Annotated in this window: 57 protein-coding genes and 1 riboswitch (2 of these 58 cut by a window edge); of the genes, 25 read left to right on the top strand and 32 right to left on the bottom strand. The window is 71.4% G+C overall.

What is annotated here, in order from left to right; all coding sequences use genetic code 11:
* Positions 1–767, top strand: the 3' portion of a protein-coding gene (locus Raf01_RS31150; RefSeq protein WP_373319619.1) for a S66 peptidase family protein. 130 nt of this gene lie to the left of the window's left edge; 767 of the gene's 897 nt are visible here — the last part of the coding sequence; its start codon lies off the left edge, out of view; its stop codon occupies positions 765–767.
* A gap of 12 nt (positions 768–779) precedes the next feature.
* On the opposite strand, the gene Raf01_RS31145 is transcribed toward Raf01_RS31150, so the two are convergent.
* The 4 genes from Raf01_RS31145 to Raf01_RS31130 are packed head-to-tail and all read right to left on the bottom strand — an operon-like array spanning position 780 to position 5,091.
* Positions 780–1,331 carry a dihydrofolate reductase family protein gene (locus Raf01_RS31145; RefSeq protein WP_203921635.1) on the bottom strand — a complete coding sequence of 184 codons (552 nt, stop codon included), beginning with the start codon at positions 1,329–1,331 and terminating at the stop codon, positions 780–782.
* A gap of 55 nt (positions 1,332–1,386) precedes the next feature.
* Complete coding sequence (locus tag Raf01_RS31140; protein WP_239134074.1) at positions 1,387–2,325, bottom strand: sigma-70 family RNA polymerase sigma factor; 939 nt, start codon at positions 2,323–2,325, stop codon at positions 1,387–1,389.
* A 14-nt stretch (positions 2,326–2,339) separates the two neighbouring features.
* The gene (locus Raf01_RS31135; RefSeq protein ID WP_203921634.1) at positions 2,340–3,779 is read right to left on the bottom strand and encodes a DNA-3-methyladenine glycosylase 2 family protein; all 1,440 of its coding nucleotides are present in this window, start codon (positions 3,777–3,779) and stop codon (positions 2,340–2,342) included.
* 7 nt (positions 3,780–3,786) lie between these two features.
* Positions 3,787–5,091, bottom strand: a complete 1,305-nt coding sequence (locus Raf01_RS31130) for an MFS transporter (protein WP_203921633.1) — start codon at positions 5,089–5,091, stop codon at positions 3,787–3,789.
* Positions 5,092–5,336: 245 nt separating this feature from the next.
* On the opposite strand from Raf01_RS31130, the gene Raf01_RS31125 reads away from it, so the two are divergent.
* Complete coding sequence (locus Raf01_RS31125) at positions 5,337–6,536, top strand: RNA ligase RtcB family protein (RefSeq protein WP_203921632.1); 1,200 nt, start codon at positions 5,337–5,339, stop codon at positions 6,534–6,536.
* The gene (gene prfH / locus Raf01_RS31120) at positions 6,533–7,150 is read left to right on the top strand and encodes a peptide chain release factor H (RefSeq protein WP_203921631.1); all 618 of its coding nucleotides are present in this window, start codon (positions 6,533–6,535) and stop codon (positions 7,148–7,150) included. The genes Raf01_RS31125 and prfH overlap by 4 nt, the downstream gene beginning before the upstream one ends.
* Here the strand turns inward: prfH and Raf01_RS31115 are convergent.
* Positions 7,147–8,361, bottom strand: a complete 1,215-nt coding sequence (locus Raf01_RS31115; RefSeq protein ID WP_203921630.1) for an FAD-dependent monooxygenase — start codon at positions 8,359–8,361, stop codon at positions 7,147–7,149. The genes prfH and Raf01_RS31115 overlap by 4 nt on opposite strands.
* 219 nt (positions 8,362–8,580) lie before the next feature.
* On the opposite strand from Raf01_RS31115, the gene Raf01_RS31110 reads away from it, so the two are divergent.
* Both Raf01_RS31110 and Raf01_RS31105 read left to right on the top strand, forming a co-directional pair.
* Positions 8,581–9,540, top strand: a complete 960-nt coding sequence (locus Raf01_RS31110) for a TetR/AcrR family transcriptional regulator (protein ID WP_203921629.1) — start codon at positions 8,581–8,583, stop codon at positions 9,538–9,540.
* A 24-nt stretch (positions 9,541–9,564) separates the two neighbouring features.
* Positions 9,565–10,038: an MOSC domain-containing protein gene (locus Raf01_RS31105; protein ID WP_203921628.1), complete on the top strand. Its 474-nt coding sequence runs from the start codon at positions 9,565–9,567 to the stop codon at positions 10,036–10,038.
* A gap of 26 nt (positions 10,039–10,064) precedes the next feature.
* Here the strand turns inward: Raf01_RS31105 and Raf01_RS31100 are convergent, their stop codons facing one another.
* Positions 10,065–10,853 (bottom strand): ABC transporter permease, encoded by a 789-nt coding sequence (locus Raf01_RS31100; protein WP_203921627.1) that lies wholly within the window; start codon positions 10,851–10,853, stop codon positions 10,065–10,067.
* On the bottom strand, positions 10,850–11,839 hold the full coding sequence (locus tag Raf01_RS31095; RefSeq protein WP_203921626.1) for an ATP-binding cassette domain-containing protein: 990 nt from the start codon (positions 11,837–11,839) through the stop codon (positions 10,850–10,852). Before Raf01_RS31095 ends, Raf01_RS31100 begins: the two co-directional genes overlap by 4 nt.
* A gap of 98 nt (positions 11,840–11,937) precedes the next feature.
* On the opposite strand from Raf01_RS31095, the gene Raf01_RS31090 reads away from it, so the two are divergent.
* A complete protein-coding gene (locus Raf01_RS31090) occupies positions 11,938–12,708 on the top strand; it encodes a TetR/AcrR family transcriptional regulator (protein ID WP_239134073.1) in 771 nt (256 codons plus the stop codon).
* A gap of 30 nt (positions 12,709–12,738) precedes the next feature.
* Here Raf01_RS31090 and Raf01_RS31085 read toward each other — a convergent pair whose 3' ends face one another.
* Together Raf01_RS31085 and Raf01_RS31080 are read right to left on the bottom strand one after the other, a co-directional pair.
* Positions 12,739–13,314, bottom strand: a complete 576-nt coding sequence (locus Raf01_RS31085) for an MBL fold metallo-hydrolase (protein WP_203921624.1) — start codon at positions 13,312–13,314, stop codon at positions 12,739–12,741.
* Positions 13,315–13,377: 63 nt separating this feature from the next.
* Entirely contained in the window at positions 13,378–13,896 is a 519-nt protein-coding gene (locus Raf01_RS31080) for a hypothetical protein (RefSeq protein ID WP_203921623.1), read from the bottom strand.
* 220 nt (positions 13,897–14,116) lie between these two features.
* On the opposite strand from Raf01_RS31080, the gene Raf01_RS31075 reads away from it, so the two are divergent.
* From Raf01_RS31075 to Raf01_RS31065, 3 genes are all read left to right on the top strand, one after another.
* Positions 14,117–15,052, top strand: a complete 936-nt coding sequence (locus Raf01_RS31075; protein WP_203921622.1) for a sensor histidine kinase — start codon at positions 14,117–14,119, stop codon at positions 15,050–15,052.
* Positions 15,049–15,690 carry a response regulator transcription factor gene (locus tag Raf01_RS31070; RefSeq protein WP_203921621.1) on the top strand — a complete coding sequence of 214 codons (642 nt, stop codon included), beginning with the start codon at positions 15,049–15,051 and terminating at the stop codon, positions 15,688–15,690. Before Raf01_RS31075 ends, Raf01_RS31070 begins: the two co-directional genes overlap by 4 nt.
* 117 nt (positions 15,691–15,807) lie before the next feature.
* Positions 15,808–16,947 carry a cation diffusion facilitator family transporter gene (locus Raf01_RS31065; protein WP_239134072.1) on the top strand — a complete coding sequence of 380 codons (1,140 nt, stop codon included), beginning with the start codon at positions 15,808–15,810 and terminating at the stop codon, positions 16,945–16,947.
* A 6-nt stretch (positions 16,948–16,953) separates the two neighbouring features.
* Here Raf01_RS31065 and Raf01_RS31060 read toward each other — a convergent pair whose 3' ends face one another.
* The 4 genes from Raf01_RS31060 to Raf01_RS31045 all read right to left on the bottom strand — a co-directional run bounded on the left by Raf01_RS31060 (position 16,954) and on the right by Raf01_RS31045 (position 20,020).
* Positions 16,954–17,433: a GNAT family N-acetyltransferase gene (locus Raf01_RS31060; RefSeq protein WP_203921619.1), complete on the bottom strand. Its 480-nt coding sequence runs from the start codon at positions 17,431–17,433 to the stop codon at positions 16,954–16,956.
* Positions 17,434–17,461: 28 nt separating this feature from the next.
* Positions 17,462–17,857 (bottom strand): PPOX class F420-dependent oxidoreductase, encoded by a 396-nt coding sequence (locus Raf01_RS31055; RefSeq protein WP_203921618.1) that lies wholly within the window; start codon positions 17,855–17,857, stop codon positions 17,462–17,464.
* Positions 17,858–17,899: 42 nt separating this feature from the next.
* Positions 17,900–18,922, bottom strand: a complete 1,023-nt coding sequence (locus Raf01_RS31050) for a hypothetical protein (protein ID WP_203921617.1) — start codon at positions 18,920–18,922, stop codon at positions 17,900–17,902.
* A gap of 231 nt (positions 18,923–19,153) precedes the next feature.
* A complete protein-coding gene (locus tag Raf01_RS31045) occupies positions 19,154–20,020 on the bottom strand; it encodes a GNAT family N-acetyltransferase (protein ID WP_203921616.1) in 867 nt (288 codons plus the stop codon).
* Positions 20,021–20,189: 169 nt separating this feature from the next.
* Here Raf01_RS31045 and Raf01_RS31040 point away from each other — a divergent pair, with 169 nt between their 5' ends.
* Together Raf01_RS31040 and Raf01_RS31035 are read left to right on the top strand one after the other, a co-directional pair.
* Positions 20,190–21,164, top strand: coding sequence for an ADP-ribosylglycohydrolase family protein (locus tag Raf01_RS31040; protein ID WP_203921615.1), 975 nt, complete (start codon positions 20,190–20,192; stop codon positions 21,162–21,164).
* Positions 21,165–21,288: 124 nt separating this feature from the next.
* Complete coding sequence (locus Raf01_RS31035; protein WP_203921614.1) at positions 21,289–21,945, top strand: alpha/beta fold hydrolase; 657 nt, start codon at positions 21,289–21,291, stop codon at positions 21,943–21,945.
* On the opposite strand, the gene Raf01_RS31030 is transcribed toward Raf01_RS31035, so the two are convergent.
* From Raf01_RS31030 to Raf01_RS31010, 5 genes are all read right to left on the bottom strand, one after another.
* Positions 21,932–23,239: an ABC transporter permease gene (locus Raf01_RS31030; RefSeq protein WP_203921613.1), complete on the bottom strand. Its 1,308-nt coding sequence runs from the start codon at positions 23,237–23,239 to the stop codon at positions 21,932–21,934. The two genes, Raf01_RS31035 and Raf01_RS31030, sit on opposite strands and share 14 nt — an antisense overlap.
* The gene (locus tag Raf01_RS31025) at positions 23,236–24,024 is read right to left on the bottom strand and encodes an ABC transporter ATP-binding protein (protein WP_203921612.1); all 789 of its coding nucleotides are present in this window, start codon (positions 24,022–24,024) and stop codon (positions 23,236–23,238) included. The genes Raf01_RS31030 and Raf01_RS31025 overlap by 4 nt, the downstream gene beginning before the upstream one ends.
* Positions 24,021–25,001 (bottom strand): efflux RND transporter periplasmic adaptor subunit, encoded by a 981-nt coding sequence (locus Raf01_RS31020; RefSeq protein WP_239134071.1) that lies wholly within the window; start codon positions 24,999–25,001, stop codon positions 24,021–24,023. The genes Raf01_RS31025 and Raf01_RS31020 overlap by 4 nt, the downstream gene beginning before the upstream one ends.
* Before the next feature lie 166 nt (positions 25,002–25,167).
* Positions 25,168–26,565, bottom strand: coding sequence for a hypothetical protein (locus Raf01_RS31015; protein WP_203921611.1), 1,398 nt, complete (start codon positions 26,563–26,565; stop codon positions 25,168–25,170).
* Positions 26,566–26,663: 98 nt separating this feature from the next.
* Positions 26,664–27,554, bottom strand: a complete 891-nt coding sequence (locus Raf01_RS31010; RefSeq protein ID WP_203921610.1) for a Sco1979 family transcriptional regulator — start codon at positions 27,552–27,554, stop codon at positions 26,664–26,666.
* 396 nt (positions 27,555–27,950) lie between these two features.
* Here Raf01_RS31010 and Raf01_RS31005 point away from each other — a divergent pair, with 396 nt between their 5' ends.
* Positions 27,951–28,610: a hypothetical protein gene (locus Raf01_RS31005; RefSeq protein WP_203921609.1), complete on the top strand. Its 660-nt coding sequence runs from the start codon at positions 27,951–27,953 to the stop codon at positions 28,608–28,610.
* On the opposite strand, the gene Raf01_RS31000 is transcribed toward Raf01_RS31005, so the two are convergent.
* Together Raf01_RS31000 and Raf01_RS30995 are read right to left on the bottom strand one after the other, a co-directional pair.
* Positions 28,611–29,129: a helix-turn-helix transcriptional regulator gene (locus Raf01_RS31000; RefSeq protein WP_203921608.1), complete on the bottom strand. Its 519-nt coding sequence runs from the start codon at positions 29,127–29,129 to the stop codon at positions 28,611–28,613.
* 291 nt (positions 29,130–29,420) lie between these two features.
* Positions 29,421–30,071, bottom strand: coding sequence for a TMEM175 family protein (locus Raf01_RS30995; RefSeq protein WP_203921607.1), 651 nt, complete (start codon positions 30,069–30,071; stop codon positions 29,421–29,423).
* 201 nt (positions 30,072–30,272) lie between these two features.
* Here Raf01_RS30995 and Raf01_RS30990 point away from each other — a divergent pair, with 201 nt between their 5' ends.
* Together Raf01_RS30990 and Raf01_RS30985 are read left to right on the top strand one after the other, a co-directional pair.
* On the top strand, positions 30,273–32,753 hold the full coding sequence (locus tag Raf01_RS30990) for a glycoside hydrolase family 9 protein (protein WP_203921606.1): 2,481 nt from the start codon (positions 30,273–30,275) through the stop codon (positions 32,751–32,753).
* 209 nt (positions 32,754–32,962) lie between these two features.
* The gene (locus Raf01_RS30985; protein ID WP_203921605.1) at positions 32,963–33,529 is read left to right on the top strand and encodes a helix-turn-helix domain-containing protein; all 567 of its coding nucleotides are present in this window, start codon (positions 32,963–32,965) and stop codon (positions 33,527–33,529) included.
* Between the two features lie 35 nt (positions 33,530–33,564).
* Here Raf01_RS30985 and Raf01_RS30980 read toward each other — a convergent pair whose 3' ends face one another.
* Complete coding sequence (locus Raf01_RS30980; protein ID WP_203921604.1) at positions 33,565–34,005, bottom strand: cold-shock protein; 441 nt, start codon at positions 34,003–34,005, stop codon at positions 33,565–33,567.
* A 108-nt stretch (positions 34,006–34,113) separates the two neighbouring features.
* On the bottom strand, positions 34,114–35,331 hold the full coding sequence (locus Raf01_RS30975) for a permease (RefSeq protein ID WP_203921603.1): 1,218 nt from the start codon (positions 35,329–35,331) through the stop codon (positions 34,114–34,116).
* 304 nt (positions 35,332–35,635) lie between these two features.
* Between Raf01_RS30975 and Raf01_RS30970 the strand changes: the two genes are divergently transcribed.
* The 4 genes from Raf01_RS30970 to Raf01_RS30955 all read left to right on the top strand — a co-directional run bounded on the left by Raf01_RS30970 (position 35,636) and on the right by Raf01_RS30955 (position 41,971).
* A complete protein-coding gene (locus Raf01_RS30970) occupies positions 35,636–37,012 on the top strand; it encodes an MBOAT family O-acyltransferase (RefSeq protein ID WP_203921602.1) in 1,377 nt (458 codons plus the stop codon).
* Between the two features lie 25 nt (positions 37,013–37,037).
* Positions 37,038–38,645 carry a DUF459 domain-containing protein gene (locus Raf01_RS30965; protein ID WP_203921601.1) on the top strand — a complete coding sequence of 536 codons (1,608 nt, stop codon included), beginning with the start codon at positions 37,038–37,040 and terminating at the stop codon, positions 38,643–38,645.
* Between the two features lie 531 nt (positions 38,646–39,176).
* A riboswitch (cyclic di-AMP (ydaO/yuaA leader) is annotated at positions 39,177–39,320 on the top strand.
* A gap of 438 nt (positions 39,321–39,758) precedes the next feature.
* Complete coding sequence (locus Raf01_RS30960) at positions 39,759–40,529, top strand: C39 family peptidase (protein WP_203921600.1); 771 nt, start codon at positions 39,759–39,761, stop codon at positions 40,527–40,529.
* A 449-nt stretch (positions 40,530–40,978) separates the two neighbouring features.
* The gene (locus Raf01_RS30955) at positions 40,979–41,971 is read left to right on the top strand and encodes a C40 family peptidase (RefSeq protein ID WP_203921599.1); all 993 of its coding nucleotides are present in this window, start codon (positions 40,979–40,981) and stop codon (positions 41,969–41,971) included.
* Positions 41,972–42,135: 164 nt separating this feature from the next.
* Here Raf01_RS30955 and Raf01_RS30950 read toward each other — a convergent pair whose 3' ends face one another.
* The gene (locus tag Raf01_RS30950; protein WP_203921598.1) at positions 42,136–42,798 is read right to left on the bottom strand and encodes a DUF4097 family beta strand repeat-containing protein; all 663 of its coding nucleotides are present in this window, start codon (positions 42,796–42,798) and stop codon (positions 42,136–42,138) included.
* A 247-nt stretch (positions 42,799–43,045) separates the two neighbouring features.
* On the opposite strand from Raf01_RS30950, the gene Raf01_RS30945 reads away from it, so the two are divergent.
* Positions 43,046–43,783 carry a GbsR/MarR family transcriptional regulator gene (locus Raf01_RS30945; protein ID WP_203921667.1) on the top strand — a complete coding sequence of 246 codons (738 nt, stop codon included), beginning with the start codon at positions 43,046–43,048 and terminating at the stop codon, positions 43,781–43,783.
* 81 nt (positions 43,784–43,864) lie between these two features.
* Here Raf01_RS30945 and Raf01_RS30940 read toward each other — a convergent pair whose 3' ends face one another.
* From Raf01_RS30940 to Raf01_RS30930, 3 genes are read right to left on the bottom strand one after another with little or no spacing between them, the layout of a single operon-like run.
* Positions 43,865–44,947: a glycoside hydrolase family 113 protein gene (locus Raf01_RS30940; protein WP_203921597.1), complete on the bottom strand. Its 1,083-nt coding sequence runs from the start codon at positions 44,945–44,947 to the stop codon at positions 43,865–43,867.
* Positions 44,944–45,183 carry a TrfB-related DNA-binding protein gene (locus Raf01_RS30935; RefSeq protein WP_203921596.1) on the bottom strand — a complete coding sequence of 80 codons (240 nt, stop codon included), beginning with the start codon at positions 45,181–45,183 and terminating at the stop codon, positions 44,944–44,946. Before Raf01_RS30935 ends, Raf01_RS30940 begins: the two co-directional genes overlap by 4 nt.
* A gap of 58 nt (positions 45,184–45,241) precedes the next feature.
* On the bottom strand, positions 45,242–45,970 hold the full coding sequence (locus Raf01_RS30930; protein WP_203921595.1) for an SDR family oxidoreductase: 729 nt from the start codon (positions 45,968–45,970) through the stop codon (positions 45,242–45,244).
* A gap of 103 nt (positions 45,971–46,073) precedes the next feature.
* On the opposite strand from Raf01_RS30930, the gene Raf01_RS30925 reads away from it, so the two are divergent.
* Positions 46,074–46,928, top strand: a complete 855-nt coding sequence (locus Raf01_RS30925; RefSeq protein WP_203921594.1) for a helix-turn-helix transcriptional regulator — start codon at positions 46,074–46,076, stop codon at positions 46,926–46,928.
* Between the two features lie 19 nt (positions 46,929–46,947).
* Here Raf01_RS30925 and Raf01_RS30920 read toward each other — a convergent pair whose 3' ends face one another.
* Genes Raf01_RS30920 through Raf01_RS30910 form a run of 3 tightly spaced genes read right to left on the bottom strand, consistent with a single transcriptional unit; the run spans position 46,948 to position 50,260 of the window.
* Positions 46,948–47,730: an ABC transporter permease subunit gene (locus tag Raf01_RS30920; RefSeq protein WP_203921593.1), complete on the bottom strand. Its 783-nt coding sequence runs from the start codon at positions 47,728–47,730 to the stop codon at positions 46,948–46,950.
* Positions 47,727–49,319 (bottom strand): ABC transporter permease subunit, encoded by a 1,593-nt coding sequence (locus Raf01_RS30915; RefSeq protein WP_203921592.1) that lies wholly within the window; start codon positions 49,317–49,319, stop codon positions 47,727–47,729. The genes Raf01_RS30920 and Raf01_RS30915 overlap by 4 nt, the downstream gene beginning before the upstream one ends.
* Positions 49,316–50,260, bottom strand: coding sequence for an ATP-binding cassette domain-containing protein (locus Raf01_RS30910; RefSeq protein WP_203921591.1), 945 nt, complete (start codon positions 50,258–50,260; stop codon positions 49,316–49,318). Before Raf01_RS30910 ends, Raf01_RS30915 begins: the two co-directional genes overlap by 4 nt.
* Positions 50,261–50,426: 166 nt before the next feature.
* On the opposite strand from Raf01_RS30910, the gene Raf01_RS30905 reads away from it, so the two are divergent.
* Positions 50,427–51,611: a sensor histidine kinase gene (locus Raf01_RS30905; protein ID WP_239134070.1), complete on the top strand. Its 1,185-nt coding sequence runs from the start codon at positions 50,427–50,429 to the stop codon at positions 51,609–51,611.
* A 61-nt stretch (positions 51,612–51,672) separates the two neighbouring features.
* Positions 51,673–52,368: a response regulator gene (locus tag Raf01_RS30900; RefSeq protein WP_203921589.1), complete on the top strand. Its 696-nt coding sequence runs from the start codon at positions 51,673–51,675 to the stop codon at positions 52,366–52,368.
* On the opposite strand, the gene Raf01_RS30895 is transcribed toward Raf01_RS30900, so the two are convergent.
* Together Raf01_RS30895 and Raf01_RS30890 are read right to left on the bottom strand one after the other, a co-directional pair.
* A complete protein-coding gene (locus Raf01_RS30895) occupies positions 52,363–53,079 on the bottom strand; it encodes a class I SAM-dependent methyltransferase (protein ID WP_203921588.1) in 717 nt (238 codons plus the stop codon). The genes Raf01_RS30900 and Raf01_RS30895 overlap by 6 nt on opposite strands.
* A gap of 25 nt (positions 53,080–53,104) precedes the next feature.
* Positions 53,105–54,067, bottom strand: coding sequence for an oxidoreductase (locus Raf01_RS30890; RefSeq protein WP_203921587.1), 963 nt, complete (start codon positions 54,065–54,067; stop codon positions 53,105–53,107).
* Between the two features lie 205 nt (positions 54,068–54,272).
* On the opposite strand from Raf01_RS30890, the gene Raf01_RS30885 reads away from it, so the two are divergent.
* From Raf01_RS30885 to Raf01_RS30875, 3 genes are all read left to right on the top strand, one after another.
* On the top strand, positions 54,273–54,599 hold the full coding sequence (locus Raf01_RS30885; RefSeq protein WP_203921586.1) for a hypothetical protein: 327 nt from the start codon (positions 54,273–54,275) through the stop codon (positions 54,597–54,599).
* A gap of 166 nt (positions 54,600–54,765) precedes the next feature.
* Complete coding sequence (locus Raf01_RS30880) at positions 54,766–55,011, top strand: hypothetical protein (protein WP_203921585.1); 246 nt, start codon at positions 54,766–54,768, stop codon at positions 55,009–55,011.
* 74 nt (positions 55,012–55,085) lie between these two features.
* The gene (locus tag Raf01_RS30875; protein ID WP_203921584.1) at positions 55,086–55,382 is read left to right on the top strand and encodes a hypothetical protein; all 297 of its coding nucleotides are present in this window, start codon (positions 55,086–55,088) and stop codon (positions 55,380–55,382) included.
* Positions 55,383–55,557: 175 nt separating this feature from the next.
* On the opposite strand, the gene Raf01_RS30870 is transcribed toward Raf01_RS30875, so the two are convergent.
* On the bottom strand, positions 55,558–55,727 hold the 3' portion of the coding sequence (locus tag Raf01_RS30870) for an orotate phosphoribosyltransferase (RefSeq protein ID WP_203921583.1). 352 nt of this gene lie beyond the right edge of the window; the window shows 170 of its 522 coding nt (coding positions 353–522); its start codon lies beyond the right edge, outside the window; the stop codon is at positions 55,558–55,560.

Below are 55,727 nucleotides of genomic sequence, written 5' to 3'. Positions count from 1 at the left end.
GGCGGGATGAGGACCGCACCGCCGACCTCAACGCCGCCTTCCGCGACCCGGGCGTACGCGCCATCATCGCGACCCGGGGCGGCAAGGGTGCCTACCGCATCGTCGACGACCTGGATTTCGACGCTGTGCGGCGCGACCCCAAGCCGGTGGTCGGCTTCAGCGACATCACCCACATCCACCTCGCGTTGTGGTCCAGGTGCGGGCTGGCCGGACTACACGGGCCATTCGCCAACTGGAATGACCGGTGGTCCGGTCCCGCGTCGGCCGATGCGCTGCGCCGGGCGCTGATGACCACCGACCCGATCGTCGTGAGCCAGGACGCCGCGCAAGTCAGTGCGGCGGTCACCATCCACGGCACAGCCGGCGGGGTCCTGGTCGGTGGGAACCTCGACGCGATCCGCACCGAGACCGGCGCCGGCCTGCCCAACCTGCGCGGGGCCATCCTCTTCCTCGAACACCAGAAGGGCACCGGCCTCGGCGAAGTAGACCGCGCACTCACCCAACTGACCCGCTCAGGAGCCCTGGACGGATTGCACGGCGTCGCGCTCGGCCAGTTCATCGGGTTCGAGGACACCGTCGACGATCCTTCGCTGGGCGGCTGGGGCATCACCGACGTCCTGCGTGACCGACTGGAGCGTCTCCACGTGCCCGTCCTCGGCGGGCTTCCGGTCGGGCACAGCATCCACCCGCCGACGGTCCCACTCGGCACGCACGCCCACATCGACACGGCTTCCGGAACGCTCACCGTGGAACCCGCCGTCTACTGAAGCCGCGAGTACCTAACCTCGCCCGTACCGGGTCAGGACGGTGGCTCCGGCCTGCCCGGCCGACAGGCACTCCAGGTGGACGGGCGCACCGCCGGCGGGAAAGAGACGCTGACCGGTGCCGAGAATGGTGGGGAAGGTCAGGAGCCGGTACTCGTCGATCAGGTCCTCGGCCATCAGCGTCCGCACGACGCTGAGGCTGCCAGCGATGATCACATCGCGCCGCTCGCGCCTGATGATGTCGACCAGGTCGCCGTCGATGATCCGCGAGTTCGCCCACGCCGAACTGTCGGTCAGCGTCCGTGAGGCGATCAGTTTGGGCACGGCGTTCATCCGGGCGGAAAACGGGTCGTCGCGTCCCGGCCAGAGCCGGGAGAACAACTGCCAGGTCGTGCGGCCGAGCAGCATGACTCCCTCGTCCAGCAGCCGGCCGAGGCCGAACTTGTCCCCGGCGACGGTCTCCGGGCCGTGCCGGAAGGCCCAGCCGCCGGTCGGCGTGCCCGCCGACCCGTCGGGGTCGGACACGATTCCGTCCAGGGTGATGAACTGGATGACGACGACGCTCACGATGAATTCCCTTCGGTCGGTTCTCGCCGATACCTACCGGCGAGACCGGCGGAACTCATCGCGGTTGGGCGGACACGTCCAGAGAAATTTCCGTGGGCAGATCGAACGGCTCGAACACACGCGGGTCGGCGAACACGACATTGTGCGCGACCCGACCGCCGCTGACGGTGAAGACCTGCAGCGAGTGGAGCCGGTGCCCGCCGCCGGGTTGCCGGGCGTACGCGGCCAGCGCGGGCTGGCCATTGGCGGTCAGGCAGCTCACGCGCCAGTCGGTCCCCCGCATCTCGAAGACGCGCCGCAAGAACAGGCCGTAGTCGCGGCTGCCCCGGTACCAGAGCGGCACCGGCGGCATCTCCAGAACGGCGTCGTCGGTGAGCAGCCGTACCAGCGCGGGGACGTCGGCCGCTTCGAACGCCCGCTGGTACCGCTGAATGACCGCGCGCACCTGCGGATCGTCCGGTTCGGTGACCCCGCCGATGTCGCCCACTCCCGCCAGAGCGGCACGGGCTCGTTGCAGCGCGCTGTTGACCGCCGCGACGGTGGTGCCCAGTTGCTCGGCGGCCTCCGCGGCGCTGAAGTCCAGCACCTCGCGCAGCAGGAGCACTGCCCGCTGCCGCGCCGGCAGGGTCTGCATCGCGGCCACCAGCGCCAGCCGCAGGTCGGCCCGCACTTCCAGGTCGACCCGTGCGTCGGGAAACGGCTCCAGCCAGGGGATGTCCAACGCCGGTGTGAGCGGCGCCCCGGGGTCGTCGCTCGGTGCGCCCAACCCGGTCGGCAACGGCCGCCGCGCGCGCCGCTCCAGCGCCGTCAGGCAGGCGTTGGTGGCGATCCGGTACAGCCAGGTCCGGACCGACGCGCGGGTGCCGTCGTACCGGTCGCGAGCCTGCCATGCGCGCAGCATGGTCTCCTGCACCAGGTCCTCGGCCTCATGGAACGAGCCCAGCATGCGATAGCAGTACCCCAGCAACTCGCTCCGGTAAGACTCGAACTCCACGCGCCTATCTTGTCTCAGGACCTGCCGGTGGCGGCGGGCTGTCCCGCCGCCCACAGGAGGTGGGCCGCGTAGCCGCGCCAGGGCCGCCACCGCCGGGCGTGTTCGGCCAGGCCCGCGGCGTCGCCGGGCAGCCCGTGCCGCCGGGCCGCGGCGCGTATCCCCGGGTCGCCGGCCGGGAACGCGTCCGGGTCGCCGAGTGCGTACAGGCTGAGCTCCTCCACCAGAGCGGGACCGAGCCCGGGCACGGCGAGCATGGCCCGGCGCGCGGCGGCCCGGTCGGCGCCCTCGTCCACGACCAGCTCGCCGCTGGCCAACTGCCGGGCCAGGACACGCAGCGCGGGGCCGCGGGCCGGGGACAGGCCCAGCGTCGCCGGAGGGGCGGTGGCGACCGCGGCCGGCTCGGGGAAGGCGTGGGTCAGCCGGCCGTCCGGTGCGGGCAGTGGCTCGCCGAGCGCGGCGACCACGGCCGCCGCCCGAGGCCCGAGCACCGTGCGCAGCGCCGTCTCGGCTCCGTCGACGGTACCGGGCAGCCGCAGCCCCGGTAGCGCCTCGGCCAGCGGGGCAAGCACGGGGTCACGGGCCAGTACGGGAAGGTACGTCCGCGGGTCGGCGTCCAGGTCGAGCAGGCGCCGGCAGCGGGCCACCGCGGCACCCAGGTCCGCGACGGTGGTCAGCCGGAAGGTCGCCTGGACGTGGTCGGACGCCGGGCGCAGGGTCGCCGTACCGGGCCCGCCGGGCAGCCGGAGCACCCTGCGGTACTCGCCGTCCGCGTGCTCCTCGAGGCCCGGCACCGCCCGGGCGGCCAGCCAGCGCAGCACCCCGCGCGGGTCGTAGGGCGCCCGTACCGGCAGCCGCAGGGTGAGCACGCCGGCCGGTTGCGGGGAACCCCGCCGGTGCGCCGCGCGCAACTGAGACGGGGTGCTCGCGAAGATCTCGCGCAGGGTGTCGTTGAACTGCCGGATGCTCGCGAACCCGGCCGCGAAGGCGACCTCGCCGAACGGCATCCCGGTCGTCTCGACCAGCAGCCGGGCCTGGTGCGCGCGCTGGGAACGGGCCAGGGCGAGCGGCGGAGCGCCGACCTGCTCGACGAGCACGCGGTGCAGGTGCCGGCTGCTGACCGCGAGCCGGCGGGCCAGGCCCGGTACCCCCTCCCGGTCGACCACCCCGTCGGCGATCAGCCGCATGGCCCGGCCCGCCAAGTCTGCCCGGCTGTTCCAGTCGGGCGAGCCGGGCACCGCGTCCGGCCGGCAGCGCTTGCAGGCCCGCAGCCCGGCGAGCTGGGCGGCCGCCGCGGTCCGGTAGAAGGTGACATTCACCGCCTTGGGGCACACCGGTGACGGGCAGCTCGGCCGGCAGTAGATGCCGGTGCTGCGGACCCCGACGATGAACCAGCCGTCGAACCGCGGATCCCGGCTGCGGGTGGCCTGGAAGCACAGGTCGAAGTCGAGGTCCATGGCCCGATCATGCCCCGCTCGCGCTGGTCACCGACTGGTCTGGGTCGTCGCGCGGCATCAGACGCGCCGAGCCAGGCTGGTCTCCCGGTTCTGTCTCCGGGCGCGTGCCGGCGGCGGTCAGGTCCCGGGCGAAGGCGAGCGCCGGTACCGCCATCAGCGCGCAGACCGCGAGTACCGTGACGGCCGCCCCGTGCCGCAGGGTCAGCGCGGCCAGCCCCGCGCCGAGCGGCGGGGTGGCCTGCATGAGGGTGCGCAGCAACCCGAAGAGCCTTCCGTGGGTGCCGGCCGGGGCAACCGCCATACGCAGCGTCTGCGCCCAGGTGGTCATCGCCGCCGCGCAGCCGCCCAGCCCGACGAGCCCGGCGATGGCCGCCCACGGGGACGGCACCAGCAGCGCGAGTACCGTCCCGGCGGCGATCAGCGACGCGGCCACGATGGAACGGGTCAGCGACGGCCGCCAGTTCGGGCGCAGCAGGGTCAGCGCGGCCAGCAGCTCGCCGCCGGTCATCGCGGCCACCAGGTAGCCGTACCCGCCGGAGCCCAGTCCGTACTCGATCGCGCGCCTGGGCAGCACCACCAGCAGCGCGCCCTCGCCGATGTTGAACAGCGCGAACATGACGGTGGTGTCGCGCAGCACGGGCTCGCGGGCGACCAACCGCAGCACCGGCCCGAGCCCACCGGCCGACCGGCCGTCAGTGGCCTGGCGTTCTGGTCGGGTACCGGTCAGGCCGCGGGTACCGAGCAGGCACACCGCGAACGCCAGGTAGCTCAGCGCGTCGAAGGCCACCACGTACCAGGGTCCGGCGGTGGCCACCACGATGCCCGCGCCCACCGCGCCGACCAGGCCGGCGATCCCGAAGCTCGCCGACTCCAGGGCGTTGGCGGCCATCAGCTGCCCGGGCGGCACCAGGCTGGGGATGAGTGCCGGGAACCCGGCCAGACTGATCATCTTCAGCAACCCGTACACCGCGGCGACCAGGTACAGCTGCGTGGCGCTCAACCCGCCGAGCGCCACGGCCAGCGGTACCGACGCGAACACCGCCGCCCGCAGCAGGCTGTCGCCCGCCAGCAGCCACCGCCGGTCGTACCGGTCCAGGGCCCAGCCGGCGACCAGCCCGCCGACGGCCACCGGCGCGGTGTAGAGCGCGGCGAGCACGGCCACGCTCCCGTGCGCCCGACCCAACACGAGCGCCACCAGCGCTACCCAGCTCGCGGCGTCGCCGGCGGCGGACACGGTCGCGCCGATCCACACCCGGCGGAACGCGGCGGTCGTCAGCGGGGACCCTGCCGGGGTCCGGTCCTCGTCAGTCACCCGGACCATGCTGGGGCCCGGCGCCGGCTCGCGCTGGCGGAAATCGGCCAGCTCGGTCCCGCCGAAAATCGATTGCCCGGCGATGCGTGCTCGGGCACGCTCGTGTCCATGACGTTCTGACGGCCAGCGCCCCGCTTGCTCCCGGTCCTTCTCCGGAACCCTTCGCTGGGGCCCTTTCTCCCGCACCCGCGCCGCAAACCCGCGCCGCGTTGCCGTCCGTCCTCTGTGGAAAGAAGAGAGCGTCTTTGTCCGCACCGCACCTCCGGCGGAACACCCCGCCGCAGTCCACTCCGGCCGCGAGTTCGGCCACTGTCACCGTGTACGCGTCCCCGGCGAGCTGGATCGAGTCCGACGCCCTCGATCAGTGCCGGCAGGTCGCCGCCCTCGATGGCATGGTTCACGTTGCCGGCATGCCGGACCTGCATCCCGGCAAGGGCGCCCCGATCGGTGCCGCCATGGCGTCGACCGTGCTGTACCCGTTCCTGGTCGGCTCCGACATCGGCTGCGGCATCGCGGTGTTTCCCATCGCGCTCAAGCGCCCGGTGCCCGAGCGGCTCGCCGCCCGGTTCCCCGACCTCGACCGCGCGCTCGACCCCGACCGGGACGCGGGTGACCCGGCGTGGGACGCGGTCGAGGGCGGCATCCCCGCCGGGTACCTCGATGGTCTCGGGACCGTCGGCCGGGGCAACCACTTCGTGGAGCTGGCGCGGATCGAGACCGTCCTCGAGCCGGACCACGCGATCCGGCTCGGGCTGGCCGGCGGCGACCTGGTCCTCATCGTCCACAGTGGATCGCGCGGGATGGGTGAGCGGATCCTGCGCGCGCACACCGAGGTTCACGGTGCTGGGCCGGCCCCCGATCCCGCCGCCTACCTGGCGATGCACGACGACGCCGTCCGCTGGGGGTCGGTCAACCGGCGGCTGCTCGCCGCACGGGTCGCTCACGCCCTGGGCGCCGAACCGACCGAGCCGATCGTCGACCAGAGCCACAACCTGGTCGAGGTCCGCGACGGCGGGTACCTGCACCGCAAGGGCGCGGCGCCGGGTGACGGCCGTGACGTGCTCATCGCCGGTACCCGCGGCACCCGCTCCTACCTCGTGGCCGCCCACGCCGGGCCGGGCGCGAACTACTCGGTCGCGCACGGCGCGGGCCGCAAGATGTCGCGTGCCGACGCCCTGCGCCGGGGCCGGGCCAAGCACACAGTCGAAGAGCTGCGCCGGACGCCGCTCGGGTCGCTGGTCGTGTGCGGCGACCGCCAGCTGCTGTTCGAGGAGGCACCGGCGGCGTACAAGCGCATCGAGCAGGTGATCGGCGACCTCGTCGAGCACGAGCTGGCCACACCGGTGGCCACGACGGTCCCGCTGGTCACCTACAAGACGCCCGACCTCGGGTCCACGCCGCCGGGCGACCGCCGGGACCACCGCCGCGGTCGGGGCCGGCGGTGAGCGTGCACCTGCTCCTGTCCGCCGGGCGCGGCCCGCGGGAGTGTGCCTGGGCGCTGGCCCGGTTGCTGGATCGCATGGAGGCCGACGCCACCCGGCAGAACCTGCGGACCCGCCGGGTCCAGACGGTCTCCGGCGACCGACCGGGCACGTACCGGTCGGTGCTGGTTCGGGTTTCCGGGTCCGGCGCCGATTCCTTCGCCGGCTCGTGGACCGGAACGCTGTGCTGGCAGGCTCCCAGCCCGTACCGGACCACCGGCCGGAAGAACTGGTACGTCATCGCCCGGCCGTGCCAGGTCGACACTCCGCACACCGTGTTCCTGGAGACGGACGTCGAGGTGGTCGCCTGCCGTACCGGTGGGCCCGGCGGCCAGCACCGGAACAAGGCCAGTACGGCGGTGCGAGCGACCCACCGCCCCTCGGGAATCGTCGTCGTGGTCGACACCGAGCGGCAGTTCAGCCTCAACCGGCGCATCGCGATGCGGTTGCTGCGGCAGCGTGTCGGACGTGGCGACGAGGCGGCCGAGCGGGTGGCCACGACGGCCCGCTGGCGTACCCACGACGAACTGATCCGTGGCAACCCCACCAGGACCGAACGCCCCTCGGGCGGCGGTTAGGCCGTGTCTCCCCGGGCCCCGCCGTAGTCCGGCAGGGTGATGGCGTCGGCATGCTCGAACACCCGCTTGGCGAGGATGCGGCGAAGCGGCCGGCGCGTCATCACCCGCATCGACAGGTCGCGCACCGAAATCATCAGCTGAGTCTGCGGCGCGTAGCTGCTCACGCCGCCGGGCGGCAGCGTCTGGCACTGCCGGACGTAGTCCCGCATGACCTCCTGGTAGCGGGCGAACGCCGCCTCGTGGTCGCCCCGCGCGACCGCGAGCTCGCCGGCCAGCACGTACGCGCCGACCAGAGCCATGCTCGTGCCCATTCCGGTCAACGGGGAGCCGCAGTATCCGGCGTCGCCGACCAACGCCACCCGCCCGCGCGACCACTTCTCCAGGTGTACCTGGCAGATGGTGTCGAAGTAGAAGTCCGACGCCCCCCACATCGCGTCGAGCATCGCCGGCACCCGCCAGCCGACCCCGGCGAACGCGTCGGCGAGGATCTGGCGCTGCTGGTCCACGTCGTTCCGGTCGTAACCGAGCGGCTCCGAGGTGAAGCTGAGCAGGGCCTTGGCCGTGCCGCCCCGCTCCGGACGGATGGCCGCCACCCTGCCGCCCGGCGCGTTGAACATGAGGAGCCAGTTCTCCAGGTCGCCCGGATCGGGCACGGTGAAGTACGCGGTGTACGCGCCCAGCGGGCGGACGTAGTTCTCCTCGGGTCCGAAGGCCAGCCGCCGTACGCCCGAGTGCACGCCGTCCGCGCCGACCACGAGGTCGAACGCGCGGACGGCGCCGCTGGCGAACCGCACGGTCACCCCGTCGCGCTCCTCGGCGAGTTCGGTGATCCGGTCGTTGAACAGGTACTCGACGTCGTCCTTCGTGGCGTCATAGAGAACCTGGGTCAGGTCGCCGCGCATGATTTCGATCTCGGCCACCATGCCGTCCCCGTCGAACATGTCGGCCGGCATGCTCATGACCCACCGTCCGTTGGCGTCGACGTTCGCCACGCCGCGCTCGTCGACGCGCAGTTCGCGTATCCGTGGCATGACACCCATCCGGTCGGCCACCTGGCGCCCGGCGCCTCGCAGGTCGACTGCCTGGCCACCGGGGCGCAGTCCGTCGCCGAGCTCGACGATGGTCGGGGCGAAGCCGTAGCGGCGCAGCCAGAACGCCAGCACGGGACCGGCGATGCTCGCTCCGGAGATGAGGACGGTCTTGGTGGTCATGGCGCTCCCTCTCGGCGGGATGTACGGTGTAGAACACATGATGTTCTACGCCGTATTGAACGCCGCAATACCGCCGCTGTGCTGCTGATCCTCTTGATGCTCGTACTAGTACTGTGGCTAGGACACCTCAGCGGGCACGGCGGCGGTCAGAGCGCAGGAGTGTGAGATGGCTAACCGGGGCGTACTAGTACGTGGCGCCGCCGCGCGAGGGGAGGTCCGGTGAGCGGTCCGGGCCCGGCTTACCTGCGCATCGTCGAGGAAATCCGCACCCGGATCACCGTTGGCGAGCTACGACAGGGCGACCGGATCCCCTCCGCCCGCCAGATCAGGCAAGAGTGGGGAGTCGCGATCGCGACCGCCACCAAGGTGCACGCCACCCTGCGGCAGGAGGGACTGACCCGGGTCGTGCCGGGCACCGGTACCGTCGTGGCCGCCGTACCCGCCGCGCCGGCATCGCCGGATACCACCGCCCCGCCGCGGCGACGTGCCACCACCCGCGAGTCCGGCAGACCCGTGAGCCGTCAGCGGATCGTGCGCGCCGCCATCGAGATCGCCGATGCCGAGGGCATGGCCGAGGTGTCCATGAGACGGATCGCGTCCGAGTTCAGCGTCGCGACGATGTCGCTCTACCGGCACGTCGCGAGCAAGGACGACCTGATCGTGCACATGATCGACGCCGCGCTCGGGGAGCAAGCCTTCCCGACCCCGGTACCGGAGGGCTGGCGGGCCGGGCTGGAACAGATCGGACGGGCGGTGTGGGCCGTCTTCAACCGCCACCCATGGCTGGCTCCCGCCATGTCCATCACCCGCCCACAGCCGACCCCTAACGCCGTGGCCGTCACCGACCGGGTGCTGCACGCGCTGGAAGACACCGGCCTGGGCATGGAGGATCGGCTCTACGTCCACCTCATGCTGTTCACCTTCGTCCGCGGCGTGGCCACGGCGCTCGAACCCGAGGCGGAGGCGCGGCGCGAGACCGGCATCACCGACCGCCAGTGGACGAACTCCCAGGAGGCGCTGCTGCGACAGGTGAGCCCGGCCGAATCCCCGCTGCTGCACATGGCCCTACAGGACGACTTCGACCTCGACCTGGCGAAGCTGTTCGAGTTCGGGCTGACCCGGCTCCTGGACGGGATCGAAGCGCACCTGCGCCCAGCCGCGTTCACACCTGGGCGGTAGCCGCTGGTTCATACACTCGACACTGTGCCCGACATCGTGGAGTTGCTGGCCTCGCCCGCGCACCGCTACGTAGGCAGACCCGCCGACGGTCCGGCCCCGGCACCACCCGGTGAACTGGTGGAGCGGATCCGCATCCGAGAGGGACTCGGCATCGTCGGCGACCGGTACTTCGGCAAGCAGGCGCACCGGGACGCGAGCGTCACCGTGATCGCCCGGGAGTCGTTGCCACCCGGCGCCAGCCTGGTGCAGGTCAGGCGCAACATCCTGGTGTCCGGCATACCGGTCGACGACCTGATCGGCGCGGTCCTGACGCTCGATTCGGGCGAGGGACCGGTGAGCCTGCGCGTGCACCGGCCGGCGAACCCGTGCGCCTGGATGGACGCCACCATCGGTCCCGGCGCACGGCAGTGGCTGCGCGGCAAGGGCGGCATCCGGTGCAGCCCGCTGAACGACGGCACGTTGCGCCTCGGTCCGGTCACCGTGACGATCGACAGTTAGCCGGGCCGCCGTGGGACCGGCGCCGATCACGCGGCGAGCCTCCGATACCTGCGGGCGGACAGGGGCAGGAAGACCGCGGTCAGCACCAGCGCCGAGGCGACCGCCACGAGTACGGCGTGCCGCGCGGCGTAGCTGTCGGCACCCCAGCCGGGGCTGCCGGACAGTTCGCGAACCGCCGACGCGGTCGTTGACAGCGGGTTCCAGGAGGCGATGGCCCCGAGCCAGGACGGCATGGTCGTCGGATCGACGAACACACCGGACAGGAATGCCACCGGCCAGACCAGAATCTGCACCGCGGCAACGGATTCCGGCCCCTTGACGACGAGTCCGAGGTAGATGCCGAGCCATAGCAACGCGAAGCGCAGGAGCACCAGGAGGCACAACGCGCCGAGCGCGGCGACGAGGCCGTGGTTCCACCGCCAGCCGACCGCCAGACCGGCGAGAACCAGGATGCCCAGGCCGAGTACGGAGTTCGCCAGGTCGGCCAGGCATCGGCCGGCGACCACGGCAGAGGCGTTCGTCGGCATCGACCGCAACCGGTCGGTGACGCCTTTGGCCGCGTCGGTGGCCACCGCCGTCACCGTCGTCTCCAACCCGAAGACCACGGTCAACGCGAGCATGCCGGGCACCAGAAATTCGAAGTACCGGCCGCTCGGGCCGCCGATCGCGCCGCCGAAGAGGCCGCCGAACATGAGCAGGATCATGATGGGGAACAGCCAACTCACCGCGGCCACGCCCGGCCGGGCCAGCCAGTGCGCGAGATCCCGCCGGGTCAGCGTCCAGACGTCCGACGCGTACCACCGCAGTGCCGTCATGCGATCACCTCGCTGCGCCCGGCGTCGGTCGTCCAGCCGGCGGAGTCCAGCCGCAGGAACACCTCGTCCAGGGTGGGACGCCGGAGGGTCACGTCGACCGGGTCGATGCCACGCTCGCTCAGCGTCCCGGCGATCCGCATGAGCGCTTGCGTCTTCGCCACGACCGGGACGCTCATCCGCAGGTCGGCGGTGTCCACTTCGACCTGCCCGGCGCTCAACGGGCCGATCGCCTCGACCGCCCAGGTCAGCTCGGTGTCGCTGTTCAGCACGATGTCGATCCGGTCGTCCCCGACCATCGACTTGACCTGCTCGGGCGTGCCTTCGAGGACGACCCCGCCGTGGGCCAGCATGGCGATCCGGTCGGCCAGCTGATCGGCTTCTTCGAGGTACTGGGTGGTCAGCAGCACGGTGGTACCGGTGGCGACAAGTCCACGGATGGAGGCCCAGACCTCCTGGCGCCCCTGCGGGTCCAGACCGGTCGTCGGCTCGTCGAGGAACAGCACCGCCGGTTCGGCGATCAGGCTCGCGGCCAGGTCGAGCCGCCGGCGCATCCCGCCGGAATAGCTGCCCACCGGGGTGCGACCGGTGCGCGGGAGCGAGAACCGTTCCAGCAGTTCATCGGCTCGTCGCCTGGCCTGGGCCGCGCCGAGATGGTGCAGCCGGCCGAACAGCTCCAGGTTCTGCCGTCCGGTCAGGATCTCGTCGACCGCCGCGGACTGCCCGACCAGGCCGATCCGACGGCGCACTTGCGCGGCCTGGCGCAGGACGTCGTATCCGGCGACGCGCACCTCGCCCGCGTCGGGCGCCAGCAGTGTCGAGAGGATCCGCACCGCGGTGGTCTTCCCCGCTCCGTTGGGACCGAGCAGGCCGCAGACGCTGCCCGGCTCCACCCGCAGGTCGAACCCGCACAGCCCGGCCCCCTCGGCCCCGCCCCGGTATCGCTTGTGCACGCCGTGCGCCGCGATGGCGCTTCCTGTCCGGTCCACTGGCCGCCCCTCGGTCGATCGGTTCCGTACCTCGTACCGTACAAGGTACGGTACCGCCGGATGCGCCCCGGCCGCCACCGCTGGGGAGAATGCTTTCCGTGACCGCGAAGAATGATCCGAGCCGCAGCCTGGCACTGCTGTGGGGCAGCCACACGACGCCCGGACGATCGGGGCTGACCGTGCGCTCCATCGTGACCGCCGCCACGGCCATCGCCGACGCGGAGGGGCTCGCCGCGGCGACGATGCGCCGCGTCGCCGACCGGCTCGGTGTGGGGACGATGTCGCTGTACACGCACGTGCCCGGCAGGGCGGAACTCACCGAACTCATGATCGACATCGCGTACGGCGAGCTGTACGCCGACGTCGACGAGCCCGCGAAGGCGACGGGCGGCTGGCGGGAGGGGCTGCGCCTGGTCGGCGAGCGCAACTGGGACCTATACCAGCGCCACCCCTGGCTACTCCAGGCGACCGGCGCGCGTCCCGTCCTCGGGCCCCACGCGACCCTCAAGTACGAGGCCGAACTGCGGCCGCTCGACGGGATCGGCCTCACCGACGTCCAGATGGACTCGGTTCTCACCCTGGTGCTGACCCATGTGGAAGGCGTCGCCCGGATACAGGCCGACCTGGCGCGGACCGAGGACGGATCGGGGATGTCCGACCAGGAATGGTGGCTGTCGACTGCTCCGGCGCTGGAGAAGGTCATGGACGCGAGCCGTTTCCCCACCGCTTCCCGGGTCGGTCAGGCCGCCGGCGAGCATCACCAGGCGAGCGTCGACCCGGCGCACGCCTTCAGGTTCGGGCTGGCCCGCATCCTCGACGGCGTCGAGCGTCTTATCGAGGAGAAGAGTCCCGAGGCCGGAGAAGGCTGAGCGGGGCGGCGTGCGGCGCCGGACGCCCGATCAGCGAGGCGTCTTCTCGTCCGGGGTGAACGCCTCGCCGTGACCGGGCACGATCAGTGCCGGCGCGAGGCCGAGGAGCCTGGCCCGGGAGTCGGCGAGTACCCGCTCGCTGGGCGCGTACGGGTCGGCCGCCGGCCCCTCACTGGTCCACCACGCGTGCGTGCACACGACCAGGCCGTCGTCGGTGTCCACGATCGTGGACAGGTCCTCGGTGGAGTGCCCCGGCGTGTAGAGCAGCTTGATGGACGGGCTGAGGGCCCAGCCGTCCGGCTCCTCGGCGAGCCGGCGCGTGGTCCACACGTCGTCCCGGTACACGGCCCAGAAGTCGTGGTACCTGGCCTCCGGAAACAGTGCCGCGTTCAGCGTGTGGTCCGGGTGGTGGTGGCTGAAGACCACGTCGGTCACCGCCTCCGGGGCGACCCCGAGCTCGGCCAGCGGGGCCAGGATGCGGTCGCGGGACGCGACCATGCCGGGGTCCACGATCGCCGTGACATCACCGTCACGTACCAGCACGACGGTGCTGGCCACCCGCTCGCCCACGTAGCCGGCCGTCAACACGTTCAGCTGCGCCGCCACCCCACGACCTCCGGAACCTCGAAACATCTCGGCATACGGTCGTGACAGTACCCCGCGGGGCGCTCAGCCGGCCGCCACAGCGACCGACCGGGGGTTCGCGGCCAGGCGACCCCGGATCAGGATCGCCGCGCGGTTCGCGACCACGGTCGTCAGTGTGAGCAGCATGATCGCGTCAGCGAACGCGTTGACGCTGATGCGGTTGTCGACGAGGAACATGCCGAGGTCACGGGTGAACCAGTGCTGACACCCGTAGATGAACGCCTGCCGGGCGGCGGCGATCGCGAGCCAGACGAGCGCGTACGCCCACCCCGCGTCGGTCCACGACTGGCCGTTCGCGTCGACGCTCACCCGCATGAACAGGCACGCGAACACGCCCAACGCGGCACCGGCCACGACGGTCGCCAACTCCAGGAGCAGCCCGTTGCCGGTGAGGTCCCACCCCGGCATCACGAACGGAATGACGACCGCGGACAGCACCAGCGGCCGCAGCAGAGCGAACAGGGTCACCCGTCGGTGGCCCCAGTCCCGGGCCAACAGGACGGCGACGATGGCGAGGTTGGCAAGGGTAAGCGCGGTCGACATGGAAGCGACCGTAGGGGGCGGACGAGTTGGGGATCCTCAACCCGCTGGACGGAACTTTGGGTGTACGCCACGATGATGATCCGTACCGACCACGAAGTACCACGGGATCATCATGCTTGTCAGGCAAGGCTTCCTGAGAATCGCGGCTATTGCCGGGCTGGCGTTCGTCTTGTGGGGCGAAACCACGCATTCGGGGATCGTCGGGCTCCACGGTCACCTGTTGACGACCGCGATCGTGCTCGCTGTCACCGCGCTGGGGTGGATCGGCTGGGCGCTCGCCGGCCCCCTCGGGACGTCCCCCGTGGTGACCGTATTCGTCTGTTGGACGGGTTTGGCCGGCAGTGTCCTGCTGTTCGTGCACCCGGCGCCCGCCGTGTGCTGGTTCACCGTGTTCGCCTGCCTGGACGCTGGCGCGACGCGGCCGGCCCGGATCGGCCTGCCGCTGGCGGGTGCGTGCTGCGCCATCCTGGTCGCCGGGTACCTACTCGGCCGAGGCGACCTGCTCGCCACGCTCGCCGCTGTCACCGGGGTCGCCTATGTCGTCGGTACCAGCCGGCGTGACCACGCCCGCGCCGCGACGCTGGCCGAGCGCGGCCGCATCGCCGCGGAGCTGCACGACATCCTCGGCCACTCGCTGAGCGCACTGTCCCTGCAGATTGAGGCCGCGTCCGCGGCTCTGGACACGGCCGACGACCGCGAGCGTGCGCTCGCTCACCTGACCAGGGCCGCCCGGCTGACCCGCAGCGGCCAGGAGGAGACCGTGGCCGCGGTGCGTACCCTGCGCGACGGCGCGGTCGGCGTCCACGATCTGGTGAGGAACCTCATCGACGCGTCCGGGATGGCCGTGGGCCTCACGGTGCATGGCAAGCCGCGGCCGCTGTCGGCCGCGACCGGGATGGCGGTCTACCGCCTCCTCCAGGAGGCGCTGACCAACGCGAGCAAACACGCCCCCGGTGGCCACGCCGAGGTGATCCTCTCCTATCTGCCGGACAGGTTGACGGTCACGGTCGACAACGCCACCGCCGGAGGTGCAGACGTGGTCAGCGGCGGGCAGGGCCTGCCGGTCATGCGCGAACGAATCACCCGTATCGGGGGTACCCTCGCCACCGGCGCGGCCGGCGGTCGCTGGCGCGTCGAGGCTCAGGTGCCGGCGTGAGCGCCGTACGGGTGGTCGTGGCCGACGATCAGGCCGCCGTACGCGAGGGCCTGGTCGCGCTGCTCGGCCTGCTGCCAGGGATCGAGGTGGTGGCCGAAGCCGCCGACGGACCTGCCGCCCTGGCCGCGGTGGCCCGGCATCGCCCCGATGTCGTCCTCCTCGATCTGCGCATGCCGGGCATGGACGGCATCGCCACCACCGCCCAGCTCAGCGCCGACCACCCCGCTACCGCGGTGGTGATCCTGACCAGTTACGCCGACGACGGCTCCGTGCTGGCGGCCCTCGCCGCGGGCGCCCGCGGGTACCTGACGAAGAACGCCGGACGAGCGGAGATCGGCCAGGCGGTCACCGCCGCGGCGGCTGGCCTCGGCGCGCTCGACCCCACCGTCCAGGAGCGCCTGGTCAGGGCCGCCCGGATCGGGCAGGTCCCCGCCGAGCTGCCCGACGGGCTCACGACCCGGGAAGCCGAGGTACTCGCTCTGATCGCCGCCGGCCTGTCCAACCACGCGATCGCCACCCGGCTGCGCATCGAGCCCGCGACGGTGAAGTCGCACATCAACCGGATCTTCACGAAGACCGGAGCCGAAGATCGCCCGGGCGCCATCGACTACGCCCGGCGGCACGGGATGTCGGCGTAGCGGCGCCAGAGGCTGTCCGCCTCGACGACTCGTTTCCGGCGGATGTCGGTGGCGCACGGCAGCCGGACATATCATGCCAGCAGGCGCGAGTGTCGACACCCAGTGGAGAACCGGCCCGTGAACAGTGAACACAGCCACCACGACGACCATCACGGACACTCCTCCGGCCGCGAGGGCTCCCACCACGCACACGACCACGACGCACACGACGGCCACGGTCACGACCACCGACACGGTCACGACCACCCGCCGGACGGTGGGCTGGGTGCCTTGTGGCACAAGGCCCGCCACGTGGTCACGCCGCACTCCCACGACGCGGCGGACAAGGTCGACTCGGCGATGGAGGCCAGCCGCGACGGGTTGCGCGCACTGTGGATCTCGCTGGCCGTACTCGGCGGCACCGCGGTGCTGCAGGCCGTCATCACCGCGCTGTCTGGTTCGGTGGCGCTGCTCGGCGACACCCTGCACAACGTCGCCGACGCCCTGACCGCGGTACCGCTGGGCATCGCCTTCATCCTCGGCCGCCGGGTGGCGACCCGGCGGTACACCTACGGGTTCGGCCGGGCCGAGGATCTGGCCGGCATCGCGATCGTCACGGTCATCGCCGCCTCGTCCGCCCTGGCCGGTTTCGAGGCCATCCGGCGCCTGCTGTACCCGGCCACCGTGTCGCACCTGCCGTACGTGGCCGCCGCGGCCGCCATCGGGTTCGCCGGCAACGAGATTGTCGCCCGGTACCGGATCGGCGTCGGGCGGCGCATCGGCTCGGCGGCTCTGGTCGCGGACGGGCTGCACGCCCGTACCGACGGGTTCACCTCCCTCGCCGTGCTGCTCGGCGCGGGCGGCGTCGCGATCGGCTGGCGCTGGGCCGACCCGGTCGTCGGCCTACTCATCACGGTGGCGATCCTGTTCGTGCTCAACGGTGCCGCCCGCGAGGTGTACCGCCGGCTCATGGACGCCGTGGACCCGGCACTGGTCGACACCGTCGAGGCCACCCTGCGGGAGACCTCCGGCGTCATCGGCGTCGGCGCCGTACACCTGCGGTGGATCGGGCACCAGTTGCGCGCCGAGTGCGAAATCATCGTCGACGCCGACCTCACCGTCGCCCGGGCGCACGCCATCGCGGTGGACGCGGAGCACCGGCTGATCCACGCCGTACCGCGGCTGACCGCGGCGCTGGTGCACGCCGACCCGTACGGCCAGGATCAGGTCCAGCACGCGCGGCTGGACCACCACCGCGACGCGGCGACCGCCGGCTGAGCCGACTCAGGTCGCCCGCGGTACCGGCGGCGCGACCTCGACCTCCAGCAGTGGCAGCATGCGCCCGGGAATGGACCCCGACGGCGTCTCCCCCACCCGCTCGGCCCCCATCGCGAGGTAGAACCCTTCCGCGTGCGGGTCGGCGTCGATACGCAGCGCGGTGAAGCCGGCCTCGCGGGCCGCCCGCATCACGTGCTGCCACAGGCGGCGGCCGATCCCGGTGCCGATCGCGTCCGGCTCGACCCACAGGTTGCCGAGTTCCCCCCGGGGCGGCTCGCCATCGAGGCTGTAGAACCCGACGAGCCGGCCGGCCGACTCGGCCACCACGATGCGCCGGGCCTCCACCTCCGCCGACGGGTACGTGAACTCCGACCGGCACACGTCGAGGAAGTCCTGGGTGTACCCCCAGTGCGCCTTCGACCGCAGTGCCAGCGGACCGAGCAGGTCCGCCTCATCGGCTCGTGCCGGGCGCAGCTGAAGATCCATCACACCATTGTGCGCCGAGAGCCGGGACTCACGCCGAGAACGAGATGACCTTCGTCGGGTGGATCCGGACGATCAGCCGGCGCTCGTCCGGCGACTCCGCCGGTGGGTCGATGCCCAGATACTTGCGGGACAGTCGCATGGGCAGAGACTTCTCCGGGTCGTCCACGAGTTCCGCGACCCCGCGGATCTCCACCGACTGGTAAGGGTTGTCGGCGGCGAAGACACTGACGCTGATCCGGGAATCGCGGGCCAGGTTGCGTGCCTTCTGGCGGGTGTCCAGCGTGCTGAACAGCACCGTATCCTCCTCGCGCGCCACCCATACGACGGCGGAGTGCGGCGCCCCATCGGGGCCGAGGGTTGCCACGATCCCGAAGTTCTTATCGTCCAATAGCTTGCGGGTTTTCTCGTCCAGAACGACCGTCATGCTCCGACGCTATCGCGCGCACAGCGCCGACCGCCCCGTGAGTCAACCAATCTCGCGCACCGGCTGCTCGTCGCCGGGGGACGCGCCAGCCGGCACGCCGGTACGGCGGCGCGACTCGCGCAGTACCGCGGACAGCGCGACACCGCCGATACAGGCCAGGGCCACCACGGCGACCAGAGACAGCGCGGCCGGTACCGGCGGGGCGTTCAGCGGCGAGATCCCGGCGAACACCTCGACGCCCACCACGACCGTCAGCACCGCGTAGCTCGCGATGGCGGTCCACACCAGACGGACCCGTCGCGCCTCGCTCCAGTTCGTGAACCGCAGCAGCCAGGCCAGCCCCGGTACCACCAGGATCGCGTGCATCGCCACCGCGTGCAGCGGCTTCAACGCGCCGGCCGTGGTGTAGGCGACCTGGGCGTGACCGGTGCGCGCCTGTGCCACACCCCGCGCGATCATCACGGCACCGGTCGCGAGCGCCACCAGCAGGATGACGAATCCGAACCGCACCGCCACCCGCATGCTTCTGGCCATCGCCGCGCCACCGACCATCGCCGCGACGGTGAACCCGACGGCGGTGAGAATGATGACCGCGCCACCGATGGCCAGGCTCATCGAGACCGCGGTGTCGAATCCGGTCTCGAAGTTGAAGTGCGAGGGAACCCCGCGCCACGCCTGCATGGTGACCAGCGCCGGCTCCACCACGCAGACCACGGTGAACGCGCCCAGCAGCCAGCCCCTGCTCCGGCGAGGCATGGTGAGGAACGAGGTCGCCCACACCACGGTCGCCAGAGTCAGCCCGAACGACAGGCCGAACGTCATCGCTTTGCGCATCGACAGCGGCCCCTCCCAGGAGCCGCCGGAGACGAGCAGGACACCCAGGTGTACCAGGCCGCTGGTGAACACCGCGGCGGCGGTGACGTACGCGACGCGCGCGACGGGCAGGTCCGCGCTCCAGATCCGGCCCAGCGCGCGCCGTACCGTGTCCCGCCCGGTCTCCGACCCGGTCTGTGGCCTGGTCTCCGGTCCGGTCTCCCGGTTGGTCTCCGGTCTGGTCGATGCCATGCGTCGATTGTCGGCAGCTCGGCTCCCCCGGCGCGTCGCCTGGAGGGAGGCACCCGCCGGCGGCGTGTCGTCTGGCGGGAGGCACCCGCCGGCGCGCCGCGTACGCCCGACGGCGTAGTCAGAGCCTGCTGGCAAACCTCTGGCCGGGCGCAGCCGGTATCCGGGCAAACCTCCGCTTTGCCGGACGCCCCCTGGCGGGCCGACCACGCCGCCTGGGCGCGGCGCAGCCGGTCAGCCGGGTTTGCCAGCAGGCTCTCGGGCTCCCTGGTATACGAACGGGGTCGTCTGGGCGACCTGCCGGAAGCCGAGGCGCCGCAGGATCGGCTGGCTGGCCGCGGACGCGTCGACCTGGATGTACCGGTACCCGGCGGCCTCGGCGAGAGCCACCCGGTGCGCGACCAGCGCACGGAACACGCCCCGGCCCCGCCACGCCGGCAGTGTGCCGCCGCCCCACAGGCTGGCGAACTCGGTACCGGTGGAGAAGTCGACGCGCCCTGCGGCGATCGGGGTCTCGCCGGCCATCGCGACCACCGCCGCGACCGTGCCGGGCCGCTCCGCCAACCGGGCGAGGATGGCGTCCCCGACCGCGGTGTGGTCGCCCCCGAAGACCTCCTCGTGTACCCGTACCAGCAGGTCGATCCCCGCGCGGTCGGTCACCGGTACGAGCCGCACGCCGGCCGGTGGCGTCGCGTCCAGGGTGAGCGCGGCGACGTCCGCGATCAGCAGGGACTCGACCGGCTCCGGAACGAATCCCGCCGCGCTCAGGCGCTCGGGAAGGTCGGCCGGCCGGTCGTAGGAGTAGTGCTTCCACTCCCACGGCCCGCGCAGCGGAGCGAACCGGGCGATCTGCGCGGCGATGGCGGCCGGTGCGCCGCCCTCGTCGAGGTCGGACCAGACGACTCCGGACCAGCCGCCGCCGTCGGACACGACCCGTACGACGCCGCCCTCGCGCTCGATCCGGTCGCCGGGCCCGTCGGGCTGGGGATCGCGCCGTACCTGCCGATCGAAGGCGGCGAGCATGGTTCGCTCGTCGGGAACTGGTACAGGTCGCGGCGCGGCGTCGGACTCGCCGAGCCCGACCGGTCGAATCTCACTCACCGGGCAATCCGAGCAGGCCGGCGGCGGTCCCGGCAACGGATTTTCGGGCGCGCTCTCCGCGGTGCCGGGTTTCCGGCGGGCGGCGGACTTCCGGCGGGCGGTGGGTTTCCGGTGGGCGGCGGCCGGTAGGCGGCGGGCGCGGCGGCACGGGAGACGCGAGAATGTTCCGGTGACTGAGGGAGCGAACCGGGCCGTCGTCAGCCGCCGGGACCGGGTGGCGGGTGGACTCCTGGGGGTACACGCCGGTGACGCGCTCGGCGCGACCGTGGAGTTCTCGTCCTGGGCGAGCATCCGCTCCCGGTACCCGGACGGGGTCACCGACATCGTCGGCGGAGGACCGTTCGGGTGGCCCCCGGGGCACGCGACCGACGACACCGACCTGACCCGCGCGGTCCTCCTCGCCTACCTGGCGCCCGGCGAGGACGTGGTCCGCGCGGCGGCCGACAACATGCTGGCCTGGCTGAGCGGCGACTGGCCGGGACGTGAACCCGGCAGCCGGCCCAGCGACGTCGGCGGTGCCACCGCGACCGGGCTCCAGCGGTACCGGCTGACCGGGGACCCGCGCGATGCCGGCGCGGGGACCGGGCGGGCCGGCAACGGATCGCTGATGCGCTGCATCTCCACCGGGCTGGTGGTGACCGATGAGGACCGCCGCATCCGGGAATCGATGGAGATCTCGGCCATCACCCACGACGACCCCCGCGCCACCGTCTCCTGCGCCGCGTACAACGAGATGGCCGCGGCACTGCTCGCCGGCGCCGGGCCGGACGAGGCGGTCGAGCACGGGCGGGCGGTGGCCACCCGGCTCGGCGTCCCGGCGGTCGCTGACGCCATCGCGTACGGCCGGCAACTGCGCCCGGCGATGCTCGCGCTGACCGGACAGACCTTCCTCGCCGACGATGCCGCGGGGTTTGTGCTCGACTCGCTCAGCCTCGCGGTGGCCGCCGTGCTCGATGCCCGGCCGCTGCCCGACGTCCTGGTCGACATCGTGCGGATCGGCAACGACACGGACACCAACGCGGCCATCGCCGGCGGTCTGCTCGGAGTCCGCGACGGCGCCGCCGCGCTGCCCGACCGTTGGCTTGCCGTGCTTCAGTTCGGAGCGGAGTTCACCGAGGCGGCGCGGCGGCTCACGGCCGGGTGACCGACCTAATCTGGCTCGGCGCGTCTGGCACCGCGCGACGACCCAGACCAGTCGCCGACTAGTTCTGGCTGCGCGTCTGGCGCCACGCGGCGACCCGGACCAATCGACCGGATACCCTTGCGTGATGCCGGACATCGACCCTCGTCACCACTCGTCCGACGGCGTCACGCTGGTCCTCGTCCACGGTGGACTGTGGGGTGAGTCGGACGCGGAGCGGTTCTGGCACCGGCCCGGGATCGTGCGCGGCCTGAGCGAGCGCGGCTTCACGGTACTGGCCCCGGAACGGCCGCGCCGGCCGGCCGACTGGGCGGACGAGGCCCGGCACCTCGCCGGCGCGCTACCGGATCGGCCGGTGTTCCTGGTCGCCGGCTCCAACGGCTGTTCGGCCGCCGTACGCGTCGCGGCGCAACAACCCGGATCGGTACGCGGCGTGATGCTGGCCTGGCCGGCGACCGCCGGCGACGCGTCCGTCGACCGGCTCGACCGCGAGCAACTGGCCGGCGTGGGTGCCACCGAGCCTGTGGTCGACGCCCTGCTGGCGGGCGAGACATTGCGCGGGACGACCGACGCCGACCTGGCCGCGCTGCGGGTACCGGTCGGCGTCATGGCATCGGTACCGTCCAACCCGCATCACCAGCGGCACACCGTGGACGCCCTGCTGCGCCTGGTACCCGGGGCGGTCGAACTGCCCGGAAGCCCGGAGGCGCCGGTGCCGTGGTTCGCCGAGCACCTGCCGGACTTCCTCGCGACCGTGGAACGGTTCGCCGCTATGCGCGCATGATGCTGGCAATCGGGATGCGGGCCGCCCGGATGGCCGGTATCAGGCCGCCCAGCAACCCGGCGATCAGGCCGGCGATCACCCCTGCCGCGCCCGCCTGCCAGGGAAACCCGATGTCCTGCAGGAACGGTTCCCGTCCAGCCAGGACGGTGCTGGCCGCCTTCAGGACCAGCGCCCCGGTGCCGACCGCCGCGGCCGCGGTGAACAGCCCGGTCAGCAGGGTCTCGGCGAGCACGATCGCGGCCAGCAGCAGCCGGGACGTGCCGACCGCCCGGCGCAGCGCGAACTCCTCGACCCGCTCGCCGACCGTGGCGAGGCCGACGTTCAGGATGCCGCCGACGCCGATCAGCAGCACGAGCGCCGCCAGGCCGAGGAACACCCGCCGCACCAGGGTCAGCTCGGTGGCGATGTGCTTCTTCGCGTCGATCGGTTCGACCTGGAGCTGCCCGGCGGGTATTCCGGCTGCGATCAGCCGGGTACGCAGGACCTGAAGCTCGCCTGTCGCGGCGGGTGACAGCATCACCTGCAATCCCCCGCCGTTGGACATGGAGTCCACCGGCATCCAGTTGAGCAGCTCGTCCGTGCGCACGTACGCGGTCGGCTGGTCGTTGCCGTCGTCGACCACCCCGACGATGCGCGGCGTGGCGTCGACACCGGAGCCGACGCTCAGCTGCGCCGGTATCCGGTAGCGGGCGAAGCCGATCGCGGCGGCCTTGTTGAGCACGATCCGGGGTCCGAGCGACGGCGCGGAGGCGAAGTCGAGCCACTGTCCGGACACCGGCCGGAACGGTTGGAACTGCCGGATGTCGCCGGTCATCGCGACCAGGCTCAGCTGGATGGCCGCCCCCTTCGGCTGGTTGACCGCGGGCTGGCCGAAGCAGTAGCCCCGGGAGTCGCAGAACACCGGCCCGGCCGGCCCGGCGTACCCCTCGTTGTTGTCCCGATCGAGCGGCGCTCCGCCGGGGTTGATGGGGGTCACTCCCGGCTCGCCGATGGTCGCCGAGGTCGTGAACGAGGCGACCGCGTCGCCGCGTCCCTTGAGGGCGTCGATGGCGACCGATGCCGTGTGCGGGTCCGGCGGCAGGTACATGCGCAGCGTGCCGTCCTTGCCCTGGACGAGTTCGACGTCCGACAGCAGCGCGCGCTGACCGATCTCGGCGCCGGCCTGAACCGCGACGACGGCGAGTACGCCGAGGAACAGGCTCATCATCGACAGGAGCGTGCGCAGCTTGCGGGCGCGGATCCCCTGCACACCGATGATCAACGCGGACCGGGCCCGCCCGGACAGCCGGATCACGCGACCACCATCCCGCCGAGCATGCCGCCGGCCGCGCCGGCCGCGAGACCGCCAATGTCCGGGCCGCCAACCGAAGCCGCCCTCTCCCGCACGACCTCCTCGGGCCCGGCGTCGGCGAGTGTGCCGTCCTGCAGGCGCAGTACCCGCCCCATCCGCCTGGCGTGATCCCAGTCGTGAGTCACCAGGATGAGCCCGCAGCCGCGCTCGGTCGCCGAGTGCAAAACGTCGATCACCAGGTTGCCCGTCTCCGTGTCCAGCGCGCCGGTGGGTTCGTCGGCCAGCACCAGCCTGGGTTCGCGTACCAGCGCCCGGGCGATCGCCACCCGCTGCTGCTCGCCGCCGGACAGCCGGGGCGGCTTGTGTTTGGCCAGGTGCGCGATGCCGACCCGGTCGAGCGCGGCGATGGCCCTGGCCTTGCGCTTGCGGCGGGGTAGCCACCCCTGGCCGTTTACCAGCGCCATGGCCACGTTCTGCACGGCGGTCAGGTGCTTGAGCAGGAAGAAGCGCTGGAACACGAACCCGAATTCGGCGCTGCGCAACGCGGCAGCGCGCCGTTCGGACAGCCGGGTGATGTCGCGGCCGTGCAGAAGGTACTGGCCACCGGTCGGCCGGTCGAACAGGCCGACCAAGCTGAGCAGGGTGCTCTTGCCGGAGCCGGATCGCCCGACGACGGCCACACTCTCTCCACTGTGGACGGTCAGGTCCACACCGGACAGAATGGTGCGCGGCTGCTGCTGGCCCTTGAGGACTTTGGTGACGCCGGCCAGCTCGATCAGCGGGGTCACTTCGAGATCCCGGCCTGATCCGGGCCGCCGGTGTTGGGCGGCGGGGTCGGCAGGTCGGGTCCGGGTACCGCGATGGTCTCCTCGCCGGTCAGGCCGGACTTTATCTCCACCATCTTGCCGTCGGTGAGGCCGAGCACCACCTGCGTGGTCTGCCGGCCGCCATCTGGCCCGACAACGTCGACCTCGCCCTTGCCCTGCTGCCCGGCGACCGCCTCGACCGGCAGCACGAGCACGTTGGTCGCCTTCGCGGTGACCACCTGAACCGTGGCACCCGCGCCGTTGATCAGGCGTACGCCGGCCGGAGCCGTGCACACCAGCCGCAGGCCGGTCGGGTCCGAGCCCTGGCCGCCGCTGCCGTCGTCGGCACCGGGCGGGGTCAGGATCGGTAGCGGCATCGGTCCCCCGCTCGGCCCGCCGGTCGGCGCGGCCGGCGGTGGCTGGGTCGGGATGACACCGGCGGGTAGCGCGCCGATCGTGCCGAGCGGCGTGCAGGCGAACGGGCCGGGGCCACCCTTCACCTGCGCCTTCACCGAGCCGAGCGAGTCGGAGATCTGGTACGCCTGAGCACCGTCGATGTCGGCGACGATGCCGTACCCGACCAGCTTCGCCGACACGATCGGCATTCCGGCGGTGACCGTGGACCGGTCGTCGAGCAGCCGGCCATCGAAGACGGCGCCGGCCGGCACCGAGACCGGGTGCGCCTTGCCATCCTTGGAATACACGGTCGCGACCTTGGTCGGCTTCGTGGGCGTGGTCTTCGACGGCTTCACGTTCGCGTACCGCACCTGTCCGGCGACCGGCGCCGCCAGGCCGAACACCGGATCCAGAGTGACCGTGCCGGACAGGCTCACCTGGTTGGCCAGATCCTGGCGGGTGGGCTTCACGGTGGTCACGATCGTGCCCCGGGAGGCGAGCCCGGGAGTGGGCGTCGCCCCTCCCGAGGAGTCGCAGCCGACTGCCGCGACGGCGGCCAACACGGCCAGAACGCACAGATGATGCCGGACTCGGATGCGCAACGGGTACCCCCATAGACCGATCGCGTCAGAGGATGACAAAACGCGCAGAGACGTCGATGGACGGCAACAGGCTACCGTCGATGGCCGGGCCCAGGCGTCCCTGTAGACAGGCTGTCGACGACTTGGATCAGGACTGTGACACGACCCGGTAGATGCTTACCTCGCTGGTATGACACACGACCGGGCCGGACGTCAGCGACCGGTCGCTGGCCTCATACCCAGGTTGGTTGATGAAGTACCGCAGGGGTTTGCCGTCCGCGCCGGTGAGCTGGTCCGGCCTCACCCAGGTCACCTCGCCGCCCCAGTGGGGCCGGTGCTCGCGCACGATGAAGTCGAGCCGCACCGACGCCTCCTCACGGTTGAAGCCGACGACCGGGCTGCCCGGCAGCCGCAGGACGCAGTCGCGCAGGGCGTTGACCGCGCTCAACCGGTTGTACGCGTACTGCGCGTTGTCGAAGAGGAAGTAGCCGCCCAGTACCGCCGACACCGCGAGCGCGGCGGCGAGCCGGGTGAGGCTACGCGTGCCGACCTCGGAGACCGCGAACACCACGGCGAGGGTCAGCAGGTACGTGTAGGGCCCGGCATAGTAGGCGTCCACCTTCCACACCAACAGGTTCGCCAGGTAACCGGCACCGCCGAGGAGCATCACCAGCGCGGTGGGGTCGCCGCTCACGTCGATGCGCGGCCGCATCACCGCGAGGCCGGCGACGACGACCAGCAGCGGCACCGCCAGTTGCCCGACGCTCGTGTCGAAGTTGACGCGGACCGTGTGCCGGCTGAGGTTCATCGCGCCGGTGTAGAACCCGACATGCGACATGTACGCCGTGATGGCCAGCGTGGCGACGGCGACCAGACTGGTGACCGCGCCCACCAGACGGGTTTCGCGGCGGCGGCACAGCACAAGCCCGTATGCGAGCAGCAGCCAGGAGAACGGTGCCTTGAACCAGGCGGCCACCAGCCAGCACAGCGCCCGCACCACGGGGCGCCGCTGGGCGATCAGCCCGAGCCCGACGAAGCACAGCCCGGAGGTCTCCTGGAGGGACGGGTACCAGATGCCGGCGAAGAACTGCTGGCTGGCAACCACTGCGGCGAGAGTCCAGACCAGCATCGCCGCCCTGGGCCGCCCGGTGAACCGCCGGGCGGCGACCACGAGCGGGCCGCCGATGGCGCAGACCACCATGGCCAACCGGACCGCGTGTGCCGGCCCGACCGGCAGGAGATAGAAGGTCCCGGCGAACACCCAGAACGACGGCCGGAACAGCCCCCACCAACGGTCCTTGTGGTACATGTCGATCATGTCCTGCAGGATGCCGCCGAGCCAGCCGTGCGCCGCCTGGTCGCCACGCAGGATGGTGATCTGGTTCCCGTCGTCGATGAACGACCACTCCCACGGCAGGAACGCGCTGGCCACCAACGCGGCCACGAGAATCACCAACAGCCAGACCCCGAGGTGGTACCGGCGCCAGAAGGTGGGAGCTTCGCCGGCCTCCGTCGCCCCGTCCCGGCTGCCTTCGGTGGGTGCCACCGAACCGCTGTCTAGCGGCGGCTCGGATGAGTCCGACCGGACGGAATCGGGTGGAATCACGCGGCGAGGTTACCCGACCGACCTCCGCGTCACGGGTCTCAGGTCTGGGCGTCCAGGTCTCGCAGCAGGCCGGTGAGCACGTCGACGGTGCGGTCGGGCGGCTCGGCTTCCAGGCACAGGGTCTCCATGGCCGCCGCGTAGTGGTCGACGTCGTCGCGTTTGTCCAGATACAGCGCGCTGGTCAGCTGTTCGATGTAGACCACGTCGGGAAGGTCTTCCTCGGGGAAGCGCAGGATGCTGAACACCCCACCCGCGGCGGCGTGGCCACCGGCGTCGAACGTGATGACCTGCAGGCGGACGTTGGGCAGTTTGGTCGCCTCGATGAGCGCCTCGATCTGGGTGCGCATCACCGTCGGCCCGCCGATCGGCCGGCGCAACGCCGCCTCATCCACCACCGCCCACAGGTGCGGCGGATCCGGCCGGGTCAACAGCTGCTGGCGGGCCAGGCGCAGGCTGACACGCCGCTCGATGTCCTCGGCGGGAGCGTGCCCATGCCCCAGCGCCACCACCGCGCGGGCGTAGTCGCGGGTCTGGAGCAGCCCGGGAACGAACTGCACCTCGTACGTGCGGATGAGCGACGCCGACGCCTCCAGCCCCAGGTACGACTGGAACCAGTTGGGCAGCACGTCGCCGTACCGGTGCCACCAGCCCTGGGTGTTGGCCTCCCGGACCCGGGCCAGCAGGCGCGCGCGCTCCTCCTCGTCGTCGAGCCCGTAGAGGGTGAGCAGGTCGGCGACGTCGCGCTCCTTGAAGCTGACCCGACCCAGCTCCATCCTGCTGATCTTCGACTCCGACGAACGGATGCGCCAGCCCGCGTCCTCGCGGCTGACGCCCTGGGCCTCCCTGAGCCGGCGTAGGTGCGCACCGAGCAGCATGCGCATCACGGTCGGTCCGGTCGACGATCCGCCGTCCTGACCCGCCGCGGCCATCCGCCGCCCTCCGATCCTCGCTCGAGGCGCTCGTCCCGGTCCCGTCGGTGTCGCGGACCGCGCCATCTCCGTCCTCTCGGCCTGCTGCACGACCGAGCAAGCATGCCATCCGGGGATGGTCGGACGGATCAGCCACACATCCGATTCCGTGGCCCGAGTCGGCGAGTATGTTGAGATCTTTTTCGGGGTGCGTTGCGGCGGGCGGCGACCACGCCGGTCATCTCAGGTCAGGTGCGCGACCGAGCGGCAGGCGGCGACCACGCCCCGTCTTCTCAGGTCAGGTGCACGACCGCGCGGCGGGCGGCGGCCACGCCGGGTCGGCGGTTTCCCCGTGACCGGGCCGGGTAAGTGTTCCGGAAGCGCGACTCTGCGGACCACGACTCGGAGGGACCGCCGATGCCTGACCGGAGCACCGAACTGGTTCGCCGGCTGATGGACCGGTACGGCAGCACCTTCGCCGAGGAGGCCGGGATCCGGCTGGCCGACCGTCCCGGGCCGCTCTACCAGTTGCTGGTGCTGACCACCCTGCTGAGCGCGCGCATCTCGGCAGGTGTCGCGGTGGCCGCGGCCCGGGCGCTGTTCGGCGCCGGGTACCGCACTCCGGAGGCGATGGCCCGGGCCAGTTGGCAGCAGCGGGTCGACGCGCTCGGGCGCGGGCACTACCGCCGCTACGACGAGCGCACCGCGACCGAACTCGGCGACGAGGCCCAACTGTGCCTGGACCGCTGGCGCGGCGACCTGCGCCGGCTGCGGGCCGAGGCCGACGGTCAGGTGCGCTCGCTGCGTTCGATGCTCGTCGAGTTCTCCGGGATCGGCCCGACGGGTGCCGACATCTTCACCCGCGAGGTGCAGGGCGTGTGGCCGGAGTATCGCCCGTACCTGGACCGGAAGGTCACCGCGGGCGCCACGAAGGTGGGCCTGCCGGCGAAGCCGGAGTCGCTGACCGGGCTGGTGCCGCCGAAGGAACTGCCCCGGCTGGCGTCCGCGCTGGTCCGGGTCGCGCTCGACCGTACGCCGCCGGACGATCTGGTGCGCACGGCCCGCCGTCGCGCCTGACTACGCGGCCAGCAGCTCGCTCAGGGCAGACATGTGGGCAACCTGGTGCCGGTGCTGGCGAGCCTGCAGGACGAGGTTCGCCACGACCAGCGCGGGGTTGGCTTCCGGAAGCTGCACCTGAAGACGTTGCCGAAGCCAGGGAGCGACCTCGCTCCAGCGGTAGAACAGGGTGCCGTCGCGCCTGGGGTTCACCGGCGGCGGGAAGTCCCCCGGGCCGCGTTCTCCGGACGCGTACCGGCGCACGGACTCCCGGCTTTGGCTGATGCGATCAGCGATGTCGGCAAGGGTCAGCAGATCCTCGTCCACGACGCGGAGGACAGTGAGACCCACGGACTCCACGTCGCGTACCACGGAGACAATCGCGTCGGCCAGTGTCGGAGCCTCCCGGTCAAACTCACCGATCGGAAGGCCGTCCTCGACACCGAACGCCGCGTCGTCGCACCCCGCGGCGTACAACCCGTCCAGTTCCTCGTCGGTAGGCTGCCTATCAAGGACCACAGTGAAGACCTGAGTCGTCATCGGCCTACCCCTTCCCCTTCACGAAGCTGCCGACGGCCCGCTCCGCGGCGCCGCATGGGCGTGCCGCTGAACGAAGCGATCGACCTGCTTGGCGTGAGTCCCCGGATTGCGGGGCGTCGACCAGATGCCAAGGCTCGCGGAGCAACGTACGCAGACCAACTCACTCTCTGACGCGGGCCGCACCCCATTGAGGTCTGCCTGGTGCAATAGTACACCAGGCGGTGGAATAGTACACCGCCTGGCGAACAAGGCCGGACGATCTGGTGCGCGGGCCGCCGTCGCGCGTGACGCCTATCTGGCGAACGGTCGCAACTGGTACAGCCCGCCACTGGTGAGTCCGTAGAAGACCGGCAGCACCACAAAGATCCCGAGGCCCACGAGCGGCGAGACCAGGAAGCCGACGATCCCCGCGAGCGCGTACAGCACCACCCCGACCAACGCGCGCAGCCGTTCGCTGCGGAAGAAGCGGTCGTGGGCCGTGTCCTGGAGGAGGTCGGCGTGGCGGGCGAGGTAGTGGTACAACACCAGCCAGGCCGCGGACAGCACCACGCCGACGAGCGCGTACGTGGCCACGGCGACCCGCCGGTCCGCTTGGTCGGGCCGGCGTAGTGCGCTGGAGAGCACCGTCGTCGGGAACGGCAGCAGCGCCGTGCTGAACAGCACCAGGAGATTGAGCCAGTTCAGCCCGCGATCGGCCCGCCGGATGCGCCGGAACGTCGCCTTGTGATTCAGCCAGACCACGGCGACGTACGCGTACGAGGCGACATAGGCCGCGTACCCCGGCCACTGCTCGAGAAGACCGGACAGCAGGTGGCCGGCGGGAGAGTTCGGGGGTCGGAGGTCCAGCACCAACAGCGTGATGACGATGGCCAGGATCCCGTCGCTGAACGCCTCGGTGCGCCCGGTGTCCGACTCGGCACCGCTGTTGTCGGGGCCGGTCATGCGGCACAGCTACCCGTCGCCTGCCGCGATAACCGCCCTACCCCGCCGTACCGTGCCGGGTCGCTCTCGTCCGACTGGCCCTTTGCCAATCCCGCCGGGGGTATTACAGTCCACTACCAACGTCGATGGAAGCGCTCCCACGAATCCGGGGCCACGTGGGGCCGCTCACTGACTCCTGCCACAACGTCCTCAGGAGCATCCATGCCACTCCCCCTCCTCTCCCGGCTCCGCCCTACCGCGCCGCGCCGTACCGGTCCGCGTCGACCGTTGCCGCGAAGGCCGGTCCGGGCCGGGTTGGCCCTCGTACTCGCCATCCTCACCGGCGCGACCGTCGCCTCGGTGGCCCGCCTCGCCGCCGCGGCTCCGGCCCCGACGGGCGAGTTCAACTACGCCGAGGCTCTCCAGGACTCGATGCTGTTCTACGAATCGCAGCGCTCCGGCAAGCTGCCCGCCGACAACCGGGTCGGCTGGCGCGGTGACTCCGACCTGACCGACGGCGCCGACCACGGGCTCGACCTCACTGGCGGGTACCACGACGCCGGAGACGAAGTGAAGTTCGGCTTCCCCGAGGCGTACTCGATGACCGCCCTCGCCTGGGGAGGCCTGGCCAACCCGGGTGGCTACTCGACGAGCGGCCAGCAGCAGTACCTGCTGCGCAACCTGCGCTGGGGCGACGACTACATCATCAAGGCGCACCCGTCGGCGCACGTGTTCTACGGCCAGGTCGGCGACGGCGGGTCGGACCACGCATTCTGGGGACCGCCCGAGGTCAATCCCTCTCCCCGGCCGTCCTACGCGGTCACCGAGTCCTGCCCGGGCTCGGACCTCACCGGTGAGGCGGCTGCCGCGCTGGCCTCCTCGTACCTGCTGTTCAAGGGCAGCGACCCGAGCTACGCGGCCACCCTGCTGTCCCAGGCCAAGTCGCTGTACGACTTCGCCGACGCCTACCGCGGCAAGTACGACGCCTGCATCAGCGCCGCGCAGGGGTACTACAACTCCTGGTCGGGGTACTGGGACGAGTTGACCTGGGGCGCCGTCTGGCTCTACAAGGCCACCGGCGACAACGCGTACCTGACCAAGGCGCAGACCTACTACGCCAACATGAACAAGATGTCCCAGACCACCACGCCCGAGTACAACTGGACGATCAACTGGGACGACAAGTCCTTCGGCGTGTACGTGCTGATGGCCGAACTGACCGGGCAGCAGCAGTACATCGACGACGCCGAGCGCAACCTCGACTGGTTCACCAGTGCGGTCAACGGCGCACACGTCAACTACACGCCGGGCGGCGAGGCCGTGGTGGACGTGTGGGGCACGTCGCGGTACGCGGCCAACGAAGCCTTCCTCGCACTGGAGTTCGGCAACTGGCTCAAGTCCCAGGGCCGGGACGCGACCAAGGCGCAGGCGTACCACGACTTCGGCGTACGGCAGATCAACTACCTGCTCGGCGACAACCCGAACCACCTGAGCTACGAGGTCGGGTTCACCAACAGCGGAAGGAACTCGGCCTGGCCGAAGAACGTGCACAGCCGCGGCGCGCACGGCTCCTGGACCAACAACATCACCGACCCGCCGAACAACCGGCACACCGCCATCGGTGAGCTGGTCGGCGGCCCCAACTCGGCCGGCAGCGACGCCTACACCGACGACCGCAGCAACTATCAGCAGGCCGAGGGCGCGCTGGACTACAACGCGCTGTTCTCGGGCGCGCTTTCCGAGTTGACCCAGGAGTACGGCGGCACGTCGCTTTCCAACTTCCCGCCGAAGGAGACTCCGGACGGGCCGGAGATGCTGGTACAGGCCGCGCCGAACGCCACCGGTACCAACTTCGTGGAGATCAAGGCACTGGTGGAGAACAAGTCGGCGTGGCCGGCCCGCAAACTCACGAGCGGCAGCTTCCGCTACTACTTCACCCTGGACTCCGGCTACTCGGCGAGCCAGTTGCAGTTCACCTCGCCGTACAACCAGTGCAAGGCGCCGACCGGAGTGACCCAGCTGTCCGGCAGCACCTACTACCTCACCATCGACTGCACCGGCACCTCGATCCAGCCGTCCGGCCAGTCCGACTTCAAACGCGAGGTGCAGTTCCGCATCACCTTCCCGGGACCGCACGACTACACGAAGGACTACTCCTTCCAGGGCCTGCCCGGTACGCCCGGCGCGACACCGGTGAACGACCCGTACATCACGCTCTACGACGGCACCAGCCTGGTCTGGGGTACCGCGCCGGGCTCCGGCCCACCGGTGTCGCCCAGCCCGTCGGTCTCGCCCACCCCGCCGGTGTCGCCGTCGCCGAGCCGCAGCCCGTCGGCGAGCCCGACCCCGAGCCGCAGCGCGTCGCCCAGCCCGACCGGCGCGGCGGGAGCGTGCCGGGTCACCTACGCGACCAATGACTGGGGCGGCGGGTTCACCGCGACGGTTACCATCGCGAACACCGGTACCTCGACGATCAACGGCTGGACGTTGAAGTTCGCGTTCTCCGGCAACCAGACTGTCAGCCAGGGCTGGTCGGCGACCTGGACGCAGAGCGGCACCGCGGTGACCGCGACGAGCCTGTCGTACAACGGGACGCTGGCGCCCGGAGCCTCCACCTCGATCGGCTTCAACGGCAGCTACAGCGGTACCAACGCCAGACCGACCGCGTTCACGGTGAACGGCAACGCCTGCACGACCGGCTGAGGCGCGACCCGGCGGCGGGGGCGGTCGACACCGCCCCCGCCGCCCCGCGTCGTACCTCCGACATGCCGGCATCGAAGAATGCCGCCACCGATACTTGCCACCACCCCGGCCAGCATGGATGAATGTCCACTGGGGGGAGACCGGTCTGCGACGCGGCGCATCGCGGACGCGCCGAGCCGGACCGGTCGAATCAGGGTGTGGGGGCCACGATGCTGACAGATCACGATGACGAACGCCTGGCCATCGGCCTGGTGCGCCTCGCCACGGCGATGCACGCCGCCACCGACGGGCACGCGTCCGGCGGCCCGACCACGCTGGTGGATCAGCAGGTCATCCTGATGCTCTCCCAGCGCGGCGACAAGCAATCGATCGAAGAACTCGCCTCGTCGCTCGGCATGAGCCTGCCCGATCTGGTCGAGGCGGTCGGCCGGCTGCGGGTCGAGGGACTGGTCGGCCTGGATCCGGCGCCTTCCTACGATCCCGGCCACGTGCGGGTGTCCCTGACCGGGCCGGGTCGCGACCTGGCCCCGCCGCTGCTCAACTGGGCCGCTCACCTGCTCGGTCGGCTCGATGACCTGTCCGCCGATGTGCCTGACCTGCCGGTTCTTCCAGCCGTACGCGCACGCCGGGCAGGCGAAGCCGCACCACTGCGCCCTTGTCGACGCGCCGTTCGGGCACACCCACATCCGGCTCCACTGCCCGGAGCAGCAGCAGGACGTCAGCCTGACCATCTGGCCAGTTTCGGACGACCCGGACAGCGATGCCCCGGGCGGTGACACCTTCACCGGCTGACGAGCGATTCCGGCCCGCGCTACTCGATCCAGCCGTTCTGCCGGCCGAATTGGACCAGGCGCTTGCGCAGCTCGACGATCTGCGCACCGGTCAGCTGGGGGCCGGCGTCCAGCAGGATGTCGGTGACGCGCGACTGGAACTCATCCTCCGAGAAGATCTCACAGAGTTCGTCTTCGGCGCCCTGCCGCTCGGCGGTCCGATCCGACGCGACCGGCTGGGTACGGGCGGAGGAGGAGGCGGTGCCGGCGCCCACCGGCATCTCCAGCACGTGCACGTCGTATGCCTTGAGGCCCCGCCCACCGTCGATCACGTTGAACTCCACCCTGGCGCCGGTGGCGACCCGAACGCCCCGGTCGGTGAGTTCGTTGGCGTGCACGAACACATCGTCACCGCCGTCGTCAGGGGCGATGAATCCGTAGCCCCGACCCTCGTCGAACCGAACGACCTTACCCGTGGTCATCAATCTTCTCCCTCACCGCAACCACAACCGACCGCATGTCTACCCGCGGCAAAGCCACCCCCGCGTCGAACGACAACACGATAGCCGATTCGACCATGGTGGCGCTCATCACGACGCGCGATGCTCGGCGTGCTCGTGGCTGTGCTCATGACCACCGCCGTGCTCATGGCCAGCGCCGTGGTCGTGGCCGGAGCCCGGGGCGCCGCCCATCATGCGCAGCATGCCGATGCCGCCGGTACCCAGGAACCGCACCACCAGAACCGCGGCGACAACCAGGAACACGATGTTGAGGTACGTCGTGTAGTTCCAGCTCACCGCCGACTCCACCACTCGCGCATGACGGCCGGACGGGACCAGCCCGGTAACCCCGAAGAGCAACTCCACCAGGTATCCCGCCACGACCGAGGTCAGGTAGAAGGTGCCGGTGATGTAGAGCGCGGTACGCCAGCCGTAGTACCGGCGGTAGATGTTGATGATCGGCAGGATGATCAGGTCAGCGAAGATGAACGCCACCACCCCGCCGAAGCTGATCCCGCCGTTCCAGAGCACCGCCGCCAGCGGCACGTTGCCGATCGAGCACACGAACGACACCACCGCGACCACCGGCCCGATCAGCGGTCCCCACACCTTGGACAGCAGGGGGTGGCCGCTGAAGAAGAACGCGCGCCAGAACGCCTCCGGTACCCAGGCGGCGATGGCACCGGCGATGAGCAGCCCGCCGAACAGGTCCCGCCAGATCGCCGCCCACTCCATCACGAACACATGGGACACCGACGTGAAGCCCTCCCGGGACAGCAACCGCCGGCCGAACGACCCTCCACTCTGGACGGACATGTCCATGGCCGCGTGCCCCTCCATGGAGCCGGCCAGGCCCCGATCCGCCTGGGCACGTGCCCGGTTCAGCAGCCGGGTGCGCAGGGTCAGCCGGAACAGCAGGGCCAGCAGCACGATCATGATGGGGCCGCCGATGAACTCGGCGACGGTGAACTGCCAGCCCACCAACAGCGCCAGGATCACCCCGAGTTCGATCACCAGGTTCGTCGACGCCACCTCGAAGGCCATCGCCGCGGTGAAGTTCGCACCCTTGCGGAACAGCGAACGCGCCAGCGCCACGGCCGCGTACGAGCAGGAGGATGAACCGGCGCCGAGCCCGGCGGCGAGGGCGAGGGTCCGCGGGCGGTTGTCGCCGAGCAGCCGGACCACGGTCGAGCGGCGGACCACCGCCTGGACGATCGCGGACAGTCCGAAGCCCAGGATGAGCGCCCAGAGGATCTCCCAGGTCATCGAACCGGCAATGGCCAAAGCGTGCACGATTGCGCTCCACATGCCCGCCAATATACCCCTGGGGGGTATGGGTAATCGGCAATCTGCGAGCAGCGCCACAGCGCGTCCGCCGCGCCGAGCGACCGCGGCGGTCTCCGGCGCCCGCCCCGCATCGGCGGCTCCCCGACCACCGGCTTGCGGCCGGCGCCCGCCCACGCAAGACCGGCCACCCGCCCGGCAGGGCCGCGCCGGAAACGGTGACCCCATCCGGTGACCGAAGAGGCAGTTCGAGGATTTTTCACCTTTTAGGCGCCGAACTCGTGGTCACCGACCCGCGACAAAGGCCGTAAATCATAGTGTAAGGATCATGTTGTTTCCGACCGTGGAGTTCGCGGCCTTCTTCGCCGCCGTACTCATGGTCAACTGGTGGCTGATGCCGCGGCCCCGGCTCTGGAAGCCGTTCATCCTGGTCGCCTCGTACGTCTGCTACGGCTGGGCCAGCCCGAAGCTGGTTCTCGTCCTCATCGGCGTCACTCTGTGGAACCAGGCGTTCGGCTGGCTGGTCTTCCGTACCCGGCGCCGTACCCTGCTGATCACCGGGATCGCCGGCGACATCGCGCTGCTCGGCTACGCCAAGTACGCCGGATTCTTCGCCCACGAGATCGACGCGGCGCTGAACCGCATCGGGCTGGGCGCGCCACTGCCGGTCATCGTGCTCGTCGCGACGATCGGCGTCTCCTTCTACACTTTCCAGGGCATCAGTTACCTGGTCGATCTGTGGCGCGGCGATCTCGCGCGGCCGGCACCGACCCTGGACTTCCTGGTGTACCAGGCGTTCTTTCCGCATCTGTTCGCCGGGCCGATCGTGCGGGCCCGCGAGCTGATCCCGCAGTTCGCCGAACCCCGGGACCCGGCACAGGTGCCGTACACCCGTGCCGGCACGCTGATCGTCGCCGGTCTGGCGAAGAAGCTGGTGATCGCCGACACGCTGGGCAAGCTGGTCGTCGACCCGGTCTTCGCCGCGCCCGATCAGCACGCGGCGTACGAGGTGCTGTTCGCCATCTACGCGTACGCGGCGCAGATCTACGCGGACTTCTCCGGCTACACCGACATCGCGATCGGGCTGGCACTGCTGCTCGGATTCCGGTTCCCGGTCAACTTCGACCGCCCGTACTCCTCGGCGAGCCTGCGCGAGTTCTGGCGGCGCTGGCACATCTCGCTGTCCAGCTGGTTGCGCGACTACGTCTACATCCCGCTGGGCGGTGGCCGGAGCCGCTCCCGCCGCAATCTCTTCCTCACTATGCTGCTCGGCGGCCTGTGGCACGGTGCCAACTGGACGTTCGTGGCCTGGGGTGGGCTACACGGCGCGGCCCTGGCCGTCGAGCGCCGCACCGGGCCGGCGCGGCGGCCATGGCTCGGGCGGCTCATCACCTTTCACTTCGTCGCACTGTGCTGGGTGTTCTTCCGGGCACCCGGGTTCTCCGACGCGTTCGCCGTGCTGGGTCGGCTGACCGCGTGGACCGCGCACGGTACCGGCCTGGTCGCACCCCTGCTCGTCGTGCTGGTCCTGGCCGGTACCGCGATCCAGCTCGTCCCGCCCGGGTTCCTGACCCGACCGGTACGCGCCGCACTCGGCACCATGTCGCCGGTGGCGCAGGGCGTGACGCTCGCGCTGGCCTTCGTCGCGCTGCTGGCCATCGCGCCGAACCTGGGCGTACCGGCCTTCATCTACTACCAGTTCTAGCCCGGACGGGAGGCAGGCGGGACACATGAGGCGTCCGATGGTCACCGTGGTCCTTGTCGCGTTGGCCGCGGCGACGCTGCTGGACAGCCAGGGCGCGCTGGCCGCCGCGCAGGACGTGCGCTATTCGGGGGTACGGACGCCGTTGGTCTCCGTGCTGCGCCCGGTGGACCAGGTGGCGGAGGCGATCGGGCTCGACGTTCCGTACGACGCGCTGGCCCGGACGTTCGGCAACGCGCCGGCGGGCAGTTCCGAGGCGGATCCGGACGGGTTGGCGGCCAAGGCGAAGGCGCTGGCGGAGCAGCGGGCGAAGCGGCCGGCCGGTCCGTCCCCCTCGCCGGCGGTCACGCCGTCATCGATCCCGTACCTGGTCGACGGACTGCCGCTGCCGGCCGCCCTGCCGCAGCCGGAACCAGGCCACCCGCTGCGGGTACTGGTGACCGGCGACTCGATGGCCGGCGAACCCGGATACGCGCTGTCCGACCTCCTCGGCTCGGCGGACCGCAGCGACCTCGACGTGCGCGACGAGCCCTACGCCGGCACCGGGCTGACCCGGCCGGACGCGTTCGACTGGTCGCTCAAGGCCGCGTCGCAGGCGGCCACCGAGCACCCGGACGTGGCTGTGGTGTTCCTCGGCGAGAACGACGGCTTCCCGCTGGAGGGCGTCAGCCCGTACAGCACCGGCTGGCAACGGCTCTACAGCGCCCGGGTGCAGGCGGTCATCAACGCGTACCAGGCCGGTGGCGTCAAGCTCGTGATCTGGGCGGCCCCGCCGATCGACGCGCAGACCAATCCCGCCGAGGGCGGCAACGTCAACGCCATCTTCCGCAACATCGGGGCGGCGGTACGCGACGCGGTCAGCCGGGTTCCGGCCGCCGCGATGATGGACCAGTACCAGTTGTTCTCGGTGGGCGGCCGCTACTCGACCTCGGTACCCGACCCGACCACCGGCGCCACGGTGGCGAACACGCGACTGCCGGACGGCTCACACCTGACCCGGGCCGGCGGGATGATCGTCGCCCGGCTGCTGCTGCGGTACCTGGACCGCGAGGCCGCGCAGCGCAACCAGCAGGCCGAGGCGGCGCAGCGGGGCGACCCGGTGAACCCGGCTCCGGGCAAGCAGCGGGCCACACAGCAGGGCACGCAGCCACGGCGGGCGGACCCCTCCCCGGCACCGGGCCCGAGCCGGGCAGACGGCGCGCCGGCCGTCGGGTCGGGCCACGAGGACGCTGCGCTGACCGGAACGACCCGGCACGCCGGCTCACAGCCCGAACATCCGGCGCAGCCGCTCGGTCTGGTGCTCATCATGGCCGCCCTGGCGGTCGTCTACGGCCGGGGCGTGATCACCCGCCGGTTGCTGCGCGGGAGGCCGGCCAGCAGCCTGCTCACCCACCGGTTCCGGGGCGCGCGGTCGCAGGTGCACACCCGCCCGTACGTCGGCGCCCGGTCCCGCGGTACCCACTCCCCCGGGCCGGACACCGTCACAGCAGCCGGCCGGGTGGGCACGGTGCCGCCCACCCGGCCGGTTACCAGACCAGCGACCGCTGACCCGGACAACTCCGGCCTTACGCAAATGTCGGATCCGGCAACCGTCCGACCCACCGACGGCGGGCCGCCAGCCGCCGGAGCGGCCTGAACCCTGTCGCTTCCCCGCAGACCCGGTCGACGGGTCCGGCTCGGCGCGTCTGGCGCCGCAATGAACTCGGACCCGTCGCTCGAACGGCGGACCCGTCGCTCGAGCGACGCCGGCTCGCGAGGGGCCGCCGACGACCGCCCGGCGCCAGGGCCGAACTCCGCATTCCGGGCACCGTACGGTCGCGCCGTTGCCTGAATTTCCGGTGATATAAATCGCCGGTCCGACGGCCGCGAGCACACCGCGCGCACCCGCCCAGGCACGGAAAGTCGATCACGGAAAGCACGTCATCGATGTCCTCCGGACGCACAGAGCATCCGATTTTCGACCGGGCGTAATCGAACATCGAGTGGAACCGTTGTCACGCTTCGTATTCAACGACCCGGTGTCCGACCGCTTCTGTCGACTGCTTCGCCGCCGGGAAACGCTGCGTCGACTGCGAGGAATCCGAGGTCAGGGGTTGGCAGGAGGGAGAGCCACCGTTACTGTCAACCCGTCTGGTCCGGCCCCCCGTCATCGACTGAAGGTGACACCGGAACAGACCCGCTGAATCGTGTTCGTCACGAATCGGGGACCCGTTGTTGTTGGGGTGAATCCGTGGACTCCCCCGTCCGCGGTAGGGCGCTCTTTCCCGTCCGAACCCGTCAGCTAACCCGGTAAGCGGCACCGGAAGGAGTACCTGCTCGTGCGACTCGAATTGTCGTGGCTCATACCGCCGTCGGACCGGCTCGGCGCGCGCCCGTTGGCGCTGGCACCAGCGATTTCATGAGGTCGGATCAGTAAGTCTCACCGCCGGCTTGTGGCGCGTGGACGGTAATCGGGTACGACTGGGTGATTTCTCGCCCGGGTATCCCTACCGACCCGGTCACCCGAAACGGTTGATCTGACCAGTCTCACGCGATTCCACACTCGGAATCGCTGACTCCGCATGCCCCGGAATAGGTCTCCCGCTTCGGCTGTGCCCTTTTTCACCAGCCGGCCTTTCCAGAAATCCATCAGCTCGAAAATCGAGCGATCGAAATACCCTGGCGAGGAATAGTGAACCCCCAAAATCTCGGTAAGCGTTTCCGGAACACAGTGCCCCGGCGCACGCATCGCGTCGCCATCGTCTCGGCGGTGACACTCGGCGTGGCCCTGCTCATCGCGCTGCCGCTCAGTCTCGGCAAGGGCTCGACGGCGACCAGCAACACCGCGTCGTTCTCTCTGACCAACGCCGCCGGCACGGCCACCGGTCAGGCCACCCACGCCGCGCCCGAGGCCGCCGCGACGGCCTCGTCGCAGCCGCCGGCACCGGCAGCTCCGGCGTCTCCGGCAGCGCCTCCGGCGACCACCGCCCCGGCCAAGCCGAAGGTCAAGAAGGCGACCACGGTCGCGGCTCCGGCCGCGAAGGACCTCAAGATCGACTTCGAGTACCAGATCAATGGGTACTACTGCGGCCCGGCTGCCACCCGGATCGCGGCGAGCACCCGGATCGCCCCGCCCAGCCAGGACACGATCGCCATGGCCATGGGCACCACAACCAACGGTACGAACTCGGCGTCCGACACCACGGCCGAGCTGAACCGCCTGGAGCACACGAGCTTCTACCACACCACGTTCATCCCGGGCGGCAGCGCGACCACGGCCGAGGTCGCCACGCTGGAGAAGAACGCCGTGCACGCGATCAGCAACGGGTACGGCATCGTGGCGAACATCGTCGGTAGCGTGCAGGATTCCTCGGGCGGCTTCCACGAGTACGACGGCGGCCACTACATCGCCGTCATCGGCTACAGCGACAACGGCCGCAGCGTGCACATCGCCGACCCGGCCGGCGAGGGTGCCGACACCTACTGGATGAGCGCCAGCACGCTGGCCAACTGGATGGGCACCCGGGGTTACTCCTCCTGACCCGACGCCCACCACGCCTCGTCCGCGAACCGCCAGCGGTTCGCGGACGAGGCGTTTCGCGTCTGCGCCGGCCTATACTCCCGGCGTGAGGTACGTGGTCTTCTCCGAGCCCGCCGACGACCCGGTGGCGAAGAACTGGCGCATCAGGGAATGGAACGAGTTGTTCGTTCGCGAATAACCCGCCACCCCTACAGACGTCGATGCGTGACGATTCGACTACGACCCAGATGACCGGTCCGGCTTGAATTCCACCGGTACCGCTGACTATCGTCTGGGCGTCCAAGGTCACCCCTACCGTGCGGTCGCCCACCGCCCGGACACCGCCGAGTCGTCACCACGAGCCGGGTACCCACCGCAGCACCGGATTGCGTCCGCGCAGTAGCGCGACAGGGCCTGTCGCCCGAACCCGTCGGCTGCCCCGGAGGCGGTCGAGGAAGAAGGAGCCGCCCGTGGCGTCAGCCCGAGTGCTCACCCGCCCACGCCGGGTCGCGATCGCCCTCGCCGCCGTACTGGTCGCGGTCGTCGGCACCGGCACGAACGCCGAGGCGACGCCCTCGATCTCCGACATCGAGGGGCAGATCAACGAATCCTGGAACAAGCTTGAGCCGCTCGTCGAGCAGTACAACGAGTTGCACAGCCAGCTGCTGCAGAACCAGGGCAAGGTCGCCACGCTGAAACGGCAGATCGAACCGCTGCAGGTCCAGGTCGATCTGACCATGACCCGGGTCAGCGCGCTGTCCACGCAGCTCTACGAGCACGGCGCCACCTCGCCGCTGGACGCGCTGCTGAACTCGGGCACTCCGGCGACGATGGCCGATCAGCTGTCCACATTGGACGCGATGGCGCACCGCCAGTCCGACACGATCCAGGGTGCCGCGGACCTGCTCGCGAAGTACAACGCGCAGAAGCAGCCGCTGGACCGGCTCGTCGCCACGGAGTCGGTGCAGGACGCGAGCCTCGCCCACGAAAAGACCACCATCCAGAAGCAGATGGACAACCTGCAGGTACTGCGCCGGCAGGCGTACGGCGCCAGCGGCAAGGCGGGCGGTTCGCTGCAGCCGGTCGCCTGCCCGGCCGAGCTGACCACGGGCAAGGGAGCGATCGCCGCGAAGACGGCGTGCCAGCAGATCGGGAAGTCGTACATATGGGCGACCGCCGGCCCGAGGACGTTCGACTGCTCCGGCCTGACGCTGTACGCGTGGGGCAAGGCAGGCGTGACGCTGGGCCACTTCACCGGCTGGCAGTGGAGCGAGACCAAGTCGGTCAGCCGTTCCCAGTTGCAGCCCGGAGACCTGGTCTTCTACTTCAGCGACCACCACCACATGGGCATGTACGTCGGCGACGGCTGGGTGGTGCACGCACCGACCACCGGCGACGTGGTGCGGATGACCCAGCTGAGCAACCCGTACCTGCCGATCGCCGGCTTCCGCCGGCCGGGCTGACCGGGATCCCGCGCCCGCGCACCAAAAGCACACTCGGAACGGCCCAGGGCCGTCAGACCGGTTGGTCTGACGGCCCTTTCGGCCGGTCCTCGGCCGGGACTCGCGCAGCCTGTTCACCGCGGTGGCCGGGTTCGTCGTGATGCGGCCCCGGCAGCGGCCGCGGGTCACAGGCTGCGGGCGGTGATGTCGCCGTTGGTGGTGGTGGCATGGATGTCGAGGGTGGCGGTGCCATCGTTCTTGAGGCTGTTGGCGATGCGGCCGTGAGAGCTGCCGGCGTCCAGCGCGGCCGAGACACCGGCGGCGGCGCCGACCGAGATGTCGCCGGACTGGGTGCGCAGCACGACCTTGCCGCCCGTGGCCTCGGCGATCTGGATGTCGCCCCGTGCGGTGCTGATCTCCGCGGGACCGCCCAGCCGGCCGACCTCGATGTCTCCGTCGGTCGCGGTGAGGCGGAGGCTCGCCGTCTCGTCGAGCTTGATCTGGCGGTACGCGCCTTCGAAGGCGACGTCGCCGAGGCGGCCGACGGTCCGGAGTTCGGTGCTGGCCGTCTTCGCCTCGACCCGGGAACCGGCGGGCAGCTTGACGGTCACCTCGATGGAGCCGGAGGGGCCGAAGTACTGGTTCTTCACCGGAGTCTCGATCCGCAGGACGCCATCGGCGTATGCGACCGTGGTCTGCTCGGCCGCTTTCACGTCGCGGCTCTTGGCGGCGTTGCTGGGCAGGACCTCGACCGTGGTGTCGGTCCGGTCGGCGGCGATGAGCTGGACGCGTCCCGCGGGGATGTGAAGGACGGCGGAGATCGGCGCCGGGGTGTCGAACTTCTGCATCGTGTGCTCCTTGTACGGGGTTGTTTCTGACACCGGAAACGCTACGTTGCTTTCCTGTTTCTGGCAACACGATCTTTGCTTGTAAACAGCATATCCGCAGGTCAGAGCCCAGTAATCATTGCAACCGTCTCCCGATTAATGCAATGAAGGCCCGTTCAATCGTTGCAATGCCCTGACGGTGAACGCTATGCTGCGTCTGGCAGTACCGGACGGCGCCGTGGGGCGCTGAGGCATGAAGGGGATCGTGATGCCGGGAGGCAGGCTCACCCAGCAGGAGCGCCAGCAGATCGCGACGGGGCTGGCCGACGGCCTGGCCTACGCCGAGATCGCCCGCCGTCTCGACCGTCCGACCTCGACGATCACCCGTGAGGTGCTGCGAAACGGCGGCCCCACCGGCTACCGCGCCGACCTGGCTCACCGCGCCACCCAGCAGCGCACCCACCGGCGCAGGCAGTCCACCCCGCAGGCATCGCAGGCGCCCCTGCAGCCCCACGGACGCGACGCCGAGGCCGTGCGCGACTACCAGGAGGCCCTCACCACCGTCTACATGACCTCGGGCCTGCCCAAGATGATGTCCCGGGTGCTGAGCTGCCTCTACACCACCGACAGCGGCAGCCTCACCGCCTCCGAACTCGCCCAGCGCCTCCAGGTCAGCCCGGCGTCCATCTCCAAGGCGATCACGTTCCTGGAGAGCCTGGACCTCGTCCGCCGGGAACGCGACGAACGCCGCCGCGAGCGCTACGTCGTCGACGACGACCTCTGGTATCAGGCGATGATCCGCAGCGCCCGGTCCAACGACGAGTTCATCGCGGCCGCGCGGCAGGGCGTCGCCATCCTCGGCCGCGGCACCCCGGCCGCCACCCGCCTCGAGAATGCCGCCCGCTTCCTCGACTTCGTCAGCGAAGCGCTGATCCGCGCCGCCGAACAGGGCCGCGAGGTCCTCTACACCAGAACCGAGACGACCTCGGACGGCACCGCCAGTTGAGCTCAGATCTCGGGCAGACGACCGCAGCGTGAGACGAGGCCGGCGCGGCGCTTCCCTCTCAGCGCGTGGCGTAGAAGTGCCTCAGTGCGTGGCGTAGAAGTCGGCGACGGCGGTGAATGACCGCTTCGGTTCCCAGGCCAGGTCCGGGTACGTGGTGCCCCGACGCCCGCGAGGCAGGCTCTTCACCAGGGCGAAGCAGTCGGTGTCGAGGTCGTGTCGCGGGTGCGGATGGTGGAGGTTGAGCGGCGTGACGAACGTTTGGACGAACGCGCCGTCGACACCCGCGTCGTCCAGGACGGTGAGCTGGCGGACGAGACTGTCGGCCTGATGTGCCTCGTTGCGTTCGTGAACGGTCCTGACCCGGGGCAGAACCAACCGTCGCAACGCGCCGGCGGGCTCGGTCGGCGCGGACATCATCAGGTGCCGGAGGCCGGGCGTGAAGTACAGCAGAGCGCTTGTCATGGCCACGTTTTCCGGCCCGGCGCCGCCGGTCTGGTCGGCTCCGGTCCGGGTGCGGAACCCGAACTCGGTGACCACCACCGGCTTGCCGGTCGCGAGCCACGGCCGCAGCGTCAGCGCGTACCGGTCGGCGATCAGCTTGTGCCAGTAGTGGTCCACCCCGACGATGTCGAACGGAGTCCAGTCCACCCGCTCGAAGTCCAGCGACGAGTACGTGACCGGGCCACCGAAGACCCGGCGCACCACGCTGACGGCACTCGCCAGGAACGCGTTGAGCGGACCCGACTGCCGGCCGACGTGCGGCTGGCTCAGCGCGTACCGGATCCGGCGCTGGAGCGTACGCCCGGGCAGGAGCCCGCGCATGAACAGGCTCAGCTCGCTGCCGACGCTGAACACCACGCCGCCCGGCGCCCGGCGGCGCAACCGCTGCGCGGCCTCGGCGGCGGTCGCCAGGTATGCCAGTGTCGGGCCGGCTTTCCGGCCCCACAGCTCGGGCGAGAACCACACCTCCATGCCCAGGTCCAGGGCGACCGAGGCGGCATGCTCAAGCCGGTCGAGGTCACGGCCGCAGATCCTCACGGCGGTGCAGTGCAGATCCGCCGCGATGATCGCCAACTCCCGCCGGACCAGGTCGGGCCGGTAGTCCGGCCGCCAGTCGGTGCCCAGCACCCGACCGACGTCGTAGAGCACGCCCTTGCGTCTCATTCGTCGCCGCCGCCCTGACCGGCCGCGACCATCTTCTGGATCGCCTGCCGGCTCACGCCCAGTTCCCGGGCGAGGTCGGCCTGGCTGAACCCCTCGGCCAGCAACTCATCGATGATCCGTCGCCGCTCCTGGGCCAGAGTGCGCGCGATGCGCGCGTGCTCGATCGCCTCGGCACGCACCTGCTTGAGTCGGGCGAAGAGGTCGGCGTGCGCCGCCGGGTCTGAGTTCTTCCGCATGCCGCCAGTTTGACAACCCCCGGTTGTCATTGTCAACCAGGGGTTGTCAATTGTCGAGCTACCAGGGTTCCGCGCCGTCCTCGGAGAAGAACCCGGCCGTCGGGCCGTCTGCCGGCAGGGTGGCGAGCCGGATCGCGGCGGCGGCGCCCTGGGCCGGGGTGCGCGGCCCGGAATGGCCGTTGAGGTCGGTCGCGCAGTAGCCCGGGTCGGCGGCGTTCACCTTGATCGGCGTGTCCCTCAGCTCGTTGGCGTACGAGACGGTGATCGCGTTCAGCGCGCTCTTCGACGAGTTGTATGCCAGCAGCGGGGCGGTCGAGTAGAAGTTGTCCGGGTCGCTGGTCAGCGCGAGCGAGCCCAGGCCGCTGGAGAGGTTGACGATGCGTCCGGCCGCCGAGGCCCGGAGCAGGGGCAGCATCGCGTTGGTCACGGCCACCACGCCGTACACGTTCGTGGCATAGGTGAGGATCAGTGCCTCCACCGGCGTCCGGCTGGGCTTCTGTCCCCGTTCCAGCAGGACTCCGGCATTGTTGACCAGGATGTCCAGCCGGCCGTATTCGCGCTCCACCCGGGCCGCCGCGGCCGACACCGACACCGGGTCGGTCACGTCCAACTCCACCGGTACCGCGACGATCCCCTCCGCGGACAGCTTTTCGGCCGCGGTCGCACCTCGGGCGGCATCGCGGGCACCGACCAGCACCGTGGCGCCGGCAGCGCCCAGGCCGCGCGCGATCTCGTATCCGATCCCCTTGTTGGCCCCGGTCACCAGGGCCACCGTCACGTCGTTCATGACAGGCAGCCTGCGTCGCCCGCGACGCGACGAAAAGAGACCCGGGTAACCACGGACTGGCAGTCCCTGGTTGCCGCCGGCCGGGCGGCGCAGGATGGGTTCCATGGATCGCCCGCAGCTCGCCGAGTTCCTGCGCAGCCGCCGCTCCCGGGTGCAGCCCGGCGACGTCGGGTTGGCGGCGGGCGGGCGGCGCCGCACCCCGGGCCTGCGCCGTGAGGAGGTGGCCCGGCTCGCCGGCATCTCGGTCGACTACTACTCCCGGCTGGAGCAGGCCCGCGGCCCGCGGCCGTCCCGGCAGGTCCTCGGCGCGCTCGCCCGGGCGCTGCGGCTGTACGACGCCGAACGCGCCCACCTGTACCACCTGGCCGGCGAGGTGCCCGTCCCGCCGACCGGACCGAGCCCGGACGTACCGGCCGGCATCCTGCACCTGCTCGACCGGCTCGACGACACGCCCGCGTATGTCATCGACGCCAAGTACGAGATCCTGGCCTGGAACCTGATGGCCGCCGCGCTGCTCGGCGACCCGACCACCTGGCCGCCCGGCCGGCGCAACATGATCTGGAACCTGTTCACCGGCGAGTACTCCGCCATGGCACTGGCCGACCCGGAGTCCTCCACGTTCGCCGACGAGTGCGTCGCGGAACTGCGCGGCGCGGCGGCCCGGTACCCGGAGGACCCTGGCATCCACCTCCTGATCTCCCGGCTGCGCGCGGCGAGCCCGGAGTTCGTCCGGCGGTGGGAGCAGTTGCGGGTGTGCGTGCGGCCCGGCTCGACGATCAAGCGGGTACGCCACCCGGTGATCGGTGAGCTGGTTCTGGAGTGCGAGGTGCTGGACATCGCCGGGCACGGGCAACGTCTGATCATCTACACCGCCGCACCGGGCAGCCCGTCCTTTGAGGCGCTGCGGCTGCTCGGCGTCGTCGGCACCCAGTGGAGCGCCGCGGACAGCGTCCGCTGACGGCCCGACCAGCGGAGGATCACGTGTCACGCAGGCGCAGCAGCAGGCCACCGACCAGCAGCGCCCCGGCCGCCCACGCGGCGAGGACGCCGAGGCCGGCCCACGGGCCGATCGGCAGGTCCGGCACGCCGACCGTGGTCTGGATCGCCAGCCCCGCGTTGCTCGGCGCGATCTGCTGGAGGTGCCGCTGCCAGTCCGGATCGCTGATCACGTGCAGCACGATCGGGAACAGGTACAGCACCCCGAGGACGAGCCCGATGGCGGCGGCAGAGTCCCGCACGATGGTCGCGACGCTCAGGCTGAGCAGTCCGATCAGGGCGAGGTACAGCACCGATCCCCCGGCCGCGCGCAGCGTCGGGCCATCCGTCAGGGACAGCGGCGGGTACCCGTGCTCGGGGGTCAGGCCGTTGCCGGGCAGGATCAGCCGCCCGGCCAGGACACTGCCGAGCGCCGCGACCGCACCCGCGACCAGGACCAGACCGGTGACGGTCACCGCCTTCGCGGCCAGGACGGTCGCGCGCCGAGGCATCGCGGTCAGCGTGGTGCGGATCATGCCGGTGCTGTACTCCCCGCCGACCGCCAGCACGGCCAGGACGGCGATGACCGCCTGGCCGAGCTGGACACCGGAGAGGCTGGTCTTGGCGGCGTCGAGGTTCGCGGCGCACCCCTGCGCGGGGCAGGTCAGCGTCGCGGCCACCACCGTGCCGAGTGCCACCGTCAACGCGACCGCGGCCACCAGCAGAGCGCCCGGCCCCGGGACGGTACGCAGCTTCGTCCACTCCGCGTGCAGCGCCGACCTCACACGTCCCTCCGGCGCAGCAGGTACCCGGCGGCGGCCAGCGCGAGCGCGGCCCAGCCGCACAGCACCGCGAACCCGGCCCACGGCGCAAGCGGGTAGAACCCGAACGCCGGGGTGAACGCGCGGCTGAGCTGCGGGTACGCGGGGAGGCTCTGCTGGATGGCGAACCCGGCGGCCGGGGTGATCCGCAGCAGCCACTGCGACGGTCCCGGTGGTAGGACGCCCGCGATCGCCAGGATGTACGGCAGGACGATCAGCACGATGACGGTGGCGACCGCCCCGGCGCTGCGTCGCATGATCGTCCCGACCGCGAGCGCGAGCACCGATGCGACGGCGAGCAGCGCGGCCGTACCCACGATGACTCTCAGCTGGGTGAGTCCGGTGACCGGGTAGACGAAGTTGCCGTTGCCGCGCAGGATGTGCTCGGCCAGCGGCACCGTGACCGCGGTGGCGACCAGGCTGACGACGAAGGTGACGGCGCCGATCACGAGCGCCTTCGCGGCGAGGACCCGGCCGCGCCGGGGGCTGGCCGCCAGGCTGGTGCGGATCATGCCGCGCCGGTACTCGCCGGTGATGAACAGCACGCCGAGGACCACCATCACGGTCAGCGTCCCAAACACGCCGGCCAGGGTCTGTTCCATGGCGTCACCGGAGCCGGCCACGTCCGGGGCGATGTCGCCGCTGCCGCTGACGCTCATCGTGTCTCCGTCCTGCTGGAATCCGCCGCGCTGGTCGAGACCCTGGGCGTCGTCGGAACCCACCGCGGTCCCCGTCCAGTCGCCGCCGGCGAATCCTCCCGCCGTGGTGAGGTTGTCGAATCCGGCGGTGAGCTGCGACTTTCCGCCGGTGACCCGCCCGCCGCCGCCCAGGTGCTGGGACACGTTCTCCACCACGGGAGACGCGGCGAACAGCCCGGCCTGCACCGTCGACGGCAGCCCGGCCAGCCGTACCGTGCCGACGGTCGTCCAGTTGGTGCCGTCGGGCGACGCGTACCCGGTGAGGGTGTCTCCGGTACGGGTCAGGCGCAGCCAGCGCGGCGAGCCGGCCGAGACCGTACCGGTCGGTCCGGCCTTGTCGCCGGTGAAGTTGTACTGCATCCGTACGCCGTGCTCGCCGGTGACCATGATCGCCGCGTAGGCGGAGCCCTGCTTGGTGTTCTCCTTGACGATCAGCCCCGCCTTCGCCCACGGCTGCACCGGCGCGGGTTCGGTCTCAGACGGCGCGGACGGATCGTCGTGGTTGAGGAGGACCTGGGCACCGGTCAACGAGGTCAACCGGGCGGTGATGCTGCCGTCGCCGGCCAGCGACCGGTGCACGAGGGAGAACCGGTCGTTGACGGCCTCGCCGTCCGGCCCGAGCGGCACGTACGGGTGGCCGGTGACCGTCGGCGTACCCGGCCCGTTGTCGTACGAGCTGTGGCTGCCCACGCCGGTCAGCCAGCCCAGCGCGACCATGATCAGTACCGCGACGGCGGTCGCGATGAGCCAGCCGCGCACCGTACGGAACTTCGTCCACTCGGCACGGAGCACCTGCCCGAAGCCGGCGCGCCCGCTTTCCACAGCGGAGCGGTGCGATGTGGCGGTGGCGGTCATCGGGCCGCCTCCTCGCGGCCGGTGGCCAGCGGGGCGGCACGGTACTCGACCGAGTCGCGGGTCAGCTCCATGTACGCCTCCTCCAGCGTGGCCCGGTGCGAGGAGATCTCGGAGAACGGCACCCCGGCCTCGTTCAGCAGCGAGACGATCCGCGCGGCGGGCAGGCCGGCCGCGGTGATCGTGTCCCGCTCGGTGACGGCGACCGTGGCGCCGTCCCGGGCCAGTACCGTCATCGCCTCGGTGCGGGCGGTGGTGCGCACGGTGACCCGGTCGCCGGAAGCGGCGGAGATCAGGGCCTCCACGCTGGTGTCCGCGACGACCCGCCCGCGCCCGACCACCACGAGGTGGCTGGCGCTGTCCTGCAGTTCGCTCATGAGGTGGCTGGACACCAGCACGGCCCGCCCCTCGGCCGCCAGCCCGCGCAGGAAGCCGCGGATCCACACGATGCCCTCGGGGTCCAGGCCATTGAACGGCTCGTCGAGCATCAGCACCGGCGGGTCACCGAGCAGCGCGGCGGCGATCCCAAGCCGCTGCCGCATGCCCAGCGAGTACCCGCCGGCCCGGCGCCGGGCCGCCTTGACGAGGCCGGCCTGCTCCAGGACCTCGTCGACCCGCCGGGCGCCCAGGCCCTGCGAGTGGGCCAGCCAGAGCAGATGGTTACGGCCGCTGCGGGCCGGGTGCAGAGCGCCGGCGTCCAGCAGCGCGCCGACCTGGTGCAGCGGGCGGCGCAGCCGGTGGTACGGCTGCCCGCCGATCAGCGCGGTCCCCTCGTCCGCGCTATCCAGACTCAGGACCACCCGCATGGTGGTGGACTTACCGGCACCGTTGGGCCCGACGAATCCGGTGACCTGCCCGGGCCGGACACTGAACGTCATTCCGTCCAGGGCCAGGGTCGAGCCGAACCGCTTGCGCAGGCCGGTGACGTCAATGGTCGCTTCCATGTCACGCACCGTATGCGGCGCGGTCGGGGCGGGTCGTCACGCGCCAGAGCCATCTCCGGCATCGCTAGCGCGGGGGATGCCCAGTTCCCGATCCCTCCTGAGAGGGACGGCGATGTCGCTGGCGCCGGTGACGCCAAGCGCCACGGCTGCGGAGACAATGTCCTACGTGGGGATAGCACCGATCGACGCCGCCGGCTGGACGCACCGGGGGCAGCGGATCGCGCTGGCACCGTACGCGCCGGCCGTTGCCGGCGGGCTGCTCGGGCTGGCCGCGATCGTCGAGACGGTCTCCCGGCTGCTCGATACCGGGCAAACCGGCCCGTACATCGTCCTGCTCTGCCTGCTCGGCCTGGCCACCACGGCGCCGTTGGGCGCCCCGCAGCGCACGGTCGCGGCGCTCGCGCTCACCGCGGCGAGCGTGCTCAGCCTCGCTGCCTTCCACACCCTGACCGCCGCCGGCATCGCGGCCGCGCCGATCGCCGCGTACCGGTCCGGCCGGGGCGGCCGGCCGCCGGTCGCGGTGCTGCTCGGTGCCCCGTACCTGGTGCTGGCGCTGACCGATCCGCCGGACCGGTACGCGCGCACCGTCGCCATCGCCCTGGCATCGGTGGTCCCGCTGGCAGCCGGGGTCGGAGTGGTACGCCGGGTGCGCCGGGAGGACGCGGAGAGCCGGGCCGCGCAGCACGCGATGGCCGACACCCTGCTGGAGCACACCGCGCGCCGGGAACGGGCCCGGATCGCCCGCGAGCTGCACGACGTGGTGGCCCACCACATCTCCATGATCGCCGTTCAGGCCGAGAACGCCCGGCTGACCACACCCGGCATGCCGAGCGCGGGAGCGCAGCGGCTGTCCGCGATCGGCGACACCGCCCGCGCCGCGCTGACCGAAATGCGCCGGCTGCTCGGCGTGCTGCGGGAGGACGCCAGCACCGAGGTCGCCGACCGGCGCCCGCAGCCGGGCCTGCGCCAACTGGCCGAACTGCTGGACGAGGCGCGCGACGCCACCCGCGCCGGTACCCGCCTGATCCTGCGCGGCGCCCCGGTCGCCCTCGACCCCGGCGTGGAGCTGGCCGCGTACCGCATCGTCCAGGAGGCGCTGACCAACTCCCGGCGGCACGCCCCGGGGGCGGCCGTCGACGTCGAGCTGCACTACACCCGGGACACCCTGCGGCTGCTCATCCGCGACAACGGCCCCGGCCCATCGGGTCCGGCCGCGGCCGGCGGGCACGGGCTGCTCGGCATGCGCGAGCGGGCCGCCGCGGTCGGCGGCGAGCTGCGCACCGGCCCCGCCGGTACCAGCGGATTCCTGGTCGAAGCGACGCTGCCGGCTGCGACGGACGGCACCCGGTGAGCGCCGAAGGACTGAGAGCAGCCGGAGCCGGCTTGTGGCGGAGGTGAGCACAGTCGGCGGGATGACCGACCGCGACGGAAAGCACCCGGCGATCCGGCTGGTCGTCGCCGACGACCACGAGGTGGTCCGCACCGGGTTCGCCGGGCTGCTGGACACCCAACCGGACTTCACCGTCGTGGGTACGGCCGCCGACGGGACCGAGGCGGTCCGGGTCTGCCGCGACCAGGGCCCGGACGTCGTACTGATGGACGTGCGCATGCCCGGGATGGACGGCATCGAGGCCACCCGGCAGCTGACCCGTACCGCGTCCGGCAGCCGCCCCCGGGTGCTCATCCTGACCACGTTCGACCTGGACGAGTACGTCTATGACGCGATCCGCGCCGGAGCCAGCGGCTTCCTGCTCAAGGACGTCACCGCGGAGCGGCTGTTCGACGCGGTACGGGTCATCGCGGCCGGCGAGGCGCTGCTGGCACCGACCGTGACCCGCCGCCTGATCAGCGAGTTCGCCGCCCTGCACCGGCCGGGCACCCCGCCGGCGGCGGCGCTGTCCGCGCTCACTCCACGGGAGACGCAGGTGCTGCGGCTGGTCGCCGAGGGACTGTCGAACACCGAGATAGCGGCCCGGCTCACGGTCACCGAGGAGACCGTGAAGACTCACGTCAGCCGCATGCTGACCAAGCTGGGGCTGCGCGACCGTACCCAGGCGGTGGTCACCGCGTACGAGACCGGGCTGGTGGTGCCGCGCTCCCAGTCATGACCGGGTGGCCGCCTGGACCCGGGTGAGGTACGGCATCGCGAACCGGCCGGACAGCCCGGCCTGGCCGGCGAGCCGCCGTACCGCGTCGACCAGGTCGACCCGCTCCCGTTCGGTCCCGACCAGGTACGGCGACCGGGTCGTGGCCACCGCCACGAGATCGTCCGGCGTCAGCCACACCTCGTTGGAGAACCGGGCGCCCCGCACCGGACCGAACCGGTCGCCGAAGTCCGGTTCCGCCGGTTCCGCCTGCGGGCCGTCGATGATGTCGGCGAACCGTACCGTCCACGGCGTCGCCGGGTCGGCGTCGTTCCGGATCGTCGCGAACACCCCGCCCGGCCGCAGTACCCGGGCGATCTCCGGGTGTGCCCGGCCGGGGTCGAACCAGTGGTACGCCTGCCCGGCCACCACCGCGTCCACCGACCCGTCGGGCAGCGGGATCCCCTCGGCCGTGCCGGCCAGCGCGGTCACCCCCGGGCTCGCCCGCTCCAACTGGGCGCGCATGGCGTCGTCCGGCTCCACGGCCACCACCTGGTGACCGAGCCGGCCGAGCAGCCGGCTGAGGATCCCGGTGCCGGCGCCGAGGTCGGCGACCCGCAGCGGGCGCTCACCCAAAGCCCAGACGACCGCGTCGGACGGGTAGCCGGGGCGGTACCGGTCGTACCGGTCGGCGGCGGTACCGAAGGAGCGTGCCTGCGCGGACGGGTCGGTCACCGGGCCAGGATAGGCGACCTGACGATCACGTCGTGGCGAAGCCGGCCGGCGCGCCCAGTCCGTACCTGACCCCGGTCAGCCGCTCAGATTCCTCCCACAGCCGCCGCGCCGACGCCTCGTCGTACGAGTGCGCCACCGACCGGACCCGCTCCGGGTACCCGGTGAACTGGGCCCGGCCGGGCGGCCCGTAGTACTCCCCGCCGGCCGCTTCCGGGTCGACGGCCGCCCGTACCACCGGCAGCGCACCCATCCGCGGGCTCTGCAGCAGCCACCAGGTGAGCGCCCGCAGCTCGGGCCTCATCGCCAACCGGATGAACGGGTTCAGTTCGCGGCCGAACTGGGTGCGCGCGTTTCCCGGGTGGGCGGCGAGCGCGACGGTCGGCACCGCGGCCGCGGCGAGCCGGCGCTGCAACTCGTACGTGAACATGATGTTGGCCAGCTTCGACTGGAAGTACGCGGTGGTGTGCCGGTAGCCCTGCCGGAGCTGGAGATCGTCGAAGTCGATGACGCCGCGGCGGTGCCCGATGCTGCTGACGGTGACGATCCGGGAGCCGGGCACCGGCAGCATCGCGTCGAGCACCAACCCGGTGAACGCGAACGGGCCGAGGTGATTGGTCGCCAGGGTCAGCTCGAACCCGTCCTCGGTGACCTCGTGCCGGGGCCGGATTCCGCCCGCGTTGTTGACGAGCAGGTCGACACGCGGATGCTCGGCGCGCAGCCGCCGCGCGGCCTCGCGGACCGAGGCCAGCGACGCCAGGTCGAGCCGTAGCGTGTGCACCGAGGCTCCCGGGACCGCGTCGGCGATGCGGCCGGCCGCGTCCGCCGCCTTGCCCCGGTCACGGCAGGCCAGTACCACGGTCGCGCCGCGCTCAGCGAGAAGCCTGGCAACCTCGAACCCGATCCCGGTGTTGGCACCGGTGACCACGGCTGTGCGCCCCCGCTGGTCCGGCACGTCGGCCGAGGTCCACCGGCGCCTGGTACCGCTCATCGTCGCCTCCGTCTCGGCCGCCACCGGTTCCGGCGCGGTCCGTCTGGCGCCGCTTGTTCCGGCGCGGTTTCGCCCGGCGTCGGTTGCCGGGTGCTGCGAGCCTTGGGAAATCCGGGATGGTCATCCCGGTTGGTAAGGACGATACGGGACGCCCGTCCCGGTTGTCTACGGCGGTTCTGTCGGACCCCGTGGATACCGTCGGGCCATGCCTGAGACGCATTCGGAGGAGCGGTTCGAGCGGCTGGTCGACGAATTCCTCGCGCACGAGGGCGTGACGCCGCCATCGCCGGGTCACGGCTTCGGGTCAAGCGCGTTGCGCTACCGGGGCAAGATCTTCGCCATGCACGTCCGGGGAGAGCTGGTCGTGAAGCTCCCCCGGCCCCGGGTCGACGCGCTGGTCGCAGACGGGGCCGGGGTCCGGTTCGACGCGAACAAGGGCACCCCGATGAAGGAATGGTTCAAGCTGGCACGCACCTCGCCGCTGGACTGGTCGGCGCTGGCCGGGGAGGCGCTGGACTTCGCGCGCGGCTAGCGCCCGCTCACCTGCGCCTGAGCTCGGGTTGATCGCTCGGATGGCGTCGCCGGACCCGCTCCGTACGACATCACAGGCGACTGCGGGTAAACCCTGATGTCGAGGTGGCGCGGCTGTGTCAGATTGGAAGCCGGCGGGGTGTTTCCCGCCGGGACGGAGAGGTTCGATGAACGCCGCGAAGTTGCTGGCCTGGGTGCTGCTGCCGGTGGTCGGCCTGATAGTCGTCGGGATGCTCGCGATCTGGTTGCTCCACTTTTTCCTGGGGCTGCTGGCCTACATCATCGTCGGCGCGCTCGTGGTGGGCGGCGCCGCTTACCTGTACCGCCGGACGAAGCGGGCCGTAGGCCCGGGCACCCGCACCCGCCGCCGCATCGACGCGGCAGCCGAGACCTACCGGATGCGCAACCGGTAAATCGCGATCGCCCGTCCGGTTTCCGGCACCGGTCCGGCCCCCGGCCACCCGGGGCGTCGAGCATAATCCCCGGAATGCCGAGCTTCCTGCCGCCCGATGACGTCCGGTTCGAGCTGTCGGACGGCAAGCCCGTCCTCCGCGTCGCCGCCCCCGCACCCGACCCGGCCACTGCCGACCGCTGGTCGCTGTTCGTGCGGGCGACCATGTGCGTACTGGACGGTCCCGGCGAGGACGGGTATCTCCTCGCCCGGCTCGGTGCCGGCGGGGACGCGGCCCCGACCGGCTGGGACGACGCGGTACACCGGGCCGGAGGGTGCCTCGTCGTGTTCGGCGGCGAACCGGGCGGTGAGCTGTTCGTCGGGCTGCTCTGATCGCCGGGTCGCTCTGATCGTCCGGTCGCCCTGAGCCCGGGCCGGCCGTGCCGGCGGTGAGCGTGGGCCGGCCGTGAGCCGCCAACCCCGGCCACTGCCAGCCCGGCGGGCGCCCGCCGTGAACCAGCGAGCACTGTGCCCGGCGTGAGCCCGGGACGGCGTCCGCGCGGCGGGCTCAGGCCCGCTCCAGATCCTCCCGGGTGAGCAGCGCCCGCAGCCGGATCCCCTCGGCGGACAGTGCCTCGGACCCGCCCTCCCGGCGGTCGATCACGCACACCGCGTCTTCGATCCGGGCACCCAGGTCACGCAGTTGCCGGCTGGACGCGACGACCTGGCCGCCCGAGG

It is taken from the genome of Rugosimonospora africana (genome assembly GCF_016862975.1).
GTDB classification, from domain to species: domain Bacteria; phylum Actinomycetota; class Actinomycetes; order Mycobacteriales; family Micromonosporaceae; genus Rugosimonospora; species Rugosimonospora africana.
Note: the sequence above shows the minus strand (reverse complement) of the source record. Positions and strands in the feature narration are given on the sequence as shown.

Excerpts from the sequence above, each read along its gene's own strand:
- Raf01_RS31135 (WP_203921634.1), bottom strand. The coding sequence starts at position 3,779 with ATGGACCTCGACTTCGACCTGTGCTTCCAGGCCACCCGCAGCCGGGAT.
- Raf01_RS31115 (WP_203921630.1), bottom strand. The coding sequence starts at position 8,361 with ATGACCACCAAGACCGTCCTCATCTCCGGAGCGAGCATCGCCGGTCCC.
- Raf01_RS31100 (WP_203921627.1), bottom strand. The coding sequence starts at position 10,853 with ATGACGGCACTGCGGTGGTACGCGTCGGACGTCTGGACGCTGACCCGG.
- Raf01_RS31080 (WP_203921623.1), bottom strand. The coding sequence starts at position 13,896 with ATGTCGACCGCGCTTACCCTTGCCAACCTCGCCATCGTCGCCGTCCTG.
- Raf01_RS31060 (WP_203921619.1), bottom strand. The coding sequence starts at position 17,433 with ATGGATCTTCAGCTGCGCCCGGCACGAGCCGATGAGGCGGACCTGCTC.
- Raf01_RS31055 (WP_203921618.1), bottom strand. The coding sequence starts at position 17,857 with ATGACGGTCGTTCTGGACGAGAAAACCCGCAAGCTATTGGACGATAAG.
- Raf01_RS31050 (WP_203921617.1), bottom strand. The coding sequence starts at position 18,922 with ATGGCATCGACCAGACCGGAGACCAACCGGGAGACCGGACCGGAGACC.
- Raf01_RS31035 (WP_203921614.1), top strand. The coding sequence starts at position 21,289 with ATGCCGGACATCGACCCTCGTCACCACTCGTCCGACGGCGTCACGCTG.
- Raf01_RS31010 (WP_203921610.1), bottom strand. The coding sequence starts at position 27,554 with ATGGCCGCGGCGGGTCAGGACGGCGGATCGTCGACCGGACCGACCGTG.
- Raf01_RS31005 (WP_203921609.1), top strand. The coding sequence starts at position 27,951 with ATGCCTGACCGGAGCACCGAACTGGTTCGCCGGCTGATGGACCGGTAC.
- Raf01_RS31000 (WP_203921608.1), bottom strand. The coding sequence starts at position 29,129 with ATGACGACTCAGGTCTTCACTGTGGTCCTTGATAGGCAGCCTACCGAC.
- Raf01_RS30995 (WP_203921607.1), bottom strand. The coding sequence starts at position 30,071 with ATGACCGGCCCCGACAACAGCGGTGCCGAGTCGGACACCGGGCGCACC.
- Raf01_RS30990 (WP_203921606.1), top strand. The coding sequence starts at position 30,273 with ATGCCACTCCCCCTCCTCTCCCGGCTCCGCCCTACCGCGCCGCGCCGT.
- Raf01_RS30985 (WP_203921605.1), top strand. The coding sequence starts at position 32,963 with ATGCTGACAGATCACGATGACGAACGCCTGGCCATCGGCCTGGTGCGC.
- Raf01_RS30980 (WP_203921604.1), bottom strand. The coding sequence starts at position 34,005 with ATGACCACGGGTAAGGTCGTTCGGTTCGACGAGGGTCGGGGCTACGGA.
- Raf01_RS30975 (WP_203921603.1), bottom strand. The coding sequence starts at position 35,331 with ATGTGGAGCGCAATCGTGCACGCTTTGGCCATTGCCGGTTCGATGACC.
- Raf01_RS30970 (WP_203921602.1), top strand. The coding sequence starts at position 35,636 with ATGTTGTTTCCGACCGTGGAGTTCGCGGCCTTCTTCGCCGCCGTACTC.
- Raf01_RS30965 (WP_203921601.1), top strand. The coding sequence starts at position 37,038 with ATGAGGCGTCCGATGGTCACCGTGGTCCTTGTCGCGTTGGCCGCGGCG.
- Raf01_RS30950 (WP_203921598.1), bottom strand. The coding sequence starts at position 42,798 with ATGCAGAAGTTCGACACCCCGGCGCCGATCTCCGCCGTCCTTCACATC.
- Raf01_RS30945 (WP_203921667.1), top strand. The coding sequence starts at position 43,046 with ATGCCGGGAGGCAGGCTCACCCAGCAGGAGCGCCAGCAGATCGCGACG.
- Raf01_RS30940 (WP_203921597.1), bottom strand. The coding sequence starts at position 44,947 with ATGAGACGCAAGGGCGTGCTCTACGACGTCGGTCGGGTGCTGGGCACC.
- Raf01_RS30935 (WP_203921596.1), bottom strand. The coding sequence starts at position 45,183 with ATGCGGAAGAACTCAGACCCGGCGGCGCACGCCGACCTCTTCGCCCGA.
- Raf01_RS30930 (WP_203921595.1), bottom strand. The coding sequence starts at position 45,970 with ATGAACGACGTGACGGTGGCCCTGGTGACCGGGGCCAACAAGGGGATC.
- Raf01_RS30925 (WP_203921594.1), top strand. The coding sequence starts at position 46,074 with ATGGATCGCCCGCAGCTCGCCGAGTTCCTGCGCAGCCGCCGCTCCCGG.
- Raf01_RS30915 (WP_203921592.1), bottom strand. The coding sequence starts at position 49,319 with ATGACCGCCACCGCCACATCGCACCGCTCCGCTGTGGAAAGCGGGCGC.
- Raf01_RS30910 (WP_203921591.1), bottom strand. The coding sequence starts at position 50,260 with ATGGAAGCGACCATTGACGTCACCGGCCTGCGCAAGCGGTTCGGCTCG.
- Raf01_RS30900 (WP_203921589.1), top strand. The coding sequence starts at position 51,673 with ATGACCGACCGCGACGGAAAGCACCCGGCGATCCGGCTGGTCGTCGCC.
- Raf01_RS30890 (WP_203921587.1), bottom strand. The coding sequence starts at position 54,067 with ATGAGCGGTACCAGGCGCCGGTGGACCTCGGCCGACGTGCCGGACCAG.
- Raf01_RS30885 (WP_203921586.1), top strand. The coding sequence starts at position 54,273 with ATGCCTGAGACGCATTCGGAGGAGCGGTTCGAGCGGCTGGTCGACGAA.
- Raf01_RS30880 (WP_203921585.1), top strand. The coding sequence starts at position 54,766 with ATGAACGCCGCGAAGTTGCTGGCCTGGGTGCTGCTGCCGGTGGTCGGC.
- Raf01_RS30875 (WP_203921584.1), top strand. The coding sequence starts at position 55,086 with ATGCCGAGCTTCCTGCCGCCCGATGACGTCCGGTTCGAGCTGTCGGAC.